General features: G+C 70.6%; 53 protein-coding genes (2 of these 53 running past the window's edge). 48 read left to right on the top strand and 5 right to left on the bottom strand.

Going from position 1 to position 57,671, the window contains the following annotated elements; all coding sequences use genetic code 11:
- The 10 genes from pdxT to OG574_RS36700 form a co-directional block, all read left to right on the top strand.
- A protein-coding gene (pdxT, locus tag OG574_RS36655; RefSeq protein ID WP_326776699.1) for a pyridoxal 5'-phosphate synthase glutaminase subunit PdxT crosses the window boundary here: on the top strand, window positions 1-508 show its 3' portion. It extends 98 nt beyond the left edge of the window; 508 of the gene's 606 nt are visible here — the last part of the coding sequence; the start codon falls outside the window, past its left edge; it ends in the stop codon at window positions 506-508.
- 75 nt (window positions 509-583) lie between these two features.
- On the top strand, window positions 584-1,336 hold the full coding sequence (locus OG574_RS36660) for a YebC/PmpR family DNA-binding transcriptional regulator (RefSeq protein ID WP_326776700.1): 753 nt from the start codon (window positions 584-586) through the stop codon (window positions 1,334-1,336).
- Between the two features lie 104 nt (window positions 1,337-1,440).
- Complete coding sequence (gene ruvC, locus OG574_RS36665; RefSeq protein ID WP_326776701.1) at window positions 1,441-1,989, top strand: crossover junction endodeoxyribonuclease RuvC; 549 nt, start codon at window positions 1,441-1,443, stop codon at window positions 1,987-1,989.
- Window positions 1,986-2,594, top strand: a complete 609-nt coding sequence (gene ruvA / locus OG574_RS36670; protein ID WP_326776702.1) for a Holliday junction branch migration protein RuvA — start codon at window positions 1,986-1,988, stop codon at window positions 2,592-2,594. Before ruvC ends, ruvA begins: the two co-directional genes overlap by 4 nt.
- A 52-nt stretch (window positions 2,595-2,646) precedes the next feature.
- On the top strand, window positions 2,647-3,720 hold the full coding sequence (ruvB, locus tag OG574_RS36675) for a Holliday junction branch migration DNA helicase RuvB (RefSeq protein ID WP_326776703.1): 1,074 nt from the start codon (window positions 2,647-2,649) through the stop codon (window positions 3,718-3,720).
- A 165-nt stretch (window positions 3,721-3,885) separates the two neighbouring features.
- A complete protein-coding gene (gene yajC / locus OG574_RS36680; protein WP_100596995.1) occupies window positions 3,886-4,386 on the top strand; it encodes a preprotein translocase subunit YajC in 501 nt (166 codons plus the stop codon).
- 139 nt (window positions 4,387-4,525) lie between these two features.
- On the top strand, window positions 4,526-6,307 hold the full coding sequence (secD, locus tag OG574_RS36685) for a protein translocase subunit SecD (RefSeq protein WP_326776704.1): 1,782 nt from the start codon (window positions 4,526-4,528) through the stop codon (window positions 6,305-6,307).
- 1 nt (window position 6,308) lies between these two features.
- Entirely contained in the window at window positions 6,309-7,430 is a 1,122-nt protein-coding gene (secF, locus tag OG574_RS36690) for a protein translocase subunit SecF (protein WP_326776705.1), read from the top strand.
- Window positions 7,427-7,966 (top strand): adenine phosphoribosyltransferase, encoded by a 540-nt coding sequence (locus OG574_RS36695; RefSeq protein ID WP_326776706.1) that lies wholly within the window; start codon window positions 7,427-7,429, stop codon window positions 7,964-7,966. Before secF ends, OG574_RS36695 begins: the two co-directional genes overlap by 4 nt.
- 169 nt (window positions 7,967-8,135) lie before the next feature.
- Window positions 8,136-10,736 (top strand): RelA/SpoT family protein, encoded by a 2,601-nt coding sequence (locus OG574_RS36700; RefSeq protein ID WP_326776707.1) that lies wholly within the window; start codon window positions 8,136-8,138, stop codon window positions 10,734-10,736.
- A 66-nt stretch (window positions 10,737-10,802) separates the two neighbouring features.
- Here OG574_RS36700 and OG574_RS36705 read toward each other — a convergent pair whose 3' ends face one another.
- Complete coding sequence (locus tag OG574_RS36705) at window positions 10,803-12,035, bottom strand: DUF349 domain-containing protein (RefSeq protein ID WP_326776708.1); 1,233 nt, start codon at window positions 12,033-12,035, stop codon at window positions 10,803-10,805.
- 134 nt (window positions 12,036-12,169) lie between these two features.
- A complete protein-coding gene (locus OG574_RS36710) occupies window positions 12,170-12,982 on the bottom strand; it encodes a peptidylprolyl isomerase (RefSeq protein WP_100596990.1) in 813 nt (270 codons plus the stop codon).
- Window positions 12,983-13,198: 216 nt separating this feature from the next.
- Here OG574_RS36710 and OG574_RS36715 point away from each other — a divergent pair, with 216 nt between their 5' ends.
- The 5 genes from OG574_RS36715 to rpsD all read left to right on the top strand — a co-directional run bounded on the left by OG574_RS36715 (window position 13,199) and on the right by rpsD (window position 18,469).
- Window positions 13,199-13,909: an MBL fold metallo-hydrolase gene (locus OG574_RS36715; protein ID WP_326776709.1), complete on the top strand. Its 711-nt coding sequence runs from the start codon at window positions 13,199-13,201 to the stop codon at window positions 13,907-13,909.
- 12 nt (window positions 13,910-13,921) lie between these two features.
- Complete coding sequence (gene hisS, locus OG574_RS36720; protein ID WP_326776710.1) at window positions 13,922-15,184, top strand: histidine--tRNA ligase; 1,263 nt, start codon at window positions 13,922-13,924, stop codon at window positions 15,182-15,184.
- 217 nt (window positions 15,185-15,401) lie between these two features.
- The gene (locus OG574_RS36725) at window positions 15,402-16,046 is read left to right on the top strand and encodes a vitamin K epoxide reductase family protein (RefSeq protein ID WP_326776711.1); all 645 of its coding nucleotides are present in this window, start codon (window positions 15,402-15,404) and stop codon (window positions 16,044-16,046) included.
- Between the two features lie 69 nt (window positions 16,047-16,115).
- A complete protein-coding gene (locus OG574_RS36730; RefSeq protein WP_326776712.1) occupies window positions 16,116-17,486 on the top strand; it encodes a replication-associated recombination protein A in 1,371 nt (456 codons plus the stop codon).
- Window positions 17,487-17,854: 368 nt separating this feature from the next.
- Entirely contained in the window at window positions 17,855-18,469 is a 615-nt protein-coding gene (rpsD, locus tag OG574_RS36735; RefSeq protein ID WP_100597404.1) for a 30S ribosomal protein S4, read from the top strand.
- Window positions 18,470-18,499: 30 nt separating this feature from the next.
- Here rpsD and OG574_RS36740 read toward each other — a convergent pair whose 3' ends face one another.
- Window positions 18,500-20,704 (bottom strand): ATP-binding protein, encoded by a 2,205-nt coding sequence (locus OG574_RS36740; RefSeq protein ID WP_326778740.1) that lies wholly within the window; start codon window positions 20,702-20,704, stop codon window positions 18,500-18,502.
- Window positions 20,705-20,851: 147 nt separating this feature from the next.
- Between OG574_RS36740 and OG574_RS36745 the strand changes: the two genes are divergently transcribed.
- The 13 genes from OG574_RS36745 to nusB all read left to right on the top strand — a co-directional run bounded on the left by OG574_RS36745 (window position 20,852) and on the right by nusB (window position 33,713).
- Window positions 20,852-21,322: a DUF948 domain-containing protein gene (locus tag OG574_RS36745; protein WP_326776713.1), complete on the top strand. Its 471-nt coding sequence runs from the start codon at window positions 20,852-20,854 to the stop codon at window positions 21,320-21,322.
- A gap of 7 nt (window positions 21,323-21,329) precedes the next feature.
- Window positions 21,330-21,674 carry a DUF6167 family protein gene (locus OG574_RS36750; protein ID WP_326776714.1) on the top strand — a complete coding sequence of 115 codons (345 nt, stop codon included), beginning with the start codon at window positions 21,330-21,332 and terminating at the stop codon, window positions 21,672-21,674.
- Window positions 21,674-24,343: an alanine--tRNA ligase gene (gene alaS / locus OG574_RS36755; protein ID WP_326776715.1), complete on the top strand. Its 2,670-nt coding sequence runs from the start codon at window positions 21,674-21,676 to the stop codon at window positions 24,341-24,343. The genes OG574_RS36750 and alaS overlap by 1 nt, the downstream gene beginning before the upstream one ends.
- On the top strand, window positions 24,343-24,807 hold the full coding sequence (gene ruvX, locus OG574_RS36760; RefSeq protein ID WP_326776716.1) for a Holliday junction resolvase RuvX: 465 nt from the start codon (window positions 24,343-24,345) through the stop codon (window positions 24,805-24,807). The genes alaS and ruvX overlap by 1 nt, the downstream gene beginning before the upstream one ends.
- A 123-nt stretch (window positions 24,808-24,930) precedes the next feature.
- Entirely contained in the window at window positions 24,931-26,619 is a 1,689-nt protein-coding gene (gene mltG, locus OG574_RS36765) for an endolytic transglycosylase MltG (protein WP_326776717.1), read from the top strand.
- A complete protein-coding gene (locus OG574_RS36770; RefSeq protein ID WP_326776718.1) occupies window positions 26,619-27,443 on the top strand; it encodes a shikimate dehydrogenase in 825 nt (274 codons plus the stop codon). The genes mltG and OG574_RS36770 overlap by 1 nt, the downstream gene beginning before the upstream one ends.
- 144 nt (window positions 27,444-27,587) lie before the next feature.
- Window positions 27,588-28,772: a chorismate synthase gene (aroC, locus tag OG574_RS36775; protein WP_326776719.1), complete on the top strand. Its 1,185-nt coding sequence runs from the start codon at window positions 27,588-27,590 to the stop codon at window positions 28,770-28,772.
- A complete protein-coding gene (locus OG574_RS36780; protein ID WP_326776720.1) occupies window positions 28,769-29,284 on the top strand; it encodes a shikimate kinase in 516 nt (171 codons plus the stop codon). Before aroC ends, OG574_RS36780 begins: the two co-directional genes overlap by 4 nt.
- Entirely contained in the window at window positions 29,281-30,375 is a 1,095-nt protein-coding gene (aroB, locus tag OG574_RS36785; protein WP_326776721.1) for a 3-dehydroquinate synthase, read from the top strand. Before OG574_RS36780 ends, aroB begins: the two co-directional genes overlap by 4 nt.
- Before the next feature lie 123 nt (window positions 30,376-30,498).
- Complete coding sequence (locus OG574_RS36790; RefSeq protein WP_326776722.1) at window positions 30,499-31,446, top strand: Pro-rich N-terminal domain-containing protein; 948 nt, start codon at window positions 30,499-30,501, stop codon at window positions 31,444-31,446.
- Between the two features lie 94 nt (window positions 31,447-31,540).
- On the top strand, window positions 31,541-32,659 hold the full coding sequence (locus tag OG574_RS36795; protein WP_326776723.1) for an aminopeptidase P family protein: 1,119 nt from the start codon (window positions 31,541-31,543) through the stop codon (window positions 32,657-32,659).
- 50 nt (window positions 32,660-32,709) lie between these two features.
- Window positions 32,710-33,276 carry an elongation factor P gene (efp, locus tag OG574_RS36800; protein WP_100597415.1) on the top strand — a complete coding sequence of 189 codons (567 nt, stop codon included), beginning with the start codon at window positions 32,710-32,712 and terminating at the stop codon, window positions 33,274-33,276.
- Between the two features lie 2 nt (window positions 33,277-33,278).
- A complete protein-coding gene (nusB, locus tag OG574_RS36805; RefSeq protein ID WP_100597416.1) occupies window positions 33,279-33,713 on the top strand; it encodes a transcription antitermination factor NusB in 435 nt (144 codons plus the stop codon).
- A 173-nt stretch (window positions 33,714-33,886) separates the two neighbouring features.
- Here the strand turns inward: nusB and bldD are convergent, their stop codons facing one another.
- Window positions 33,887-34,387, bottom strand: coding sequence for a transcriptional regulator BldD (gene bldD, locus OG574_RS36810; protein ID WP_100597417.1), 501 nt, complete (start codon window positions 34,385-34,387; stop codon window positions 33,887-33,889).
- A 243-nt stretch (window positions 34,388-34,630) separates the two neighbouring features.
- Between bldD and pyrR the strand changes: the two genes are divergently transcribed.
- From pyrR to OG574_RS36880, 14 genes are all read left to right on the top strand, one after another.
- Window positions 34,631-35,206, top strand: coding sequence for a bifunctional pyr operon transcriptional regulator/uracil phosphoribosyltransferase PyrR (pyrR, locus tag OG574_RS36815; RefSeq protein WP_100597418.1), 576 nt, complete (start codon window positions 34,631-34,633; stop codon window positions 35,204-35,206).
- Between the two features lie 81 nt (window positions 35,207-35,287).
- Window positions 35,288-36,265 carry an aspartate carbamoyltransferase catalytic subunit gene (locus tag OG574_RS36820; RefSeq protein WP_100597419.1) on the top strand — a complete coding sequence of 326 codons (978 nt, stop codon included), beginning with the start codon at window positions 35,288-35,290 and terminating at the stop codon, window positions 36,263-36,265.
- 5 nt (window positions 36,266-36,270) lie between these two features.
- Window positions 36,271-37,557: a dihydroorotase gene (locus OG574_RS36825; RefSeq protein WP_326776724.1), complete on the top strand. Its 1,287-nt coding sequence runs from the start codon at window positions 36,271-36,273 to the stop codon at window positions 37,555-37,557.
- On the top strand, window positions 37,554-38,183 hold the full coding sequence (locus OG574_RS36830; protein WP_326776725.1) for a PH-like domain-containing protein: 630 nt from the start codon (window positions 37,554-37,556) through the stop codon (window positions 38,181-38,183). Before OG574_RS36825 ends, OG574_RS36830 begins: the two co-directional genes overlap by 4 nt.
- Window positions 38,180-39,322, top strand: a complete 1,143-nt coding sequence (gene carA / locus OG574_RS36835) for a glutamine-hydrolyzing carbamoyl-phosphate synthase small subunit (protein WP_100597422.1) — start codon at window positions 38,180-38,182, stop codon at window positions 39,320-39,322. The genes OG574_RS36830 and carA overlap by 4 nt, the downstream gene beginning before the upstream one ends.
- Window positions 39,315-42,623 (top strand): carbamoyl-phosphate synthase large subunit, encoded by a 3,309-nt coding sequence (gene carB, locus OG574_RS36840; protein WP_326776726.1) that lies wholly within the window; start codon window positions 39,315-39,317, stop codon window positions 42,621-42,623. The genes carA and carB overlap by 8 nt, the downstream gene beginning before the upstream one ends.
- Window positions 42,624-42,680: 57 nt before the next feature.
- On the top strand, window positions 42,681-43,790 hold the full coding sequence (locus OG574_RS36845) for a quinone-dependent dihydroorotate dehydrogenase (protein ID WP_326776727.1): 1,110 nt from the start codon (window positions 42,681-42,683) through the stop codon (window positions 43,788-43,790).
- Window positions 43,787-44,632: an orotidine-5'-phosphate decarboxylase gene (pyrF, locus tag OG574_RS36850; protein ID WP_100597425.1), complete on the top strand. Its 846-nt coding sequence runs from the start codon at window positions 43,787-43,789 to the stop codon at window positions 44,630-44,632. The genes OG574_RS36845 and pyrF overlap by 4 nt, the downstream gene beginning before the upstream one ends.
- Window positions 44,633-45,028: 396 nt before the next feature.
- Window positions 45,029-45,352, top strand: a complete 324-nt coding sequence (locus OG574_RS36855; RefSeq protein WP_026246651.1) for an integration host factor — start codon at window positions 45,029-45,031, stop codon at window positions 45,350-45,352.
- A 58-nt stretch (window positions 45,353-45,410) separates the two neighbouring features.
- The gene (gmk, locus tag OG574_RS36860) at window positions 45,411-45,968 is read left to right on the top strand and encodes a guanylate kinase (RefSeq protein ID WP_100597426.1); all 558 of its coding nucleotides are present in this window, start codon (window positions 45,411-45,413) and stop codon (window positions 45,966-45,968) included.
- 91 nt (window positions 45,969-46,059) lie between these two features.
- Window positions 46,060-46,332, top strand: a complete 273-nt coding sequence (rpoZ, locus tag OG574_RS36865) for a DNA-directed RNA polymerase subunit omega (protein WP_005319902.1) — start codon at window positions 46,060-46,062, stop codon at window positions 46,330-46,332.
- Window positions 46,333-46,463: 131 nt separating this feature from the next.
- Window positions 46,464-47,714, top strand: coding sequence for a bifunctional phosphopantothenoylcysteine decarboxylase/phosphopantothenate--cysteine ligase CoaBC (gene coaBC, locus OG574_RS36870; protein ID WP_326776728.1), 1,251 nt, complete (start codon window positions 46,464-46,466; stop codon window positions 47,712-47,714).
- A 249-nt stretch (window positions 47,715-47,963) separates the two neighbouring features.
- Entirely contained in the window at window positions 47,964-49,172 is a 1,209-nt protein-coding gene (metK, locus tag OG574_RS36875; protein ID WP_326776729.1) for a methionine adenosyltransferase, read from the top strand.
- 125 nt (window positions 49,173-49,297) lie between these two features.
- Window positions 49,298-51,448, top strand: coding sequence for a primosomal protein N' (locus tag OG574_RS36880; protein ID WP_326776730.1), 2,151 nt, complete (start codon window positions 49,298-49,300; stop codon window positions 51,446-51,448).
- Between the two features lie 147 nt (window positions 51,449-51,595).
- Here the strand turns inward: OG574_RS36880 and OG574_RS36885 are convergent, their stop codons facing one another.
- A complete protein-coding gene (locus OG574_RS36885) occupies window positions 51,596-52,135 on the bottom strand; it encodes a hypothetical protein (protein ID WP_100597430.1) in 540 nt (179 codons plus the stop codon).
- 258 nt (window positions 52,136-52,393) lie between these two features.
- Here OG574_RS36885 and fmt point away from each other — a divergent pair, with 258 nt between their 5' ends.
- The 6 genes from fmt to OG574_RS36915 form a co-directional block, all read left to right on the top strand.
- Window positions 52,394-53,338, top strand: a complete 945-nt coding sequence (gene fmt / locus OG574_RS36890; protein ID WP_100597431.1) for a methionyl-tRNA formyltransferase — start codon at window positions 52,394-52,396, stop codon at window positions 53,336-53,338.
- Window positions 53,339-53,372: 34 nt separating this feature from the next.
- Entirely contained in the window at window positions 53,373-54,839 is a 1,467-nt protein-coding gene (locus OG574_RS36895) for an RsmB/NOP family class I SAM-dependent RNA methyltransferase (RefSeq protein ID WP_326776731.1), read from the top strand.
- Window positions 54,840-55,037: 198 nt separating this feature from the next.
- Window positions 55,038-55,724, top strand: coding sequence for a ribulose-phosphate 3-epimerase (gene rpe, locus OG574_RS36900; protein WP_326776732.1), 687 nt, complete (start codon window positions 55,038-55,040; stop codon window positions 55,722-55,724).
- A 78-nt stretch (window positions 55,725-55,802) separates the two neighbouring features.
- The gene (locus OG574_RS36905; RefSeq protein ID WP_326776733.1) at window positions 55,803-56,846 is read left to right on the top strand and encodes a sugar-binding transcriptional regulator; all 1,044 of its coding nucleotides are present in this window, start codon (window positions 55,803-55,805) and stop codon (window positions 56,844-56,846) included.
- A gap of 166 nt (window positions 56,847-57,012) precedes the next feature.
- Window positions 57,013-57,441: a ribonuclease domain-containing protein gene (locus OG574_RS36910; RefSeq protein WP_326776734.1), complete on the top strand. Its 429-nt coding sequence runs from the start codon at window positions 57,013-57,015 to the stop codon at window positions 57,439-57,441.
- On the top strand, window positions 57,438-57,671 hold the 5' portion of the coding sequence (locus tag OG574_RS36915; RefSeq protein WP_100597436.1) for a barstar family protein. The gene runs 126 nt beyond the window's last position; only the first 234 of its 360 coding nucleotides appear in the window; it begins with the start codon at window positions 57,438-57,440; the stop codon falls past the right edge of the window. The genes OG574_RS36910 and OG574_RS36915 overlap by 4 nt, the downstream gene beginning before the upstream one ends.

Genomic DNA, 57,671 nt, shown 5'->3' on the forward strand with positions numbered 1-57,671 from the left:
GCGGCCCGAGGAACTGGCCGAGGTGGACGGCATCGTCCTGCCCGGCGGTGAGTCGACCACCATCTCCAAGCTGGCCGTCCTGTTCGGGCTCATGGAGCCCCTTCGCGCGCGCGTGCGTGAAGGCATGCCGGTGTACGGCACCTGCGCGGGCATGATCCTGCTCGCCGACAAGATCCTCGACCCGCGTTCGGGCCAGGAGACGGTCGGCGGGATCGACATGATCGTGCGCCGCAACGCCTTCGGACGTCAGAACGAGTCCTTCGAGGCGGCGGTCGACGTACGCGGCGTGGAGGGCGACCCCGTGGAGGGCGTCTTCATCCGCGCCCCCTGGGTGGAGTCGGTGGGCGCCCGTGCCGAAGTACTCGCGGAGTACGACGGGCACATAGTCGCTGTACGGCAGGAAAACGCCCTTGCCACGTCCTTCCACCCCGAGCTGACCGGCGACCACAGGATGCACGCACTGTTCGTCGACATGGTGCGGGCGAAGCAGGTGGCCGGGTCCTTGTAGGATCTCGGGGGGTCCCCCGGCCCTTGAGGCCAGGGGGAGTTCGTACTGGGTTGGTTACGCGAAGGAGACAGGCAGATGTCCGGCCACTCTAAATGGGCTACGACGAAGCACAAGAAGGCCGTGATCGACGCCAAGCGCGGCAAGCTCTTCGCGAAGATGATCAAGAACATCGAGGTCGCTGCCCGCACGGGTGGCTCCGACGTGTCCGGCAACCCGACGCTCTTCGACGCCATCCAGAAGGCCAAGAAGAGCTCGGTCCCTAACAAGAACATCGACTCCGCGGTCAAGCGCGGCGCCGGCCTCGAGGCCGGTGGCGCCGACTACGAGACGATCATGTACGAGGGCTACGGTCCCAACGGTGTCGCGGTGCTCATCGAGTGCCTCACCGACAACCGCAACCGTGCCGCGTCCGACGTGCGCGTCGCCATGACCCGCAACGGCGGCAACATGGCCGACCCCGGCTCCGTCTCGTACCTGTTCAACCGCAAGGGTGTCGTGATCGTCCCCAAGGGTGAGCTGTCCGAGGACGACGTCCTCGGTGCCGTGCTCGACGCGGGTGCCGAAGAGGTCAACGACCTCGGTGAGTCCTTCGAGGTGCTCAGCGAGGCCACCGACCTGGTCGCGGTGCGCACCGCGCTCCAGCAGGCCGGCATCGACTACGACTCGGCCGACGCCAACTTCGTCCCGACCATGCAGGTCGAGCTGGACGAGGAGGGCGCCCGCAAGATCTTCAAGCTCATCGACGCGCTCGAGGACAGCGACGACGTGCAGAACGTCTTCGCCAACTTCGACGTGAGCGACGAGGTCATGGAGAAGGTCGACGCCTGACACGCAGGCAGCGCACGGGCCGACGGGACACAGACCCGTCGGCCCGTCGCATTGTCAGCGGTACCCGATAGCCTGCACAAACTGGCTATCGAAGGAGGGGCGGGGTGCGCGTACTCGGCGTGGACCCGGGGCTGACCCGGTGCGGTGTCGGCGTGGTCGAGGGGGTCGCGGGGCGGCCTCTGACGATGCGCGGTGTCGGCGTCGTACGGACCCCGGCCGACGCGGAGTTGGGCCACCGCCTCGTCGCCATCGAGCAGGGCATCGAGCAGTGGCTGGACGAGTACCGGCCCGAATTCGTCGCCGTGGAGCGGGTGTTCAGCCAGCACAACGTGCGGACGGTCATGGGCACGGCCCAGGCGAGCGCGGTCGCGATGCTCTGCGCCAGCCGCCGCGGCATCCCTGTGGCCCTCCACACGCCCAGCGAGGTCAAGGCCGCCGTGACGGGCAGCGGACGGGCCGACAAGGCTCAGGTGGGCGCCATGGTGACGCGCCTGCTGAGACTGGACGCTCCTCCCAAGCCCGCCGACGCGGCCGACGCTCTGGCTCTCGCCATCTGCCACATCTGGCGCGCCCCCGCGCAGAACAGACTCCAGCAGGCTGTCGCCCTGCACGCATCGAAATCAACCACAGCACCGAAAGGCCGTATCGCATGATCGCCTTCGTCAGCGGCCCGGTGGCCGCGCTCGCCCCTGACACCGCGGTGGTCGAGGTCGGCGGCATCGGCATGGCCGTCCAGTGCACTCCGAACACGCTCTCCGGCCTCCGCATCGGCCAGCAGACCAAGCTCGCCACCTCCCTCGTCGTACGCGAGGACTCGCTCACGCTGTACGGCTTCGCCGACGACGACGAGCGGCAGACCTTCGAGCTGCTGCAGACCGCCAGCGGCGTCGGCCCGCGCCTCGCGCAGGCGATGCTCGCCGTGCACAGCCCCGACGCGCTGCGCGGCGCTGTCGCCTCCGGTGACGAGAAGTCGCTCACCGCCGTGCCCGGCATCGGCAAGAAGGGCGCCCAGAAGCTGCTCATCGAACTCAAGGACCGGCTCGGTGCGCCCCTCGGCACCGGTACGGGCGTGGGCGCCCCCGTGACGTCAGGCTGGCGCGACCAGCTGCACGCCGCCCTCATCGGGCTCGGCTACGCCACGCGCGAGGCCGACGAGGCCATCGAGGCCGTCGCCCCGCAGGCCGAGGAGGAGGGCGGCACGCCGCAGGTCGGCAAGCTCCTCAAGGCCGCGCTCCAGACGCTGAACCGCACCCGCTGACCGGGCCGCGCCCGCTCCCCGCCCGAACCACCACCACCGCGAGGCACACCTCATGAACTGGGACGACACGACCGACGCGACGCCCGACACCGAGCGGCTCGTGGGCTCTGTCGCCGACGGCGAGGACCAGGCGGTCGAGGCCGCCCTGCGCCCCAAGGACCTGGGCGAGTTCATCGGCCAGGAGAAGGTCCGCGAGCAGCTCGACCTGGTCCTCAGGGCGGCACGCGCGCGTGGCGCCACCGCCGACCACGTCCTGCTCTCCGGCGCGCCCGGCCTCGGCAAGACCACGCTCTCCATGATCATCGCGGCCGAGATGGGCGCCCCCATCCGGATCACCAGCGGCCCGGCCATCCAGCACGCCGGCGACCTGGCCGCGATCCTCTCCTCCCTCCAGGAGGGCGAGGTCCTCTTCCTCGACGAGATCCACCGCATGTCCCGCCCCGCCGAAGAGATGCTCTACATGGCGATGGAGGACTACCGGGTCGACGTCATCGTCGGCAAGGGCCCCGGCGCCACGGCCATCCCGCTGGAGCTGCCCCCGTTCACCCTCGTCGGCGCCACCACGCGCGCGGGCCTCCTGCCCCCGCCGCTGCGCGACCGCTTCGGCTTCACGGCGCACATGGAGTTCTACGAGCCGGCCGAGCTGGAGCGCGTCATCCACCGCTCCGCGAACCTCCTCGACGTGGAGATCGACCCTCAGGGCGCCGCCGAGATCGCCGGCCGCTCCCGCGGCACCCCCCGTATCGCCAACCGCCTGCTGCGCCGGGTCCGCGACTACGCGCAGGTCAAGGCCGACGGCCACATCACCCGTGACATCGCCGGGGTGGCCCTCGGCGTCTACGAGGTGGACGGCCGCGGCCTCGACCGGCTCGACCGCGCCGTCCTCGAAGCGCTGATCAAGCTCTTCGGCGGCGGCCCCGTCGGACTCTCCACCCTCGCGGTCGCCGTGGGGGAGGAGCGCGAGACGGTCGAGGAGGTCGCGGAACCCTTCCTCGTACGAGAAGGTCTGCTCGCCCGTACGCCGCGAGGCCGGGTCGCCACGCCCGCGGCCTGGGCCCACCTCGGCCTCACGCCGCCCCAGCAGACAAGGGGAACAAGCGGACAAGGGGACCTGTTCGGGGCGTGATCGCGCAGGGTAGTCGCCAGGTCAGGAACCCCGGTGCCATGCTGAGCGTTGTTCCTTGAGTGCGGACTCGCTTAGACTCCGCCGATGCCGCCCATGTGGACGGCGTGCCCACCCCCATCCAACTGGCCGCCTACGTGCGCGGTCGTGCGAAGGAATTTCCGTCCCGTGAATATCGTGACCCTCCTCCCGTTCATCGTGCTCATCGGGGCCATGTTCCTGATGACCCGCTCCGCCAAGAAGAAGCAGCAGGCGGCAGGCCAGATGCGGGACCAGATGCAGCCCGGTTCCGGCGTCCGCACGATCGGGGGCATGTACGCCACCGTCAAGGAGGTCCACGACGAGATGGTCCTTCTGGAGGTGGCCCCCGGCGTCCACGCCGTCTACGCGAAGAACTCGATCGGCGCCGTCCTGGCCGACGACGAGTACAACCGCATCGTCCACGGCACCGAGAGTGACGACAACGATGACCACGACGCCCTCGGCGCCGATGGTGCGGTCGTGCCGGACGACGCTTCCTCCCTCACCGAGACCGACGAGCCCGCCGACGCCTCGGACGACTCGCGCATCGACCTCGACAAGAAGGACGAGGCTGCTGCCACTGACGTAGCCTCCGAGGCCGACGGCGCTGAGCCGAAGAAGACCGACGGCGAGTCCGACGCGAAGTAGTCACGCCCCCAGGACCGCGCGCGCCCGCTCGCGCTCCGCGGTCCCGGACGTGTGATTTCCGCACGGATTCTCGACACCATTTCATGGCCGTCCGGGCACGTACCCCGCTGCGGGACGGATGGAGAGGGAGAACGAGAAGGTGGCAGCACCCAAGAAGGGCCGAAGTCACGGCGCCCAGAGCAGGCCGGGCCGCACACTGGCCTTCATCCTGATCGCGATGGTGGCGTTGACCGGCGGGATGTTCCTGTCCGGCCACACCACGCCGCGCCTGGGCATCGACCTCGCCGGTGGTACGAGCATCACGCTCAAGGCGAAGAGCGAGCCGGGTCAGAAGAACGCGGTCAACCAGACCAACATGAACACGGCCGTGAGCATCATCGAGCGCCGCGTCAACGGTCTGGGTGTCACGGAGTCCGAGGTCCAGACCCAGGGCTCCGACAACATCATCGTCAACATCCCCAAGGGGACGAACGAGGCGCAGGCGCGCGAGCAGGTCGGCACTACCGCCCAGCTCTACTTCCGCCCCGTGCTCACCGTGGCCGCCGGTGCGCCCACTCCCGAGCCCTCCGCCAGCCCTTCCGGCTCGGGCAAGGGCAAGGCCACCGACAAGGCGACCGACAAGGCCACGGACGGCGGCAAGGGCAAGGCGTCCAGCACGCCGACCGCCTCGCCGACCTCGTCCGCGACCTCGCAGGGCCGCGCCGTCACCGACGGTCTGAAGGCCGACTCCTCGCCGTCGCCGAGCGCCAGCGCCTCCGCGAGCGGCAAGCCCACCCCCTCGGCCAGCTCCACCCCGGACCCGGCCACCGCCGCACTGCAGAAGAAGTTCACGGACCTCAACTGCACCGACAAGGCCGCCCGCAGCCAGGTCGCGTCGGGCGTCAAGCCCGAGGACCCCGCCGTGGCGTGCGGTAAGAACTCGTCCGGCCAGTGGGAGAAGTACGTCCTCGGCCCCGCCGAGGTGAACGGCAAGGACGTCGACAAGGCGCAGGCCACGATCAACCAGCAGACCGGCGCCTGGGTCGTCAACATGGACTTCACGGGCGGCGGCTCGAAGAAGTTCGCGAAGATCACCAGCAAGCTCTCGCAGCAGCAGCCGCCGATGAACCAGTTCGCCATCGTGCTCGACGGCGACGTGGTCTCGGCTCCCAGCGTCAGCTCGACCCTGAGCGGCAGCGCGGAGATCTCCGGCAGCTTCGACCAGCAGTCCGCCCAGGACCTCGCCAACGTGCTGTCCTACGGTGCCCTCCCGCTCTCCTTCCAGGAGCAGAGCGTCACGACGGTCACCGCGGCCCTCGGCGGCGAGCAGCTGCACGCCGGCCTGATCGCCGGCGCCATCGGCCTCCTGCTGGTCGTGATCTACCTGGTGGTCTACTACCGCGGCCTGTCGCTGATCGCGCTCGCCTCGCTCATGGTGTCCGCGATCCTCACCTACGTGATCATGACGCTCCTCGGCCCGGCCATCGGCTTCGCGCTGAACCTGCCGGCGGTCTGCGGCGCGATCGTGGCGATCGGCATCACGGCCGACTCGTTCATCGTGTTCTTCGAACGCATCAGGGACGAGATCCGTGAGGGTCGCTCGCTGCGGCCCTCCGTCGAGCGCGCCTGGCCGCGAGCCCGGCGCACGATCCTGGTCTCCGACTTCGTGTCGTTCCTCGCCGCCGCGGTGCTGTTCGTCGTCACCGTCGGCAAGGTCCAGGGCTTCGCGTTCACGCTCGGCCTGACCACCGTGCTCGACGTGGTCGTCGTGTTCCTGTTCACCAAGCCGCTGATGACGATCCTGGCCCGCAAGAAGTTCTTCGCGAGCGGACACCCGTGGTCCGGGCTCGACCCGAAGCGCCTCGGCGCCAAGCCGCCACTGCGCCGCACGCGCCGTGCTCCCGGCTCTCCCGTAGGCCCTGTCGACACGAAGGAGGCGTGAGATGTCGAAGCTCGGCCATCTCGGCGCCCGGCTCATCCGCGGTGAAGTCGGCTACGACTTCATCGGCAAGCGCAAGATCTGGTACGGCATCTCGATCCTGATCACCATCACGGCCATTGTCGGCCTGGCGGTGCGTGGTCTGAACATGGGCATCGAGTTCGAGGGAGGCGCGGTCTTCACCACCCCGAAGACCAGCGTCTCCGCGGGCACGGCGGAGCGGTCCGCCGAAGCGGCTTCCAGCCACGACGCGATCGTCCAGGAGCTCGGCACCGGCGGTCTGCGCATCCAGATCTCCGGCGTGGACACCGCGAAGTCCGACCAGATCAAGACCGCACTCTCGAAGGACCTCAACGTCCCCGAGGCGAAGATCAACGCCGACCTCGTCGGACCCAGCTGGGGCGAGACGATCGCCAACAAGGCATGGACCGGCCTGATCGTGTTCATGATCCTCGTGGTGATCTATCTGGCCATCGCCTTCGAGTGGCGCATGGCGATCGCGGCCCTGGTAGCACTGATCCACGACCTCACGATCACGGTCGGGATCTACGCGCTGGTCGGCTTCGAGGTCACCACGGGCACCATCATCGGTCTGCTGACCATCCTCGGTTACTCGCTCTACGACACGGTGGTCGTCTTCGACTCCTTGAAGGAGGGCACGAAGGACATCACCAAGCAGACCCGCTTCACGTACAGCGAGGTCGCCAACCGCTCCATCAACGGCACGCTGGTGCGTTCGATCAACACCACGATCGTCGCGCTGCTGCCGGTGGCGGGCCTGCTGTTCATCGGCGGCGGCTTCCTCGGCGCGGGCATGCTCAACGACATCTCGCTGTCGCTGTTCGTCGGCCTCGCGGCCGGTGCGTACTCGTCGATCTTCATCGCCACTCCGCTCGTCGCCGACCTCAAGGAACGCGAACCGCAGATCAAGGCCCTGAAGAAGCGCGTGCTCGCCAAGCGCGCGTCGGCGGCCGCCAAGGGCGAGTCCGCCGAGGCCCCGGAGCCGCAGGACGACGACTACGACGACCCGTCGGACGACGAGGCCGCGACCGCGGTCGTCGGCCCGCGGCACCAGCCCGCGTCGCGCAACCGGGGCCGCGGGCGGCCCTCGGGGAAGCGTCGATGACCGACATCAAGGAGCTGCTGCTCAGCCGAATCCGCGATGTGCCGGACTACCCGGAGCCGGGTGTGATGTTCAAGGACATCACCCCGCTCCTGGCGGACCCGTCGGCCTTCACGGCACTCACCGACGCCCTCGCGGAGCTCTGCGTCGCGAACGGCGCCACCAAGGTCGTCGGCCTGGAGGCGCGCGGGTTCATCCTGGGCGCCCCCGTCGCCGTCCGCGCCGGGCTCGGCTTCATCCCCGTACGCAAGGCCGGCAAGCTCCCCGGGGCGACGCTCAGCCAGTCGTACGACCTGGAGTACGGGTCGGCCGAGATCGAGGTGCACGCCGAGGACCTGGTCGCGGGTGACCGGGTCATGGTGATCGACGACGTCCTCGCCACCGGTGGTACGGCCGAGGCATCGCTGCGGCTCATCCGGCGCGCGGGCGCCGAGGTCGCCGGCATCGCCGTCCTGATGGAGCTGGGTTTCCTGAGCGGCCGCGAGCGGCTGCTCCCGGCCCTCGACGGCGCCCCGCTGAACTCACTGCTCATGGTCTGAACACCTGGTCACAGGCGTAAAGGCGGGCCCGGAGGAATCCGGTGCCCGCCTTTTGCGTTTCCGCAGTTGAAAGCCGTCCCACCGGCCGAAGGCGAGGGAGCGGCCCAGTGTCGATACCATGGGCTCTCCGGGACCTGAACGGGGGACCCGTCGCGCACGAGGAGCGCCGTTGCCAGACGAGGCCAAGCCACTCTCCCCCAGCGCCGAGCGCGTGGGGGTACCCACAGCCGCCAAGCCCGACCAGAAGGCCGACCAGGCCGCGGCTGCCGCAGTCGTGCCCGCGAAGCCCGGGAAGACCGGGCAGAGCGCCGCCGGCACGCCGGGCGGCAAGGCGGCCGAGCAGCAGCCGCGCCCCAAGCCTCCCGCCGACAAGCGCCCGGCCCCCGGCCCCGAGGCCGCCGCCCCGGCCCCTGTCGCCCCTGCCGCGCCGCCCACCCCGCCCGTGGTGCGCCCCGCAGCGGGCCAGCCCGCCCGCTCCGGCTCCTCGAACCGCGTCCGCGCCCGCCTCGCCCGTCTCGGCGTCCAGCGCTCGAACCCGTACAACCCCGTTCTCGAGCCCCTGCTGCGGATAGTGCGCAGCAACGACCCGAAGATCGAGACGTCCACGCTGCGCCAGGTCGAGCGCGCCTACCAGGTCGCCGAGCGCTGGCACCGCGGTCAGAAGCGCAAGAGCGGCGACCCGTACATCACGCACCCGCTCGCGGTGACGACGATCCTCGCCGAGCTCGGCATGGACCCCGCGACGCTGATGGCGGGCCTGCTGCACGACACGGTCGAGGACACCGAGTACGGCCTGGACACCCTGCGCCGCGACTTCGGCGACCAGGTCGCCCTGCTCGTCGACGGCGTCACCAAGCTGGACAAGGTCAAGTTCGGCGAGGCCGCGCAGGCCGAGACCGTCCGCAAGATGGTCGTCGCGATGGCCAAGGACCCGCGCGTCCTGGTCATCAAGCTCGCCGACCGCCTGCACAACATGCGCACCATGCGGTACCTCAAGCGCGAGAAGCAGGAGAAGAAGGCCCGCGAGACGCTGGAGATCTACGCCCCGCTGGCGCACCGCCTGGGCATGAACACCATCAAGTGGGAGCTGGAGGACCTCGCCTTCGCGATCCTCTACCCCAAGATGTACGACGAGATCGTGCGTCTGGTGGCCGAGCGCGCGCCCAAGCGCGACGAGTACCTCGCCATAGTGACCGACGAGGTGCAGAGCGACCTGCGCGCCGCCCGCATCAAGGCGACCGTCACCGGCCGCCCGAAGCACTACTACAGCGTCTACCAGAAGATGATCGTCCGCGGCCGTGACTTCGCGGAGATCTACGACCTGGTGGGCATTCGTGTCCTTGTCGACACGGTGAGGGACTGTTACGCCGCCCTCGGCACGGTGCACGCGCGATGGAACCCGGTCCCCGGCCGGTTCAAGGACTACATCGCGATGCCCAAGTTCAACATGTACCAGTCGCTGCACACGACGGTGATCGGCCCCAACGGCAAGCCCGTTGAGCTGCAGATCCGTACGTTCGACATGCACCGCCGCGCCGAGTACGGCATCGCGGCCCACTGGAAGTACAAGCAGGAGGCCGTCGCCGGTGCCTCCAAGGTGCGCTCCGACGCCCCGAAGAGCACGGGCAAGGACGACCACCTCAACGACATGGCGTGGCTGCGCCAGTTGCTCGACTGGCAGAAGGAGACGGAGGACCCGGGCGAGTTCCTGGAGTCCCTGCGCTTCGACCTGTCTCGCAACGAGGTCTTCGTCTTCACGCCGAAGGGCGACGTCATAGCGCTGCCGGCCGGTGCGACCCCGGTGGACTTCTCGTACGCGGTCCACACCGAGGTCGGCCACCGGACCATAGGAGCACGGGTCAACGGGCGGCTCGTTCCGCTCGAATCGACCCTGGACAACGGCGATTTGGTGGAGGTCTTCACCTCCAAGGCCGAAGGCGCGGGCCCGTCCCGCGACTGGCTCGGCTTCGTCAAGTCGCCCCGGGCGCGCAACAAGATCCGTGCCTGGTTCTCCAAGGAGCGCCGCGACGAGGCGATCGAGCAGGGCAAGGACGCCATCGTCCGCGCCATGCGCAAGCAGAACCTGCCGATCCAGCGGATCCTGACGGGCGACTCGCTGGTCACGCTCGCGCACGAGATGCGCTACCCCGACATCTCGTCCCTGTACGCGGCGATCGGCGAAGGCCACGTCACCGCGCAGAGCGTCGTCCAGAAGCTCGTCCAGGCCCTCGGCGGCGAGGAGGCCGCCAACGAGGACATCGCCGAGAGCGCGCCCCCGTCGCGCGGCCGCTCCAAGCGCCGGGCGAACGCCGACCCCGGCGTGGTCGTCAAGGGCGTCGAGGACGTGTGGGTCAAGCTGGCCCGCTGCTGCACGCCCGTCCCCGGCGACCCCATCATCGGCTTCGTCACGCGCGGCAGCGGCGTATCGGTGCACCGCAGCGACTGTGTGAACGTCGAGTCGCTGTCCCGTGAGCCCGAGCGGATCCTCGAGGTCGAGTGGGCGCCCACGCAGTCCTCGGTCTTCCTCGTCGCCATACAGGTGGAGGCCCTCGACCGCTCTCGGCTGCTCTCGGACGTCACCAGGGTCCTGTCCGACCAGCACGTCAACATCCTGTCCGCGGCCGTGCAGACGTCCCGCGACCGGGTGGCCACCTCCCGCTTCACCTTCGAGATGGGCGACCCCAAGCACCTGGGCCACGTCCTGAAGGCGGTCAGGGGAGTGGAGGGCGTCTACGACGTCTACCGCGTGACGTCGGCGCGCAGACCGTAACCGACAGACATGGGAAGGGCCCCCGGCGCTCAGCGCCGGGGGCCCTTCCCATCATGCGATGACTGCTCAGCCGCCGAACTCGTGCAGGCCCTTGAGCGCCTGGTCGAGCAGCGCCTGACGGCCGTCGAGCTCACGCTCCAGCTTGTCGGCCTTCGCGTTGTTGCCCTGCGCGCGGGCCGTGTCGATCTGGCCCCGCAGCTTGTCGACCGCGGCCTGGAGCTGACCGGTGAGCCCCTCGGCACGCGCGCGTGCCTCCGGGTTCGTCCGGCGCCACTCGGTCTCCTCGGACTCCTGAAGTGCCCGCTCCACGGCGTGCATCCGGCCCTCGACCTTCGGACGCGCGTCGCGCGGCACGTGGCCGATGGCCTCCCAGCGCTCGTTGATCGAGCGGAAGGCGGCGCGGGCCGTCTTCAGGTCCCCGATCGGCAGGAGCTTCTCGGCCTCGTCGGCGAGCTCCTCCTTGAGCTTGAGGTTCTCGCCCTGCTCGGCGTCCCGCTCGGCGAAGACCGAGCTGCGCGCCGCGAAGAACACGTCCTGGGCGCCGCGGAAGCGGTTCCACAGGTCGTCCTCGTGCTCGCGCTGGGCGCGGCCCGCGGCCTTCCAGTCCGTCATCAGCTCGCGGTACCGGGCGGCCGTGGTCCCCCAGTCCGTCGAGCCCGACAGCGACTCGGCCTCGGCGACCAGCTTCTCCTTGGCCTGACGGGCATCCTCGCGCTGCGCGTCCAGCGAGGCGAAGTGCGCCTTGCGGCGCTTCGAGAACGCCGAGCGCGCGTGCGAGAAGCGGTGCCACAGCTCGTCGTCCGACTTGCGGTCCAGACGCGGCAGACCCTTCCAGGTGTCCACCAGCGCCCGCAGCCGCTCGCCGGCCGCGCGCCACTGCTCGCTCTGGGCCAGCTCCTCGGCCTCGGTGACCAGGGCCTCCTTGGCGTGCCGCGCCTCGTCGGACTGCTTCGCCTTCTGGACCTTGCGCTCCTCGCGGCGCGCGTCGACGGTCTCGACGAGCTTGTCCAGGCGCTTGCCCAGAGCCTCCAGATCGCCGACGGCGTGCGCATCGGTCACCTGCTCGCGCAGGTGCTCGATGGCGGTCGTGGCGTCCTTCGCCGACAGGTCGGTCGTCTGCACCCGGCGCTCGAGGAGCCCGATCTCGACGACCAGGCCGTCGTACTTGCGCTTGAAGTAGGCGAGGGCCTCGTCGGGAGAACCTGCCTGCCACGAACCGACTTCACGCTCGCTGCCGTCGGCCGAACGCACGTACACGGTCCCCGTCTCATCGACGCGGCCCCACGGGTCGCTGCTCACAGCGCCTCCTCCACATGATGCCTGCGGGGCGCCTTGGGCCCCCGGGCATCGTCCACAGTTTCGTCACGGCCAACATAGGCGACCGGCGGGGCGGCTGTCCGCATCCCGCGCGACCGAAATTTCACCGCCGGCGGTCAGGATTTCTTCACGGTCGCCTTGTCGATCACGACGGTGGCGTTCGGGGCGCCGTCACCCTGCCCGGTGCTCTCACCTGCGGCGGCGATCTTCTTGAGCACCTTCATGCCGGAATCGGAAATGGTCCCGAACGGTGTGTAGCTCGGCGGCAACTGACTGTCCTGGTACACGAGGAAGAACTGGCTGCCGCCGGTGTGCTTCTGGCCCGTGTTCGCCATCGCGATCGTGCCCGCCGGATACACGTTCCCCTTCAGGCTTTTGTCCTTCAGGTTCTCGTCCGGGATCGTGTAGCCCGGGCCGCCCGCGCCGGTGCCCTTCGGGTCGCCGCACTGCAGGACGTAGATCCCGTTGGTGGTGAGCCGGTGGCACTTCGTGTGGTCGAAGAAGCCCTTGCCGGCGAGGAAGTCGAAGGAGTTGACCGTGTGCGGAGCCTCCTTCGCCTTGAGGCCGATGCCGATGTCGCCGCACGTCGTCGCGAGGTTCATCGTGTAGCCGGCCGACTTGTCGATGGTGAGCGCCGGCTCCTTCTTCCAGCTGAGCGGCTTCACCTTGCCCGCGGCGGGCTTCTCGCACGGGTCGGCGGCCTTGGAGGGGCTCGCGCTCGGCTTGGAGGCCGCGGAGTCCTTCTTGTCCTTGCCGTCGAAGGCCCCGGCGGCGAACGCGCCGGCGCCCGCCACCACGACCACGGCCAACGCCGACGCGATCACCGTGTTGCGTGTGCGCGCCCTGCGCCGCGCCGACTCCCGCCGCTGCTGCTGCCGCAAGAACTTCTCCCGGGCGAGCTGCCGCCGCCGCTGATCGTTGCTGACCACCGGGTCTACTCCTCGTACGTCGCGAGACCTGATTCCGAACCGATCCGAAGTGATTCGAACGGGACGAACCGGGTCTGAACTGGACCTGTTACGACCGCCTGCTGTGTGCCCCGTACCGTATATGGGTTAGCTGTGGAATCGGCAGCGCCGGTAGGCTCTGATCTGCCGCATTCTTCTGCGGACACACTTCCGCCGGACGACATACGAAGGACGATCGTGCTGATTGCCGGGTTCCCCGCCGGGGCCTGGGGCACCAACTGTTACCTGGTTGCCCCCGCCGCGGGTGAGGAGTGCGTGATCATCGACCCCGGCCACCAGGCCACCCAGGGAGTCGAGGACGCGCTCAAGAAGCATCGGCTCAAGCCGGTCGCCGTCATCCTCACGCATGGCCACATCGACCACGTCGCCTCCGTCGTCCCCGTGTGCGGGGCCCATGACGTCCCGGCGTGGATCCACCCCTCCGACCGCTACATGATGAGCGATCCGGAGAAGGCGCTCGGCCGCTCCATCGGCATGCCGCTGATGGGTGAGCTGACCGTGGGGGAGCCCGACGACGTGCGGGAGCTGAGCGACGGCGCCGAACTGAAGCTGGCGGGTCTCGACCTGACCGTGGCGCACGCGCCGGGTCATACCAAGGGGTCGGTGGCCTTCACGATGCCCGAGAGCGCGGACATCCCGTCCGTGTTCTTCTCCGGGGATCTGCTCTTCGCCGGCTCCATCGGACGCACCGATCTGCCCGGTGGCTCCATGGACGACATGCTCGAATCGCTGGCACGCGTGTGCCTGCCGCTCGACGACCGGACCGTGGTGCTCTCCGGGCACGGCTCCCAGACGACCATCGGCCAGGAACGCGCCACCAACCCGTATCTGCGGCAGGTGGCCGCCGGCCAGGGAACCTCCTTCGAGGCTCCCCGACGAGGAATGTGACGAGAGACTTCCGTGAGCACCTTTCAGGCCCCCAAGGGCACGTACGACCTGCTTCCCCCCGACTCCGCGACGTACCTCGCGGTGCGCGACGCCATTTCCACCCCGCTGAGGAACTCCGGCTACGGCTACGTCGAGACGCCCGGCTTCGAAAACGTCGAGCTGTTCGCGCGTGGTGTCGGTGAGTCCACCGACATCGTCACCAAGGAGATGTACGCCTTCGAGACCAAGGGCGGTGACAAGCTCGCCCTGCGCCCCGAAGGCACCGCGTCCGTGCTGCGCGCCGCCCTGGAGGCCAACCTCCACAAGGCCGGCAACCTCCCGGTCAAGCTCTGGTACTCGGGCTCGTACTACCGCTATGAGCGCCCCCAGAAGGGCCGTTACAGGCACTTCTCGCAGGTCGGCGCCGAGGCGATCGGCGCGGAGGACCCGGCGCTCGACGCCGAGCTGATCATCCTGGCCGACCAGGCGTACCGCTCGCTCGGGCTGCGCGACTTCCGCATCCTGCTGAACTCGCTCGGCGACAACGAGTGCCGGCCCGTCTACCGCGCGGCGCTCCAGGACTTCCTGCGCGGCCTCGACCTCGACGAGGACACCCTGCGCCGCGCCGAGATCAACCCGCTGCGCGTCCTCGACGACAAGCGCCCCGACGTCCAGAAGCAGCTCGTCGGCGCGCCCTCGCTGCGCGACTACCTGTGCGACGGCTGCAAGGCGTACCACGAGCAGGTCCGTGAACTCCTGACCGCCGAGGGCGTCGCCTACGAGGACGACGAGAAGCTGGTCCGCGGGCTCGACTACTACACGCGCACCACGTTCGAGTTCGTCCACGACGGTCTCGGCTCGCAGTCCGCGGTGGGCGGCGGCGGCCGCTACGACGGCCTGTCCGAGATGATCGGCGGCCCGTCGCTGCCGTCCGTCGGCTGGGCGCTCGGCGTCGACCGCACGGTCCTGGCGCTGGAGGCGGAGGGCGTGGAGCTCGAACTCCCCTCCACCACCAGCGTGTTCGCGGTGCCGCTCGGCGACGAGGCGCGCCGCGTCCTCTTCTCGAAGGTCACGGAGCTGCGCCGGGCCGGCGTCTCCGCCGACTTCTCGTACGGCGGCAAGGGCCTCAAGGGCGCGATGAAGAACGCGAACCGCAGCGGCGCCCGCTTCACCATCGTCGCCGGCGAACGCGACCTCGCCGACGGCGTCGTCCAGCTCAAGGACATGGAGTCGGGCGAGCAGGACGCGGTGGCGGTCGAGGAGATCGTGGCTGTCCTGAAGGGCAAGCTGGCGTAGCCGGGCCTCAGGAGCAGGCGAAGGAGCGGGGCACGCGCGTGCCCCGCTCCTTGTCTGTTCGTGCCGTGTGTCGTCATGTCAGGGAGCGCCCCGTCGGAGCGAACGCTTCGGGACCGTCGGCCGTACTTGCTTATGTCCATCGAACGGTGGACACACAGGAGCGTGCGGCAGAATGAGGCTGCCAGCAGGCCACCACCTCAAGCGACGGAACGGCGTGATGAGCAAGACGACCACGGCAAGCGACAGCGCCTCTTCCACCGGCGGCGACGGAGCGGGCGCTCCCCGCAGTGCCGGGGGTTCCCTGGGTTTCGCGCTGCTTCTGGTGATCACCGGTGCGGCGGGGCTGCTCGCGGCGTGGGTCATCACGATCGACAAGTTCAAGCTGCTCGAGGACCCGAACTTCACGCCGGGCTGCAGTCTGAACCCGGTCGTGTCGTGCGGGAACATCATGAAGAGCGAGCAGGCGTCGGTGTTCGGGTTCCCGAACCCGATGCTGGGGCTCGCGGCCTACGCGGTCGTGATCTGTGTGGGGATGAGCCTGCTGGGGCGGGCGAGCTTCCCGCGCTGGTACTGGCTGACGTTCAACGCGGGCACGCTGTTCGGGGTCGGGTTCTGCACATGGCTGCAGTTCCAGTCGCTGTACCGGATCAACTCGCTGTGCCTGTGGTGCTCTTTGGCGTGGGTCGCCACGATCGTCATGTTCTGGTACGTGACGTCGTTCAACGTGCGCAACGGGTTCCTGCCCGCGCCGTCGTGGCTGCGGTCGTTCTTCGGCGAGTTCACGTGGGTTCTTCCCGTGCTGCACGTCGGGATCATCGGGATGCTGATCCTGACCCGCTGGTGGGACTTCTGGACCAGCTGAGCCGCGGCCGGGGTCCCTGCTTCACGGGGCCGGGCGGGATTGTCAGTGGGGTGACATAGGGTTTTCGACGTGGAGCCCGACCTGTTCACCGCCGCAGCCGAAGACCGCCAGGAAAAGGACCCGTCCAGCAGCCCCCTGGCCGTCCGGATGCGCCCGCGCACCCTCGACGAAGTCGTCGGCCAGCAGCATCTGCTGAAGCCGGGCTCACCCCTGCGCCGCCTCGTGGGGGAGAGCGGCGGCGGCCCCGCCGGGCCTTCGTCGGTGATCCTCTGGGGCCCGCCCGGCATCGGCAAGACGACCCTCGCGTACGTCGTCTCCAAGGCGACGAACAAGCGCTTCGTGGAGCTCTCCGCGATCACCGCGGGCGTCAAGGAAGTGCGGGCCGTCATCGACGGCGCCCGCAGGGCGCTCGGCGGCCACGGCAAGGAGACCGTCCTCTTCCTCGACGAGATCCACCGCTTCAGCAAGGCCCAGCAGGACTCCCTCCTGCCGGCCGTCGAGAACCGCTGGGTCACGCTCATCGCGGCGACGACCGAGAACCCGTACTTCTCGATCATCTCGCCGCTCCTGTCCCGCTCCCTGCTCCTCACCCTCGAATCCCTCACGGACGACGACCTGCGCGCACTGCTCCGGCGGGCACTCACCGAGGAGCGCGGTCTCGGCGGCGCGGTCACGCTCCCCGATGAGGCCGAGGGTCACCTGCTGCGCATCGCGGGCGGCGACGCGCGCCGGGCTCTCACCGCACTTGAGGCGGGCGCGGGTTCGGCCCTCGCCAAGCAGGAGAAGGAGATCACCCTCCAGACCCTGGAGGAGTCCGTCGACCGCGCCGCGGTCAAGTACGACCGGGACGGCGACCAGCACTACGACGTCGCGAGCGCCCTGATCAAGTCCATCCGCGGCTCTGACGTGGACGCCGCCCTGCACTATCTGGCCCGCATGATCGAGGCGGGTGAGGACCCCCGTTTCATCGCCCGCCGCCTGATGATCTCCGCGAGCGAGGACATCGGCCTCGCCGACCCGACGGCGCTGCCCACGGCCGTCGCGGCAGCCCAGGCCGTCGCGATGATCGGCTTCCCCGAGGCGGCGCTCACCCTCAGCCACGCGACGATCGCTCTGGCCCTGGCGCCGAAGTCGAACTCCGCGACGACGGCGATCGGCGCCGCCATGGAAGACGTCCGCAAGGGCCTCGCGGGCCCCGTCCCGCCCCATCTGCGCGACGGCCACTACAAGGGCGCGGCCAAGCTCGGCCACGCCCAGGGATACGTGTATCCGCACGACGTCCCCGGAGGCATCGCCGCCCAGCAGTACGCGCCGGACGCGGTCAAGGGAAAGCGCTACTACCAACCCACCCGGTACGGGGCGGAGGCCCGGTACGCGGACGTGGCCGAGCGCGTCCGTGAGCGCCTCACCGGCGAGCAGCCGGGCGCGGCGGGCAGCTGACACCCCCGCGTGACCCCGGTCCGCTGCACTCCTCGCCACCCTGTAAACTCTCGGAAGCGCTGCGTCTCGCGTCCGGCCCCGGCCGGCACCACCAGAGCGGGACATGCAGCCGGAACCCCGACGCCGCAAGGCATTGGGGATCCAGGAGCGTCGCGCACCGTCGAATAGGTGTCGCGGGCAGCCCACCACCATCCCGGGCTTCCGGGAAGCGGTCGGTGGGCCACTCGCGTGCTGCACGTATGTGCCCAGACCAGGGAGCGGCTGCCTGCCCCGTCCGCAAGGACAAGGCGGGTTTCCCCGGCTGCGGATGCGACCTCCCTTAACCCTGGTGAAGCCGTATCCACACAGAACAATGAGGTGTTTGGTTCATGACGAACCAGTCCCGCCCCAAGGTCAAGAAGTCGCGTGCCCTCGGTATCGCGCTGACCCCGAAGGCCGTCAAGTACTTCGAGGCCCGCCCCTACCCGCCGGGCGAGCACGGCCGCGGCCGCAAGCAGAACTCGGACTACAAGGTCCGTCTGCTGGAGAAGCAGCGTCTGCGTGCGCAGTACGACGTGTCCGAGCGCCAGCTCGTCCGCGCCTACGAGCGTGCCGCCAAGACGCAGCTCAAGACCGGTGAGGCCCTGGTCATCGAGCTGGAGCGTCGTCTCGACGCCCTGGTTCTGCGTTCGGGCATCGCCCGCACGATCTACCAGGCCCGCCAGATGGTCGTTCACGGCCACATCGAGGTCAACGGTGGCAAGGTCGACAAGCCGTCGTACCGTGTCCGTCCCGACGACGTCGTGATGGTCCGCGAGCGCAGCCGCGAGAAGCCGCTGTTCCAGGTCGCGCGTGAGGGTGGCTTCGCCCCCGACGGCGAGATCCCGCGTTACCTCCAGGTCAACCTGAAGGCCCTGGCCTTCCGTCTGGACCGTGACCCGAACCGCAAGGAAATCCCCGTGATCTGCGACGAGCAGCTCGTCGTCGAGTACTACGCCCGCTGATCATCCGGCGGACGTAGCACTTCCTGCGTTTCAGCCCGTCGTCTCCCCGCCCTGCACGGTCGGGGAGGCGGCGGGTTCGCGCGTTTCCGGGGCCGGATGCGCGGTACGGGGCCCCGGCACCACCGCCGGCCGCGATGCGGCGTCCCGTCCGAGCGCCCGCTGAACGGCCTCCCCGGGCTCCAGGCGCGCCCCGGCCGCCACGAACGACTCGAACCGCGCGTCGCCGAGGATGGCCCGGGCGTCCGACGCACACCGCTCGTGCGGCGCGTTGTAGTGCGCCGAACCGAACAGCGGCAGCCCCACGGACGGCCAGATCCTGCCCGCGGCGCCCTGGAGCAGCGCCGCCTCACCCGCGTCCCCCTCCGTCACGGTGACGAGCGCCAGCAGCTCGATCGTCAGGACCGTGCCCAGCAGGTCGTCGAACGTGTCACCGATGACGAGGCACTCGCGCAGCAGCTGCCGCGCCCGCACCAGATCGCCCTTGGTCCACTCCGCGTACGCCAGGACATACAGCGCGTATGCCAGCGTCCACCGCTCGCCGTGGTCCTCGCAGATCAGCCGCACGTCCTCGCACAGCTCGACCGCCGCGGCGAGATCTCCCCGGAACGCCACGGCCATCGCCAGCTCGACCTGGCCCATCAGCACGCTGCTGTTCAGCTCACCGATCTCCCGATAGCCGGCGAGGGCCGTCCGCAGCAGTTCCTCGGCGCGCGGCAGATCGTCCGTGACCAGCGCCAGGCAGCCCCTGCGGTGCTCCGCGTACGCGACCGCCGTGGCGTCGCCCATACGTTCCGCCTCGTCGCGGCACTCCTGGAGTGCGGCCAGCGCGGGCACCGTGTCGCCCTGGAGGATCGCCACATAGCCGAGCACCCACAGCGCCTTCAGCCGGGACCGGGAGTAGTCGCCGTCCTCACTCTCGGCGTCGAGCCCCACGCTGCGCTCCAGCCAGTGCCGCCCCTCCGACAGGCGGCCGCAGCCCGCCCAGAAGAACCACAGCGTGCCCGCGAGGTACTGCCCCAGGTGCGTCTCGCCCGGCTCCGTCAGACAGAACTCCAGCGCGGCGCGCAGATTCGGCAGCTCCGCCCCGATCTGCGCCGCCACCTGCGCCTGCCGCGGCGAGAACCAGTCCAGCTCGCACCACGTGGCGAGGCCCATGTACCAGTCGCGGTGCCTGCGCCGCATGCGCGCGGTGTCGCCCGACACCTCCAGCCAGTCCGCGCCGTACGCCCTGACCGTGTCGAGCAGTCGGTAGCGCACCACGGAGCCCGCCTCCTCGCGGATCACCACGGACTGCGCGATCAGCTCGGAGAGCACATCGAGGACCGCTTCGGCGTGCAGCCCGTCCCCGCTGCAGATGTACTCCGCCGCGTCCAGGTCGAACTGCCCGGAGAACACCGAGAGCCGCGCCCACAGCAGCCGCTCCTGCGCCGTGCACAGCTCATGGCTCCAGCCGATCGCCGTCCGCAGCGTCTGATGCCGCGGCAGCGCCCCGCGCGTGCCGCCCGTGAGCAGCCTGAACCGGTCGTCGAGCCGGCCGAGCAGGTCCGCGGGCGACAGTGCCCGCAGTCGCCCCGCCGCCAGTTCCACCGCGAGCGGCAGACAGTCGAGTCGCCGGCACACCTCGACGACCTCCGTCCGGTTCCCGTCGTCCAGGGCGAAGCCCGGCAGCAGCGCGGCGGCCCGGTCGGCGAAGAGCTCCGCCGCGTCCGCCGTGCCGAGCGGCGCCAGTGGGAAGATCCGTTCCCCTTCTACGGACAGGGGCCTGCGCCCCACCGCGAGGATCCGTAGATCCGGTGCCGCACCGAGCAGTTCGGTCACGAGCGAGGCGCACGCGCCGACGAGATGCTCGAACCCGTCGATGACAAGCAGGAGTTGACGCTGTCCGAGGTGGTCGAGAAGGACCTCGCGCTGCGGACGGCTCGTGTGGTCGGTCAGTTCGAGGGCCGCGGCAAGCGCGTACTCGACCAGATTCGGCTCGCGCACCGTGGCGAGGTCCACCCGCCGGACCGCGTCGCAGCCCAGGCGCCCAGCGGCCACGGCCGCCGCTCTCGCCGCGAAGCGGGACTTGCCGACGCCGCCGGCGCCGGTCACGGTGACCAGGTGAGCCGCCTCAAAAGTTCGCGTGAGCTCCGCGAGTTCATCGGCCCGACCGACGAAGCGGTTGAGCTCGAGGGGGAGGTTGCCGGGCGGGGTCGAACCCTCCGGCCTGTCGGCAGGGCGCAGTTCGCGTCGCATCAAGCACGGAGCGTACTCGTGCGTATGCAGTCCGTACAATCGGTACGCGCAACTCCGCCCGCGGCGAGGGGTAATCCGGTACGGAGCGCGGACCCCGGCGCGATAGGCTCAGGAGACGACTTTTCGATGTTCAGGAAGCGGTGCTAAGTGTCCGGTGGAGAGGTGGCCGGGATCCTGGTGGCCGTCTTCTGGGCGATCCTGGTCTCCTTCCTCGCGGTGGCTCTGGCGAGGCTGGCCCAGACGCTCAGGGCGACCACCAAGCTCGTGGCGGATGTGACCGAGCAGGCGGTCCCGCTGCTTGCCGACGCCTCCGCGGCCGTGCGTTCCGCACAGACGCAGATCGACCGGGTCGACGCCATCGCGTCGGACGTCCAGGAGGTCACGTCGAACGCGTCGGCGCTTTCCTCCACCGTCGCCTCCACCTTCGGTGGCCCGCTCGTCAAGGTGGCCGCCTTCGGCTACGGCGTGCGCCGGGCGATCGGCCGCAAGTCCACGGGTGCCTCCGCAGCCGAAGCGCCCGCCAAGCCGTCCCGCCGCACCGTGATCGTGGGCCGCACCGTCCCGTCGGCGCGGCGCAGCAAGCGAGCCACGCGGGACAACCCGAACAAGAGGGACTGACGCAGCGATGTTCCGCCGTACGTTCTGGTTCACCGCGGGCGCAGCCGCCGGCGTATGGGCCACCACCAAGGTCAACCGCAAGCTGAAGAAGCTGACGCCGGAGAGCCTCGCCGCACAGGCCGCGAACAAGGCGATCGAGGCGGGCCACCGCCTCAAGGACTTCGCCCTCGACGTCCGCGACGGCATGGCCGAGCGTGAGGCCGAACTCGACGACGCACTGGGTCTCAACGCCCCCGTGGACGCCGAACTCCCCGCGCAGCGCCGCTTCGCCGGCATCGAGAACCACGTGAAGAACAACCCCAAGTACCTCGAGAACACGACGTACTCGTACAACCGGAATGAGGACCACTGATGGAGTCGGCTGAAATCCGCCGCCGCTGGCTGAGCTTCTTCGAGGAGCGTGGCCACAAGGTCGTGCCCTCGGCGTCGCTCATCGCGGACGACCCGACTCTGCTGCTCGTCCCCGCCGGCATGGTCCCGTTCAAGCCGTACTTCCTCGGCGAGGTCAAGCCGCCCGCCCCGCGCGCCACATCGGTGCAGAAGTGCGTGCGCACACCGGACATCGAAGAGGTCGGCAAGACGACCCGCCACGGCACGTTCTTCCAGATGTGCGGCAACTTCTCCTTCGGCGACTACTTCAAGGAAGGCGCCATCAAGTACGCGTGGGAGCTGCTCACCAGCTCCGTGGCGGACGGTGGTTACGGCCTCGACCCGGAGAAGCTCTGGATCACGGTCTACCTCGATGACGACGAGGCCGAGCGCATCTGGCACGACGTCGTCGGCGTTCCCAAGGAGCGCATCCAGCGCCTGGGCAAGAAGGACAACTTCTGGTCCATGGGCGTCCCCGGCCCCTGCGGCCCGTGTTCCGAGATCAACTACGACCGCGGCCCCGAGTTCGGTGTCGAGGGCGGCCCGGCCGTCAACGACGAGCGGTACGTGGAGATCTGGAACCTGGTCTTCATGCAGTACGAGCGCGGCGCCGGCATCGGCAAGGAGGACTTCGAGATCCTCGGCGACCTGCCGTCGCAGAACATCGACACCGGTCTCGGCCTCGAGCGCCTCGCCATGATCCTGCAGGACGTACAGAACATGTACGAGACGGACACCCTGCGCGTCGTCATGGACAAGGCCACCGAACTCACCGGCGTCCGGTACGGCGAGAAGCACGACACCGACGTGTCGATGCGTGTGGTCGCCGACCACATGCGCACCTCCGTGATGCTCATCGGGGACGGCGTCACCCCCGGCAACGAGGGCCGTGGCTACGTCCTGCGCCGCATCATGCGCCGCGCCATCCGCAACATGCGCCTCATGGGTGCCACCGGTCCGGTCGTCAAGGATCTCGCCGACGTCGTGATCGACACGATGGGCCAGCAGTACCCGGAGCTCATCACCGACCGCAAGCGCATCGAGACCGTCGCCCTCGCCGAAGAGGCCGCCTTCCTCAAGGCCCTCAAGGGCGGCACGAACATCCTCGACACCGCCGTCACCGACACCAAGGCCGCGGGCGGCACGGTCCTCGCCGGCGACAAGGCGTTCCTGCTCCACGACACCTGGGGCTTCCCGATCGACCTCACCCTGGAGATGGCCGCCGAGCAGGGCCTGTCCGTGGACGAGGACGGCTTCCGGCGCCTGATGAAGGAGCAGCGGGAGCGCGCCAAGGCCGACGCCCAGGCCAAGAAGACCGGCCACGCCAACGTCGGCGTCTACCGCGAGATCGCGGACGCAGCCGGCGCCACCGACTTCATCGGCTACACGTCGACCGAGGGCGAGTCCACGATCGTCGGCCTGCTGGTCAACGGCGTCTCCTCCCCGGCCGCCTCCGAGGGCGACGAGGTCGAGGTCGTCCTCGACCGCACCCCGTTCTACGCCGAGGGCGGCGGCCAGATCGGCGACACCGGCCGCATCAAGCTGGACAACGGCGCGGTGATCGAGATCCGCGACTGCCAGAAGCCCGTCCCGGGTGTCTACGTCCACAAGGGTGTCGTCCAGGTCGGCCAGGTCACCGTCGGCGCCCCGGCCCAGGCCGTCATCGACATCACGCGCCGCCGCTCCATCGCCCGCGCCCACTCCGCCACGCACCTCACGCACCAGGCGCTGCGCGATGCCCTCGGCCCGACGGCCGCCCAGGCCGGTTCCGAGAACCAGCCGGGCCGCTTCCGCTTCGACTTCGGCTCCCCGTCCGCCGTGCCCACGGCCGTGATGACGGACGTCGAGCAGAAGATCAACGAAGTGCTCTCCCGCGAGCTGGACGTCATGGCCGAGGTCATGAGCATCGACGACGCCAAGAAGCAGGGCGCCATCGCCGAGTTCGGCGAGAAGTACGGCGAGCGTGTCCGCGTCGTCACCATCGGCGACTTCTCCAAGGAGCTGTGCGGCGGCACGCACGTGCACAACACCGCCCAGCTCGGCCTGGTGAAGCTGCTCGGCGAGTCGTCCATCGGCTCGGGCGTCCGCCGCATCGAGGCCCTCGTGGGTGTCGACGCGTACAACTTCCTCGCCCGCGAGCACACGGTCGTCAACCAGCTGACCGAGCTGCTCAAGGGCCGCTCGGAGGAGCTGCCGGAGAAGGTCTCCACGATGCTCGGCAAGCTGAAGGACGCCGAGAAGGAGATCGAGAAGTTCCGCGCGGAGAAGGTCCTCCAGGCCGCTGCCGGTCTCGCCGCCGGCGCCACCGACGTACACGGGATCGCGCTCGTCACAGGCCAGGTCCCGGACGGCACCGGCGCCGACGACCTGCGCAAGCTGGTCCTCGACGTGCGCGGCCGTATCCAGGGCGGACGCCCGGTCGTGGTGGCCCTGTTCACGACGGTCAACGGCAAGCCGCTGACGGTCATCGCCACGAACGAGGCCGCCCGTGAGCGCGGTCTGAAGGCCGGCGACCTGGTCCGCACGGCCGCCAAGACCCTCGGCGGCGGCGGTGGCGGCAAGCCGGACGTCGCCCAGGGCGGCGGCCAGAACCCGGCCGCCATCGGTGACGCCGTGGCCGCGGTCGAGCGACTCGTCGCGGAAACCGCCTGATGCGACGCGGCCGCCGGCTCGCGATCGACGTCGGGGACGCCCGGATCGGGGTCGCCTCGTGCGACCCCGACGGGATCCTCGCCACGCCGGTGGAGACCGTGCCGGGACGCGATGTCCCGGCCGCCCACCGGCGGCTCCGGCAACTCGTGGAGGAGTACGAGCCGATCGAGGTCGTCGTCGGACTCCCTCGCTCCCTCAAGGGGGGCGAGGGTCCGGCCGCGGCCAAGGTCCGCGCGTTCACCCAGGAGCTGGCCGCCGGGATCGCCCCCGTCGGCGTGCGGCTCGTGGACGAGAGGATGACCACAGTGACGGCCAGTCAGGGGCTGCGCGCCTCGGGCGTGAAGTCCAAAAAGGGCCGGTCTGTCATCGACCAGGCGGCCGCCGTCGTCATCCTCCAACAGGCACTGGAGTCCGAACGGGCGTCAGGTAAAGCTCCGGGCGAGGGCGTCGAAGTGGTCATCTGATCGCGATACGGTAACGTTCCGCGCGACCGGCGGCGTTCGAACAGCTGCCGCACAGCATCAAGAGGCGGAACGGTTGCCCTGCCACCCAGACGCGGCCGCCGCCTCGCGGCTTGTAGGGGATCGATGACTGAGTATGGCCGGGGCCCGGGCTCCGAACCGTGGCACCCCGAGGACCCGTTGTACGGGGACCAGGGGTGGGGGCAGCAGGCCGCCGACGGCCAGCCTGCCTACGGCGGCCAGGGGCAGTACCACCCTCAGCAGCCGCAACAGCATCCTCAGGCCCAGCAGCAGCCGCAGCAGTACGGCGGCGAGTGGGGCACCGGTCAGCACGACCAGTACGGCCAGCAGCAGTACGGGGGCGGCCAGCAGTACGGCGGTCAGCCTCAGGGTGGCGGTCAGCAGTACGGCGGCCAGCAGCAGGGTGGCGGCTGGGACACCGGTCAGCACGGCCATGTCCCGTACAACGCCGACCCGGTGGACCCGTACGGCGGTCAGCAGCAGCCTGTCGCGTACGGCGGTGAGCAGCCGGATCTCTACGGCACCCCCGACGCGTACCCGCCGCCGGAGCCGCCCGGCCGGCGCGGGGCCGCCGCGGAGCCGGAGACGAACTGGGACCCGGGCCCCGACCAGGGTGAGCACGCGTTCTTCGCCGGTGGCGGCGATGACGACGGCGACGACTACGACGACCCGAGTGACCGGGGCAGCCGCCGCGGCCGCGGCGGCAAGAAGCCGAAGAAGCGGCGCAGCGGATGCGCCTGCCTGGTCCTCACTGTGATCTTCGCGGGCGGCGTCGGCGGTGTCGGCTATTTCGGCTATCAGTTCTATCAGGACCGTTTCGGATCGGCGCCGGATTACGCGGGGTCCGGAAACGGCGAACCCGTTTCCGTGGACATTCCCAAGGGTGCGGGCGGCTATGTCATCGGCCAGCGCCTGAAGGACGCGGGCGTCATCAAGAGTGTGGACGCCTTCGTTGCGGCGCAGGAGCAGAATCCGCGGGGCAAGTCCATTCAGGACGGCGGATATACGCTCGAGAAGGAAATGTCGGCCCAAAGCGCGGTCGAGATGATGCTCAGCCCGAGCAGCCGGAACAACCTGATCATCGCCGAGGGCCGCCGTAACGTGTGGGTCTACGAGCAGATCGACAAGCGGCTCGGTATCGCCAAGGGGACCACGCAAAAGGTCGCGAAGAAGGACTACAAGAAGCTCGGTCTGCCCTCCTGGGCCATGAACGAGCCGAATGTGAAGGACCCGCTGGAAGGGTTCCTCTACCCGTCCAGCTACGGCGTCGCCAAGGGCGGAAAGCCCGAGACGGTCCTCAAGCAGATGGTGTCGCGGGCGACCGAGACGTACGAGTCCTACGGCGTCGAGAAGAAGGCCAAGAGCCTTGGCCTCGACAGCCCGTGGCAGCTGATCACGGTGGCGAGCCTCGCCCAGGCCGAGGGCACGAGCCACGACGACTTCCGCAAGATGGCCGAGGTCGTCTACAACCGCCTCAAGCCCGGCAACGCGCAGACGAACGGAATGCTGGAGTTCGACTCCACGTACAACTACGTCAAGAACCAGAGCAAGATCGACCTGAGTCTCACCGCGCTGCGTAAGTACGACAACCGCTACAACACGTACTACTACAAGGGCCTGCCGCCGGGGCCGATCGGAAACCCGGGTGAGGAAGCTCTGAAGGGCGCCACCGACCCGACCAGCGACGGCTGGTACTACTTCATCTCGATGGACGGCAAGACCAGCGAGTTCACCAAGACGAACGAGGAACACCAGAAGCTGGTCGACAAGTGGAACGCGTCGAGGAAGAACTGATGTCAGCAATCAGAAGGGCGGCCGTACTCGGGTCGCCCATCGCGCACTCCCTGTCCCCGGTGCTGCACCGTGCCGCCTACGAGGAATTGGGCCTGACGGACTGGTCCTACGACCGCTTCGAGGTCGACGAGGTGGCCCTGCCCGACTTCCTGGCCGGGCTCGGGCCCGAGTGGGCGGGCCTCTCGCTGACCATGCCGCTGAAGCGCGCCGTGATCCCGCTGCTCGACACGATCAGTGACACGGCCGCCTCCGTCGAGGCCGTCAACACCGTCGTCCTCACCGATGACGGGCACAAGGTCGGCGACAACACCGACATCCCCGGCATGGTCGCCGCCCTCGCCGAGCGCGGCATCGACAAGGTCGAGTCCGCCGCGATCCTGGGTGCGGGCGCCACCGCCTCCTCCGCGCTCGCCGCCCTGTCGCGGATCTGCGCCGGCGAGATCGTCGCGTACGTACGCAGCGACGCCCGCGCCGCCGAGATGCGGGAGTGGGGCGAGCGGCTCGACGTGGACGTGAAGATCGGGAAGTGGTCGGACGCGGCGCGTGCCTTCACCGCGCCGCTGGTCGTCGCCACGACGCCCGCCGGAACCACGGACGCCCTCGCCGCCGACATCCCCGAGCGGCCCGGTACCCTCTTCGACGTCGTGTACGACCCCTGGCCGACACAGCTCGCGGCCCGCTGGTCCGGGTACGGCGGAGCGGTCGTCAGCGGGCTCGACCTGCTGGTGCACCAGGCCGTCCTCCAGGTCGAGCAGATGACGGGGCGCGCCCCGGCGCCGCTCGGTGCGATGCGCCGGGCGGGGGAGCGGGCGCTCGCCGGCTGACCCGGACCGTGTCCGTCCCGGCGTCCGTCTGATGGACCGGGGGCCGGGTCGGGTGTGCGGACGTGGGAGGATCGGGGGTGGCGGGCCAGGGCCGCGCACCCGGCCGCGCCATCGCAGTTCGAGGCGCGAGCAAGAGGAGCACCGTTGAGCAGGTTGCGCTGGCTGACCGCTGGGGAGTCCCACGGACCCGCACTTGTCGCGACGCTGGAGGGACTTCCCGCCGGCGTGCCGATCACCACGGAGATGGTGGCGGACCACCTGGCCCGGCGGCGGCTCGGCTATGGACGCGGCGCGCGGATGAAGTTCGAGCGCGACGAGGTGACCTTCCTCGGCGGCGTGCGCCACGGCCTGACCATGGGTTCGCCGGTCGCGGTCATGGTGGGCAACACCGAGTGGCCCAAGTGGGAGCAGGTCATGTCGGCCGACCCGGTCGACCCCGAGATCCTCGCCGATCTGGCGCGCAACGCGCCGCTGACCCGGCCCCGCCCGGGTCACGCCGACCTCGCCGGCATGCAGAAGTACGGCTTCGACGAGGCCCGGCCGATCCTGGAGCGGGCCTCCGCCCGTGAGACGGCGGCCCGCGTCGCGCTCGGCGCCATCGCCCGCTCCTACCTCAAGGAGACGGCCGGCATCGAGATCGTCAGCCACGTCACCGAGCTGGCGAGCGCCAAGGCCCCCTACGGCGTCTACCCGACCCCGGCCGATGTCGACAAGCTCGACGCCGACCCGGTGCGCTGCCTGGACGCGGACGCGTCGAAGGCGATGGTCGCGGAGATCGACCAGGCCCACAAGGACGGCGACACCCTCGGCGGTGTCGTCGAGGTCCTCGCCTACGGCGTGCCGGTGGGCCTCGGCTCGCACGTGCACTGGGACCGGCGTCTGGACGCCCGCCTCGCGGCGGCCCTCATGGGTATCCAGGCCATCAAGGGCGTCGAGGTCGGCGACGGCTTCGAGCTCGCCCGCGTGCCCGGCTCGAAGGCGCACGACGAGATCGTGACGACGCCCGACGGCATCAAGCGCACGTCGGGCCGCTCCGGCGGCACCGAGGGCGGCCTCACCACCGGTGAACTGCTGCGTGTGCGCGCCGCGATGAAGCCGATCGCGACGGTCCCGCGCGCGCTCGCCACCATCGACGTGGCGACCGGCGAGGCCGCGAAGGCCCACCACCAGCGCTCCGACGTGTGCGCGGTCCCGGCCGCCGGCATCGTCGCCGAGGCCATGGTCGCGCTCGTGCTCGCCGACGCCGTCGCGGAGAAGTTCGGCGGCGACAGCGTCCCCGAGACCCGGCGCAACGTGCAGTCGTACCTCGACCACCTCCAGATCCGGTGACCGGCCCGCTGGTCGTACTCGTCGGCCCGATGGGCGTCGGCAAGTCCACGGTGGGGGAGCTGCTCGCCGAGTGGCTCGGCTGCCCCTACCGGGACACCGACGCGGACATCGTGGCCGCCCAGGGCCGCCCCATCGCGGACATCTTCGTGGACGAGGGCGAGCCCCACTTCCGCGCACTCGAACGGCAGGCCGTGCGCGAGGCCGTCGCCGGGCACACCGGTGTGCTCGCGCTCGGCGGCGGAGCGATCCTCGACGAGTCGACACGCGCGCTGCTGGCCCCGCTCCCCGTCGTCTATCTGTCGATGGACGTCGAGGAGGCGGTCAAGCGGACCGGCCTCAACACCGCCCGTCCGCTGCTCGCCGTCAACCCGCGCCGCCAGTGGCGCGAGCTGATGGAGGCCCGCCGCCACCTGTACACCGAAGTCGCCCGCGTCGTCGTACCCACCGACGACCGCACCCCCGAAGAGGTCGCCCGCGCGGTCCTCGACGCCCTGGAGTTGAAGAAGGCATGACCGAGCAGCAGGTGACCCGGATCCAGGTCGGCGGCACGGCCGGTACCGACCCGTACGAGGTCCTCGTCGGACGTCAGCTCCTCGGCGAACTCGGCGGCCTGATCGGCGACTCCGCCCAGCGCGTCGCGATCATCCACCCGGAGGCGCTCGCCGAGACCGGTGAAGCGCTGCGCGGCGACCTCGCCGACCAGGGCTTCGAGGTCGTCGCCATCCAGGTGCCCAACGCCGAGGAGGCCAAGACCGCAGAGGTCGCCGCCTACTGCTGGAAGGCCCTCGGCCAGTCCGGCTTCACCCGCACCGACGTCATCGTCGGCGTGGGCGGCGGCGCCACCACGGACCTCGCCGGGTTCGTGGCCGCGACGTGGCTGCGCGGGGTGCGCTGGATCGCCGTGCCGACCACGGTGCTCGGCATGGTGGACGCGGCCGTCGGCGGCAAGACCGGGATCAACACCGCCGAGGGCAAGAACCTCGTGGGGTCCTTCCACCCGCCGGCCGGCGTGCTCTGCGACCTCGCGGCCCTCGACTCGCTGCCGGTCAACGACTTCGTGTCCGGGCTCGCGGAGATCATCAAGGCCGGCTTCATCGCCGACCCGGCGATCCTCGACCTGATCGAGTCCGACCCCGAGGCGGCGCGCTCCCCGCAGGGCCCGCGCACCGCCGAGCTCATCGAGCGCTCCATCAAGGTCAAGGCCGAGGTCGTCTCCGGCGACCTCAAGGAGTCGGGCCTGCGCGAGATCCTCAACTACGGGCACACCCTCGCGCACGCCATCGAGAAGAACGAGCGGTACAAGTGGCGGCACGGCGCCGCCGTTTCCGTCGGCATGCACTTCGCCGCCGAACTCGGCCGTCTCGCCGGACGCCTGGACGACGCGACCGCCGACCGGCACCGCACCGTCCTCGAGTCCGTCGGGCTGCCCCTGAGCTACCGCTACGACCAGTGGCCCAAGCTCCTGGAGAACATGAAGGTCGACAAGAAGTCCCGCGGCAACCTGCTGCGGTTCATCGTCCTCGACGGCCTCGCCAAGCCGACGGTCCTCGAAGGACCCGACCCGGCCGTGCTCCTCGCGGCGTACGGCGAAGTGGCCGAATAGCTCCCGTCTTCGGGCACTTCGCGACCTCCCCGGCCGTTCACACAACGGCGGCCGGGGAAGGTACCGTTCGGTAGCGCCTTGTTCGCTGGCGCCAGTTGCCTGTACGAGACGGAGTCGCACCGGATGCAGCACGGAGTGGGTTCGCCGCTGCCGCCGCCCCCTCAGCCGGGGCACGGACCGGCCGCCGGCTGGTCCCAGGCCGGGCATCACCCGGGCCCCGGACCGGCGGGTCCGCCACCGCCTGCACCCGGCTTCGCCGGCCCACCCGGCCCCTCGGGCCCGGCACCGAACGCCCCGGCGCCCGCCCCGCACCAACCCGCGCCGCACCCCCAGGCCCCGCACACCCAGCCGCCGCAGGGCCAGCCCCCGCACCCGGGCGTCGTCCCTCAGCACGCGCCCCAGCAGTCCCCGCAGCCCCCCTCACGGGACACCACGGGCCATGTGCAGCTCCCGCCCGGCGGCCCCGTCGCCATGCCGAGCCCACCGCCCGCCGCGGGCACCGCCGACGCCACCGCCACGACGCTCGCCGTCCTGCTCATCGGCCCCGCCGGCGCGGGCAAGACGAGCGTCGCCAAGTACTGGGCGGACCAGCGCCGCGTCCCCACGGCTCACATCAGCCTCGACGACGTACGCGAGTGGGTGCGCTCCGGATTCGCCGACCCGCAGTCGGGGTGGAACGACCACTCCGAGGCCCAGTACCGCCTCGCCCGCCGCACCTGTGGCTTCGCCGCGCGCAACTTCCTGGCCAACGGCATCTCCTGCATCCTCGACGACGCCGTCTTCCCGGACCGTCCGGTCGTGGGCCTCGGCGGCTGGAAGCGGCACGTGGGCCCCGGCCTGCTGCCCGTGGTGCTGCTCCCCGGCCTGGAGATCGTCCTCGAGCGCAACGCGGAGCGCAGCGGGAACCGCCGCCTCACGGACGAGGAAGTCGCCCGCATCCACGGCCGCATGGCCGGCTGGTACGGCTCGGGTCTGCCCATCATCGACAACTCCCAGATGGACGTGCCCACCACGGCCCGCGTCCTCGACGACGTCCTCGCCCGCTCGATCGCGAGCCCGCCCCAGTGGTAGCGGGCCGCGCAGAGCGCCCTGGAGGGGGCCACCTCGCCGCCCGTCCGGACGCGCTGGCCGGGCCGCGCGCCTCTGTCACTCGTACGCTCGATTCATGTCAGAGGTGTACGCGGCCCGTAGGGACCGGCTGAGGGAGCGCGCTGCGGCGGGCGGCAGTGCCGCCGCCCTTGTCTCGCGCCCCGCCAACGTTCGCTATCTCGCGGGTGCGGCACCCCACGGTGCCGTACTTCTGCTGGGCAAGGGCCCCGGCGCCGAAGGTGACGTCCTGATGTGCCGGGTGCCCCCCAGCGACCAGCCCGCCGACGGGCGGCCCGACGAGTTGCTGCGGATCCAAGTGCTCGATGCGCCCGGCGGGGACCCCGCCGTCGCCGCCGCCGACGTCGCGCTGACCCTCGGGGCGGATTCGCTCGCCGTCGAGGAGCACCATCTGACCGTGGCCAGGCACCGGGCGCTCGGCTCCGTGGCGCCCCGGCTGCGCCTCGGCGACCTGGGCAGCGCCGTGGAGCAGCTGCGGCTCGTCAAGGACGAGGACGAGATCTCCTGTCTGCGCATCGCCGCCGAGATCGCCGACCAGGCCCTCGGTGAACTGCTCGAATCGATCCTCGTCGGCCGCACCGAACGCCACCTCGCCCTGGAGCTGGAGCGCCGTCTCGTCGACCACGGCGCCGACGGCCCCGCCTTCCCGACCTCGGTCGGCACCGGGCCGAACTCGGGCCGCGGCGCCCACCGCCCCACCGATCGCCGCGTGGAGGAGGGCGACTTCCTCTCGGTCTGCCTCGGCGCCGCCTACCGCGGCTACCGCTGCGAGATCGGCCGTACGTTCGTCATCGGCACCTCGCCCGCGGACTGGCAGATCGACCTGTACGACCTGGTCTTCGCAGCCCAGAGAGCCGGCCGGGAGAGCCTCGCACCCGGCGCCGAGTGCCGCGAGGTGGACCGCGCGGCACGCCACGTACTGGACTCCGCGGGGTACGCGGACGGCCTCTCACAGCTCACCGGACACGGTGTCGGACTCGAAATCGACGAGGAGCCGCAGTTGGCCCCCGCGGCCATGGGTAAACTGGACCTTTGTGTGCCGGTCACCGTCGAACCGGGGGTCCACCTCCCGGGCCGGGGCGGTGTCCGGATCGATGACACGCTCGTCGTGCGCCCCGAGGCGGACGGCGGACCCGAGCTACTCACCATTACGACCAAGGAGCTGCTCGCGCTGTAAGGCGCGCGCGCCCGGGGTCGTCCATCGTCAGTCCAGGAGATTCCGCAACCGTGGCTTCCACGAACGACCTCAAGAACGGCCTGGTGCTCAAGCTCGACGGGGGCCAGCTCTGGTCCGTCGTCGAGTTCCAGCACGTCAAGCCCGGCAAGGGCCCTGCCTTTGTGCGCACCAAGCTCAAGAACGTGCTCTCCGGGAAGGTCGTCGACAAGACCTTCAACGCCGGCGTCAAGGTCGAGACGGCCACGATCGACAAGCGCGACATGCAGTTCTCGTACATGGACGGCGAGTACTTCGTCTTCATGGACATGCAGACGTACGACCAGCTCATGGTCGACCGCAAGTCTGTCGGTGACGCCGCCAACTTCCTGATCGAGGGCTTCAACGCCTCCGTCGCGCAGCACGAGGGCGAGGTGCTCTTCGTCGAGCTGCCGGCCGCCGTCGAGCTCGTCGTCCAGGAGACCGAGCCGGGCGTCCAGGGCGACCGCTCCACCGGTGGCACCAAGCCCGCCACGCTGGAGACCGGCCACCAGATCCAGGTGCCGCTCTTCATCACGACCGGCGAGAAGATCAAGGTCGACACCCGCACGAGCGACTACCTCGGCCGGGTGAACAGCTAACCGTGGCTGCTCGCAACACGGCCCGCAAGCGCGCCTTCCAGATCCTTTTCGAGGCAGACCAGCGCGGAGTCGACGTCCAGACGGTCCTCGCGGACTGGATCCGGCACTCCCGGTCCGACACCCGGCAGCCGCCGGTCAGCGAGTACACGATGGAGCTGGTCGAGGGATACGCGCGCAAGACCGCGCGTATCGACGAGCTCATCTCGCAGTACGCCGTTGGGTGGACCCTGGACAGGATGCCGGTCGTCGACCGCAACATCCTGCGCCTGGGCGCCTACGAGCTCGTCTGGGTCGACGACACTCCGGACGCCGTGGTGCTCGACGAGGCCGTGCAGCTCGCCAAGGAGTTCTCCACGGACGACTCCCCGGCCTTCGTCAACGGGCTTCTGGGACGCTTCAAGGACCTGAAGCCGACGCTGCGCCGCGACGAGGCGTAGCAGACAGACAGGCAGCGACAGCCATCAGGCCCGGAGCGGAACACTGAATCAGTGTTCCGCTCCGGGCCTGATGCGTTCCTGGGACGACGCCACGGCACGGAAACGCCGGAGGGGCAGGCCGGGAAAACGCGGGCCCGCCCCTCCGGCGTGACGTTTCTGCCGGCTTCTGTCCGTCAGAGGTCGTCGTGTGCGACGGCGCGACGCGCGTCGGCGTCCAGGACGCCCCAGCTGATGAGCTGCTCGGTGAGGACCGAGGGCGACTGGTCGTAGATGACGGCGAGGGTGCGCAGGTCGTCCTGGCGGATCGACAGCACCTTGCCGTTGTAGTCGCCACGCTGGGACTGGATCGTCGCCGCGTAGCGCTGCAGGGGGCCCGCCTTCTCCGGCGGGACGTGGGCCAGGCGCTCCAGGTCGAGGACGAGCTTGGGCGGGGGCTCGGCCGCACCGCCCGGCGTCGTGCCCGGCAGGAGCTCCTGCACCGGCACCCCGTAGAAGTCCGCCAGCTCGGCGAGGCGCTGCACGGTCACGGCACGGTCGCCGCGCTCGTACGAACCGACCACGACCGCCTTCCAGCGTCCCTGGGACTTCTCCTCGACACCGTGGAGGGAAAGGCCCTGCTGGGTGCGGATGGCGCGGAGCTTGGCCCCGAGCTGTTTGGCGTATTCGCTGGACATATAGCTCCCGGACGCTGTATCAACGTGCGGCTCCGCCGCGTGGCTGGTAACTCACTGTGAGGTTACGCAGCGTTACTTGGCTGCGTCAAGCCGAGTGGTCCGATACCGACTTTCCCCCGGAACGGCGTCTCTCGCACCTCCAGGGGGGTGATCAGCGGCGTTCCGGGCCTGGTACCGTGGATGGCGCAAATCCGACGTCCTTTAAGGTCCGTCCCGTGAGGCGGAGAAGGGGGTCCGTTTTTTATGGACATCAGCAGCTCCGATGAGGCACGCCCCGTACTTGAGGGCCCCGACATCGCGCGGGTACTGACCCGCATCGCTCACGAGATCGTCGAGCGCGCCAAGGGCGCCGAAGACGTCGTGCTCCTGGGCATTCCCACCCGCGGCGTCTTCCTGGGCCGCCGGCTCGCGGACAAGCTCGAAGAGATCACCGGACGCAAGATCCCGGTCGGCTCCCTCGACATCACCATGTACCGCGACGACCTGCGCATGCACCCGCCGCGGGCGCTGGCCCGCACGGAGATCCCCGCCGACGGCATCGACGGCCGCCTCGTCGTCCTCGTCGACGACGTGCTCTTCTCCGGCCGCACCATCCGCGCCGCACTCGACGCCCTGAACGACATCGGGCGCCCCCGCGCCGTGCAGCTCGCGGTCCTCGTCGACCGCGGCCACCGCGAACTCCCCATTCGCGCCGACTACGTCGGCAAGAACCTCCCCACGTCGCTGCGGGAGACGGTCAAGGTCCAGCTCGCCGAGGAGGACGGACGCGACTCCGTGCTGCTCGGCGCCAAGCGGACCGCTCCGGCCGGCGAGCAGTAGCCACCCTCAGCCCGACCCTGAGGGTGCTGCCGCGCGCCCGTATGCCCGAATACTCCTGAACTTTCCTACGGAGCCTCCCCGATGATGCGACACCTCATCTCGGCCGCCGACCTCACCCGCGACGACGCCGTCCTCATCCTCGACACCGCCGAGGAGATGGCCCGGGTCGCCGACCGGCCGATCAAGAAGCTGCCCGCCCTGCGCGGCCGCACGATCTGCAACCTCTTCTTCGAGGACTCGACCCGCACCCGGATCTCCTTCGAGGCCGCCGAGAAGCGCCTCTCCGCGGACGTCATCAACTTCGCCGCCAAGGGATCCAGCGTCTCCAAGGGCGAGTCCCTCAAGGACACCGCGCAGACCCTGGAGGCGATGGGCGTCGACGCCGTCGTCATCCGGCACGGCGCATCCGGCGCGCCCTACCGCCTCGCCACCTCGGGCTGGATCGACGCCCCGGTCATCAACGCGGGCGACGGCACCCACCAGCACCCCACGCAGGCGCTCCTCGACGCGTTCACGATGCGCCGCCGCCTGGTCGGGCGCGACGCCGGACTCGGCAAGGACCTCGAGGGCAAGCGCATCACGCTCGTCGGGGACGTCCTGCACAGCCGCGTCGCCCGCTCGAACGTCGACCTGCTGCACACCCTCGGCGCCGAGGTCACCCTCGTCGCCCCGCCGACCCTCGTCCCGGTCGGCGTCGAGACCTGGCCCTGCGAGGTCTCGTACGACCTCGACAGCACCCTGCCGAAGTCCGACGCCGTCATGATGCTGCGCGTCCAGCGTGAGCGGATGAACGCCGCCTTCTTCCCGACCGAGCGCGAGTACTCGCGTCGCTACGGCCTGGACGGCGACCGCATGGCGAAGATGCCCGAGCACGCCATCGTGATGCACCCGGGCCCGATGGTCCGCGGCATGGAGATCACCGCCGAGGTCGCCGACTCCGACCGCTGCACGGTCATCGAGCAGGTCGCCAACGGCGTCTCCATCCGCATGGCCGTCCTGTACCTGCTTCTGGGCGGCAACGAGCCCGCCGTCACCCACACCCGTACCGAGGAGAAGTAAGAACCATGAGCAAGATCCTTATCCGAGGTGCGAAGGTGCTCGGCGGCGAGCAGCAGGACGTCCTGATCGACGGCTCCGTCATCGAGGCGGTCGGCACCGGTCTGTCCGCCGAGGGCGCCCAGGTCGTCGAGGCCGGCGGCAAGGTGCTCCTGCCGGGTCTCGTCGACCTGCACACCCACCTGCGCGAGCCCGGCCGCGAGGACTCCGAGACCGTCCTCACCGGTACCCAGGCGGCCGCCTCCGGTGGCTACACCGCCGTGTTCGCCATGGCCAACACCTTCCCGGTCGCCGACACCGCCGGCGTCGTCGAGCAGGTCTACCGGCTCGGCCAGGAGCACGGCTACTGCGACGTGCAGCCCATCGGCGCCGTCACCGTCGGCCTGGAGGGCAAGAAGCTCGCCGAGCTCGGCGCCATGCACGAGTCCGCCGCCGGCGTCACCGTCTTCTCCGACGACGGCAAGTGCGTCGACGACGCGGTGATCATGCGCCGCGCCCTGGAGTACGTGAAGGCCTTCGGCGGCGTCGTCGCCCAGCACGCCCAGGAGCCCCGCCTCACCGAGGGCGCCCAGATGAACGAGGGCATCGTCTCGGCGGAGCTCGGGCTCGGCGGCTGGCCCGCCGTCGCCGAGGAGTCGATCATCGCCCGCGACGTACTGCTCGCCGAGCACGTCGGCTCCCGCGTGCACATCTGCCACCTGTCCACGGCCGGTTCGGTCGAGATCGTGCGCTGGGCCAAGTCCCGCGGCATCGACGTCACCGCCGAGGTCACCCCGCACCACCTGCTCCTCACCGACGAGCTGGTCCGCTCGTACAACCCCGTCTACAAGGTCAACCCGCCGCTGCGCACCGAGCGCGACGTGATGGCCCTGCGCGAGGCGCTCGCCGACGGCACGATCGACATCGTCGCCACCGACCACGCCCCGCACCCGCACGAGGACAAGGACTGCGAGTGGGCCGCGGCCGCCATGGGCATGGTCGGGCTCGAGACCGCCCTGTCCGTCGTGCAGCAGACGATGGTCGAGACCGGGCTGCTCGACTGGGCCGACGTCGCCGACCGCATGTCCGTCAAGCCCGCGCAGATCGGCGGCGCCAAGGGCCACGGACGGCCCGTCTCGGCAGGTGAGCCCGCGAACCTGGTCCTGGTCGACGCCGATTACCGTGGAGCCGTGGACCCCGCCGGCTTCGCCTCGCGCAGCCGCAACACGCCCTACGAGGGGCGTGAGCTGCCCGGGCGCGTCACGCACACGTGGCTGCGGGGCAAGGCCACGCTCGTCGACGGGAAGCTCGCGTGACACGACTGACGCAACCACTGGCAGTGCTCGCCGCCGAACAGAAGTCGGCGGACGTGACGGACTGGCCCGACCGGATCGGCTGGATCGTCGGGCTGCTCCTCTTCATCGCGCTCGTCTACTGGCTGATGCGCCAGGGCTGGACGTGGCGCGGCACCCTCCAGGGCGACCTGCCGCCGCTCCCCACCGCGCCGTCCGCGCCCGGTCCGGCCAGACTTGAACTGAGCGGCCGGTACCACGGCTCCACGACCGCGGGGCAGTGGCTCGACCGCATCGTGGCGCACGGCCTCGGCACCCGCAGCCGCGTCGAGCTCACGCTCACGGACGCGGGTCTGGACGTCGTACGCCCCGGGGCCACGGACTTCTTCATCCCCGTCGCACAGCTGCGCGAGGCCCGGCTCGACAAGGGCATCGCCGGCAAGGTCCTCACGGAGGGCGGTCTCCTGATCGTCACCTGGGGGCACGGGGACAAGCTGATCGACTCCGGCTTCCGCTCCGACCACGCCGCGGAGCAGGCCGAGTGGGTCGAGACCCTCAACAACATGATCGACACGAGCAGCTCAAGCAGTACGAGCAGCTCAAGCAGCACGAACAGCACGACCATCACGACGGAAGGCACCGCACGATGACGACCTCCACCCGGGGAGCCGCCAACGCTCCCGCCGTACTCGTCCTGGAGGACGGCCGCATCTTCCGCGGCCGCGCCTACGGGGCCGTGGGGGAGACCTTCGGTGAGGCGGTGTTCAACACCGGCATGACCGGTTACCAGGAGACGCTGACCGACCCGTCGTACCACCGGCAGGTCGTCGTGATGACCGCCCCGCACGTCGGCAACACCGGCGTGAACGACGAGGACCCCGAGTCGAAGCAGATCTGGGTCGCGGGCTACGTCGTGCGGGACCCCGCGCGCGTGCCCTCCAACTGGCGCTCCCAGCGCTCGCTCGACGAGGAGCTGCGCAAGCAGGGCGTCGTCGGCATCAGCGGCATCGACACCCGCGCCCTCACCCGCCACCTGCGCGAGCGCGGCGCCATGCGCGTCGGCATCTTCTCCGGCAACGCGCTGCCCGACGACGGCACGATGCTCGCCGAGGTGCGCCAGGCGCCCGAGATGAAGGGCGCGAACCTCGCCGCCGAGGTCGCCACCAAGGAGGCGTACGTCGTCCCCGCGATCGGTGCGAAGAAGTTCACCGTCGCCGCCGTCGACCTCGGCATCAAGGGCATGACACCGCACCGCATGGCCGAGCGCGGCATCGAGGTGCACGTGCTGCCCGCGACGGCCACGGCCGAGGACATCTACGCGGTCCGGCCCGACGGCGTGTTCTTCTCCAACGGCCCGGGCGACCCGGCCACCGCCGACGGCCCCGTCGCGGTCATGCGGGAGGTCCTCTCCCGTAAGACCCCGCTGTTCGGCATCTGCTTCGGAAACCAGATCCTCGGCCGCGCCCTCGGCTTCGGCACCTACAAGCTGAAGTACGGCCACCGCGGCATCAACCAGCCGGTGCAGGACCGCACGACCGGCAAGGTCGAGGTCACCGCGCACAATCACGGATTCGCCGTCGACGCCCCGCTCGACAAGGTCTCCGACACCCCCTTCGGCCGCGCCGAGGTCTCCCACGTCTGCCTGAACGACCAGGTCGTCGAGGGGCTCCACCTCCTCGACCAGCCGGCGTTCAGCGTCCAGTACCACCCCGAGGCAGCGGCGGGCCCGCACGACGCGGCCTACCTGTTCGACCGCTTCGTAGAGCTCATGGAGGGCCAGCGTGCCTAAGCGCACCGATATCCAGTCCGTCCTGGTCATCGGTTCCGGACCGATCGTCATCGGCCAGGCCGCCGAGTTCGACTACTCGGGCACCCAGGCCTGCCGCATCCTGCGCGCCGAGGGCCTGCGGGTCATCCTCGTGAACTCCAACCCGGCGACGATCATGACCGACCCGGAGATCGCCGACGCCACGTACGTCGAGCCGATCACCCCCGAGTTCGTCGAGAAGATCATCGCGAAGGAGCGCCCCGACGCGCTCCTGCCCACCCTCGGCGGCCAGACCGCGCTCAACACCGCGATCTCCATGCACGAGAACGGCGTCCTCGAGAAGTACGGCGTCGAGCTCATCGGCGCCAACGTCGAGGCCATCAACAAGGGCGAGGACCGCGACCTCTTCAAGGGCGTCGTCGAGGCCGTCAACGCCAAGATCGGCCACGGCGAGTCCGCCCGCTCGGTCATCTGCCACACCATGGACGACGTCATCAAGGGCGTCGACACGCTCGGCGGCTACCCCGTCGTCGTCCGCCCCTCCTTCACGATGGGCGGCGCGGGCTCCGGCTTCGCGCACGACGAGGAGGAGCTGCGCCGCATCGCCGGCCAGGGCCTGACCCTGTCTCCCACCACCGAGGTGCTCCTGGAGGAGTCCATCCTCGGCTGGAAGGAGTACGAGCTCGAGCTGATGCGCGACAAGAACGACAACGTCGTGGTCGTCTGCTCCATCGAGAACTTCGACCCGATGGGCGTCCACACGGGTGACTCGATCACCGTCGCCCCGGCGATGACGCTCACCGACCGCGAGTACCAGCGTCTGCGTGACATCGGCATCGCGATCATCCGCGAGGTCGGCGTCGACACCGGCGGCTGCAACATCCAGTTCGCGATCGACCCGGCCGACGGCCGGATCATCGTCATCGAGATGAACCCGCGCGTCTCCCGCTCCTCGGCGCTCGCGTCGAAGGCCACCGGCTTCCCGATCGCGAAGATCGCCGCCAAGCTGGCCGTCGGCTACACGCTCGACGAGATCCCGAACGACATCACCGAGAAGACGCCGGCCTCCTTCGAGCCGACGCTCGACTACGTGGTCGTGAAGGCCCCGCGGTTCGCCTTCGAGAAGTTCCCGTCCGCCGACTCCACCCTCACCACCACCATGAAGTCGGTGGGCGAGGCCATGGCGATCGGCCGCAACTTCACCGAGGCGCTCCAGAAGGCACTGCGCTCCCTGGAGAAGAAGGGCAGCCAGTTCACCTTCGTCGGCGAGCCCGGTGACAAGACCGCGCTCCTCGAAGAGGCCGTCCGCCCGACCGACGGCCGCATCAACACCGTCATGCGGGCCATCCGCGCCGGCGCCACCCAGGAAGAGGTCTTCGAGTACACGAAGATCGACCCCTGGTTCGTCGACCAGCTCTTCCTCATCAAGGAGCTCGCGGACGAGCTGGCCGCCGCCGAGCGCCTCGACGTCGATCTGATCGCCGAGGCCAAGCGGCACGGCTTCTCCGACGCCCAGATCGCCGAGATCCGCGGCCTGCGCGAGGACGTCGTCCGCGAGGTGCGCCACGCGCTCGGTGTCCGCCCGGTCTACAAGACGGTCGACACCTGCGCCGCCGAGTTCGCCGCGAAGACCCCGTACTTCTACTCGTCGTACGACGAGGAGAGCGAGGTCGCGCCGCGCACCAAGCCCGCCGTGATCATCCTGGGCTCGGGCCCCAACCGCATCGGCCAGGGCATCGAGTTCGACTACTCCTGCGTCCACGCCTCCTTCGCTCTGAGCGACGCCGGCTACGAGACCGTGATGGTCAACTGCAACCCGGAGACCGTGTCGACGGACTACGACACCTCCGACCGCCTGTACTTCGAGCCGCTGACGCTCGAGGACGTCCTGGAGATCGTCCACGCGGAGTCCCTCGCGGGCCCGATCGCCGGCGTCGTCGTCCAGCTCGGCGGCCAGACCCCGCTGGGTCTGGCGCAGGCACTCAAGGACAACGGCGTACCGGTCGTGGGCACCCCGCCCGAGGCCATCCACGCCGCCGAGGACCGCGGCGCCTTCGGCCGCGTCCTCGCCGAGGCCGGACTGCCCGCGCCCAAGCACGGCACGGCGACCACCTTCTCCGGGGCCAAGGCCATCGCCGACGAGATCGGCTACCCGGTCCTCGTCCGCCCGTCGTACGTCCTCGGCGGCCGCGGCATGGAGATCGTGTACGACGAGGCCCGCCTCGCCTCGTACATCGAGGAGTCCACGGAGATCTCCCCGTCCCGCCCCGTGCTCGTCGACCGCTTCCTCGACGACGCGATCGAGATCGACGTGGACGCGCTCTACGACGGTCACGAGCTCTACCTCGGCGGCGTCATGGAGCACATCGAGGAGGCCGGCATCCACTCCGGCGACTCGGCGTGCGCCCTGCCCCCGATCACGCTGGGCGGCTTCGACATCAAGCGCCTGCGCGCCTCGACCGAGGCCATTGCCAAGGGCGTCGGCGTCCGCGGACTGATCAACATCCAGTTCGCCATGGCCGGCGACATCCTCTACGTCCTCGAGGCCAACCCGCGCGCCTCGCGCACCGTCCCCTTCACCTCGAAGGCGACCGCGGTGCCGCTCGCCAAGGCCGCCGCGCGCATCTCGCTCGGCGCGACCGTGGCCGAGCTGCGCGCGGAGGGCCTGCTCCCGAAGACCGGCGACGGCGGCACCCTGCCGCTGGACGCGCCGATCTCCGTCAAGGAGGCCGTGATGCCGTGGAGCCGCTTCCGCGACATCCAGGGCCGCGGCGTCGACACCGTCCTCGGCCCGGAGATGCGCTCCACCGGCGAGGTCATGGGCATCGACTCGGTCTTCGGCACGGCGTACGCCAAGTCGCAGGCCGGCGCGTACGGCCCGTTGCCGACGAAGGGCCGCGCGTTCATCTCGGTCGCCAACCGGGACAAGCGCACGATGATCTTCCCGGCGCGCGAGCTCGTCGCGCACGGCTTCGAGCTGCTCGCCACGTCCGGCACTGCCGAGGTGCTGCGCCGCAACGGCATCAACGCCACGGTCGTGCGCAAGCTCAGCGAGGGCGAGGGCCCGAACGGCGAGAAGACGATCGTCCAGCTCATCCACGACGGCCAGGTCGACCTCATCGTCAACACCCCGTACGGCACGGGCGGCCGCCTCGACGGCTACGAGATCCGTACGGCGGCGGTGGCGCGCAGCGTCCCGTGCCTGACCACGGTGCAGGCCCTCGCGGCCGCCGTGCAGGGCATCGACGCCCTCAACCACGGTGACGTGGGCGTCCGTTCACTCCAGGAACACGCGGAACACCTGACCGCGGCCCGCGACTAGCAGCCCACTGAGGGGGACATCGGAAACGGTGTCCCCCTCCGTGTGAGGACACCCACGATGTACAAACTCTTCTTCAACCTCGTCTTCAAGCGCATGGACCCGGAGCAGGCCCACTACCTGGCCTTCCGCTGGATCCGCCTCGCGGCCCGCGTCCCCGTGCTCCGCACGTTCGTCGCCGCCGTCCTCGCGCCCCGCCACGAAGAGCTGCGCACGGAGGCCCTCGGCCTGCGGATGCACGGCCCCTTCGGGCTCGCCGCGGGCTTCGACAAGAACGCCGTCGCGATCGACGGCATGACGATGCTCGGCTTCGACCACATCGAGATCGGCACCGTCACGGGCGAGCCGCAGCCCGGCAACCCCAAGAAGCGCCTGTTCCGCCTCGTGCCGGACCGCGCGCTGATCAACCGCATGGGGTTCAACAACGAGGGTTCCGCGGCCGTGGCGGAACGCCTGGCGGCCCGCAGGCCCGCCTTCAGGGCCACGGTCGGCGTGAACATCGGCAAGACCAAGGTCGTGTCCGAGGAGGAGGCGGCCGGCGACTACGTGAAGTCGACCGAGCGGCTCGCCGCCCACGCCGACTACCTCGTCGTGAACGTCTCCTCGCCGAACACGCCCGGCCTGCGCAACCTCCAGGCCACCGAGGCGCTGCGCCCGCTCCTGACCGCCGTGCGCGAGGCCGCCGACCGCACCGTCACCTCGCGCCGCGTCCCCCTCCTGGTGAAGATCGCCCCCGACCTCGCCGACGAGGACGTGGACGCCGTCGCCGACCTGGCGGTGGAGCTCGGTCTCGACGGGATCATCGCCACGAACACCACCATCGCGCGCGACAGTCTCGGCCTGGCCTCCGACCCGTCCCTCGTGAAGGAGACCGGCGGCCTGTCCGGCGCACCCCTCAAGGCGCGCTCCCTGGAGGTCCTCAGGCGCCTCTACGCGCGCGTGGGGGACCGGATCACCCTGGTGGGCGTCGGCGGCATCGAGAACGCCGAGGACGCCTGGCAGCGCATCCTCGCCGGCGCCACCCTCGTCCAGGGCTACAGCGCCTTCATCTACGAGGGCCCGTTTTACGCTCGGGACCTCCACAAGGGCCTCGCCGCCCGCCTGAACGCCTCGCCGTACGCCACCCTCGCCGACGCCGTCGGCGCCGACGTGAAGAAGGCCCACGCATGACGGTTCTCGAACCCTTCGGCGCCCGCCTGCGCCGCGCCATGGACGAGCGCGGCCCCCTGTGCGTGGGCATCGACCCGCACGCGGCGCTCCTGTCGGCCTGGGGCCTGAACGACGACATCGACGGCCTGGAGCGCTTCACGCGGACCTCGGTCGAGGCGCTCGCCGACACCGTCGCCGTCGTCAAGCCGCAGTCGGCGTTCTTCGAGCGCTTCGGCTCGCGCGGCGTCGCCGTCCTGGAGCGCGCCGTCGCGGACCTGCGCGCCGCCGGCACGCTGGTCGTCATGGACGCCAAGCGCGGCGACATCGGCTCCACCATGGCCGCGTACGCGGAGACCTTCCTGCACAAGGACTCCCCGCTCTTCTCGGACGCCCTCACCGTCTCGCCGTACCTCGGCTACGGGTCCCTGAAGCCGGCCGTCGACCTGGCCCGTGAGTCGGGCGCCGGGCTCTTCGTCCTCGCCCTGACCTCCAACCCGGAGGGCGGCGAGGTCCAGCACGCCGTACGCGCCGACGGGCGCAATGTGGGCGCGACGATGCTCGCCCACCTCTCCGAGGAGAACGCGGGCGAGACGCCCATGGGCTCCTTCGGCGCGGTCGTCGGCGCGACGCTCGGGGACCTGTCCTCGTACGACCTGGACATCAACGGTCCGCTCCTCGCCCCGGGCATCGGCGCCCAGGGCGCGACCCCGGCGGATCTGCCGGCCGTCTTCGGCGCGGCCGCGCGCAACGTCGTCCCGAACGTCAGCCGCGCCGTCCTGAAGGCGGGCCCCTCGGTCGCCGCCCTGCGTGATGCGTCGGTCCGCTTCGCCGACGAGGTCCGCGCGGCGGTCGCCGCCGGCTGACCCGATCGGGTAACGGAATCGCGGCTGTTCGAGGCGCTGAGAGGCGCCGCCGAGGTGCGAAAAGAGTCCTCGCGGGGGTCCGCGGGAGCCTCCTTGACCATTCCGTGATGTTTCAACGGGGCCTCGGGGAGGGGCTCGCACACGGATCCGGGCAGAAATCCGGGGCTATATGTCTGTAATGTCGGGCTCGACGGAGGCTGACCAGGACTTTTCGTCTGTTCTCGCTGACTCAGGCGGTCCTGGCCGCTAGTCTCCGTCGAGTGGGGGCACCTCCCACGCTCTCAAGGCAGTGGGGGAGAAACGGGCGAGCGTATTGCTCGTTGCTCCCCAGGTGAGGGGCGACTAGGTTCCTCACCGGTCCGTATCCGACAGTTCGACATCCGAGGTGACGTAGGCGTGGCTCTTCCGCCCCTTACCCCTGAACAGCGCGCAGCCGCGCTCGAAAAGGCCGCCGCGGCTCGCCGGGAGCGGGCCGAGGTCAAGAATCGACTCAAGCACTCCGGCGCCTCCTTGCACGAGGTCATCAAGCAGGGTCAGGAGAACGACGTCATCGGCAAGATGAAGGTCTCCGCCCTTCTCGAGTCTCTCCCCGGCGTGGGCAAGGTCCGTGCCAAGCAGATCATGGAGCGGCTCGGAATTTCCGAGAGCCGCCGCGTGCGTGGACTCGGTTCCAACCAGATCGCGTCCCTGGAGCGCGAGTTCGGCAGCACCGGCGCCTAGTCCTCCGTGCCCGGACCGACTGGTCCGGGCATGCGGGGATAGCTGGAATAATCGCTGCATGAGTGAACGTCCGCGGCTGACCGTGCTCTCCGGCCCCTCCGGGGTCGGCAAGAGCACGGTCGTCGCTCATATGCGCAAGGAACACCCCGAGGTCTGGCTGTCGGTTTCGGCCACCACCCGCAAGCCGCGCCCCGGCGAGAAGCACGGTGTCCACTACTTCTTCGTCACCGACGAGGAAATGGACAAGCTGATCGCCAACGGCGAGCTGCTGGAGTGGGCCGAGTTCGCGGGCAACCGGTACGGCACCCCGCGCCGGGCCGTCCTGGACCGTCTCGAGTCGGGCGAACCCGTCCTCCTCGAGATCGATCTCCAGGGCGCCAGACTCGTCCGCGAGTCGATGCCCGAGGCGCAGCTGGTCTTCCTCGCCCCGCCGAGCTGGGAGGAGCTGGTCCGCCGGCTCACCGGCCGGGGGACCGAGGCCCCCGAGGTGATCGAGCGCAGACTCGCGGCAGCCAAGGTCGAACTCGCAGCCGAAGCGGAGTTCGATACGACCCTGGTCAACACCTCCGTCGAAGACGTGGCCCGTGAGCTGCTAGCCTTGATGAGAGTTGTTTGATCTTCGATCTATTTGTGATCTCGAATTCCGCCGGAGCAATCCCGCGTTTCCTTGATCACATGTGATCTTCAATCCCATCGGAAGGCAGAGAGTGTCCTCTTCCATTACCGCGCCCGAGGGCATCATCAACCCGCCGATTGATGAGCTGCTCGAGGCGACCGACTCGAAGTACAGCCTCGTGATCTACGCCGCCAAGCGCGCGCGTCAGATCAACGCGTACTACTCGCAGCTCGGTGAGGGCCTGCTCGAGTACGTCGGCCCGCTGGTGGACACCCACGTCCACGAGAAGCCGCTCTCGATCGCGCTCCGCGAGATCAACGCGGGGCTGCTGACGTCCGAGGCCATCGAGGGTCCGGCTCAGTAAGCAATCAGTTTTTCTTGGCCACAGGCCCGGCAGCGCGACTGTCGGGCCTGTGGTGTGTCATGGAGTCGTACGGGTCCGAGGGAGTCGTACGTTCCCGAGTACGGGAATCCGAGTGCGGGGAGGCACGGACGGTGGACAAGCCCAAGGTCGTTCTGGGGGTCAGCGGCGGAATCGCCGCCTACAAGGCGTGCGAGCTCCTGCGCCGGCTGACCGAGTCCGGGCACGACGTACGCGTCGTGCCGACGGAGTCCGCCCTGCACTTCGTGGGGGAGGCGACCTGGTCGGCGCTGTCCGGCAACCCCGTCTCGACCGAGGTCTGGGAGTCCGTCCACGAGGTCCCGCACGTGCGCATCGGCCAGCACGCCGACCTGGTGATCGTCGCGCCCGCGACCGCCGACATGCTCGCCAAGGCCGCGCACGGCCTCGCCGACGACCTCCTCACGAACACACTCCTGACCGCCCGCTGTCCGGTCGTCTTCGCCCCCGCCATGCATACGGAGATGTGGGAGCATCCGGCGACGCGGGAGAACGTGGCCACGCTCCGCCGCCGCGGCGCCCTCGTCATCGAGCCCGCTGTCGGCCGCCTCACCGGCGTCGACACCGGCAAGGGCCGCTTCCCCGACCCGGTGGAGATCTTCGAATTCGCCCGTCGGGTCCTCGCGCGCGGCGATCTGGCGACCACCCAGGACCTCGCCGGACGGCACGTCGTCATCAGTGCAGGCGGCACCCGCGAGCCCCTCGACCCGGTCCGCTTCCTCGGCAACCGCTCCTCGGGCAAGCAGGGCTACGCCCTCGCCCGCACGGCGGTCGCCCGCGGCGCCCGCGTCACCCTCCTCGCGGCGAACGCGACGCTGCCCGACCCGGCCGGCGTCGACGTCGTCCACATAGGGACGGCAGTAGAGCTGCGCGAGGCCGTCCTCGAGGCGGCGCCGGAGGCGGACGTGGTGGTCATGGCGGCAGCCGTGGCCGACTTCCGCCCCGAGACGTACGCCACAGGGAAGATCAAGAAGAAGGACGGGCAGGAGCCGGAGCCCATCGTCCTGGTCCGTAACCCGGACATCCTCGCCGAGCTCTCGGCGGACCGGCCGCGCCCCGGGCAGATCGTCGTCGGCTTCGCCGCGGAGACGGACGACGTCCTCGCCAACGGCCGCAAGAAACTGGCCCGCAAGGGCTGTGACCTGCTCGTGGTCAACGAGGTGGGGGAGCGCAAGACCTTCGGCTCCGAGGAGAACGAGGCCGTTCTGCTCGGCGCGGACGGCAGCGAGACCCCGGTCCCGCACGGTCCGAAGGAAGTGCTCTCCGACACGATCTGGGACGCGGTCGCCCGGCTGCTGCCCATCGGCGACGAGCGGGCCGTGGAGCGGATCTACGACGGCGAGTGAATGCCGCTTTCGCTCCAGCGGAGGTCCCGAACCGCACGAAGCGCTTACAATTCGGACACGTTCGCCTCTTCCTAAGAGCGATCGTCGTACCGCAGAATGCAGTGCCGCTGGTCACAGCGCTCCCAAGTGGCGAGACGCGTGGTCCGACGGCCGAGAGTGACCGATAAACTGGTCACGGACGACGCCGGGCGCAGCCCCCGGCCGTCCGCAAATGATCAGCCAGCAGCCGCTGCAACCACAGGGAGCGTTGTGTCCCGTCGCCTGTTCACCTCGGAGTCCGTGACCGAGGGTCACCCCGACAAGATCGCTGACCAGATCAGCGACACCATTCTTGACGCGCTTCTGCGGGAGGACCCGACCTCCCGGGTCGCCGTGGAGACGCTCATCACCACGGGCCTCGTGCACGTCGCCGGTGAGGTCACGACCAAGGCGTACGCGCCGATCGCGCAGCTCGTGCGCGACAAGATCCTCGAGATCGGCTACGACTCCTCGAAGAAGGGCTTCGACGGCGCCTCCTGCGGCGTGTCGGTGTCCATCGGCTCGCAGTCCCCCGACATCGCCCAGGGCGTCGACACGGCGTACGAGTCGCGTGTCGAGGGTGACGAGGACGAGCTCGACAAGCAGGGCGCGGGCGACCAGGGCCTGATGTTCGGCTACGCGTGCGACGAGACGCCCGAGCTGATGCCGCTCCCGATCCACCTCGCGCACCGCCTCTCGCGGCGCCTGTCCGAGGTTCGCAAGAACGGGACGATCCCGTACCTGCGCCCCGACGGCAAGACCCAGGTCACCATCGAGTACGACGGCGACAAGGCGGTCCGCCTCGACACGGTCGTGGTCTCCTCCCAGCACGCGTCGGACATCGACCTCGAGTCGCTGCTCGCCCCCGACATCCGCGAGTTCGTCGTGGAGCACGTCCTGAGCCAGCTCATCGAGGACGGCATCAAGCTGGACACCGAGGGCTACCGCCTTCTGGTGAACCCGACCGGCCGCTTCGAGATCGGCGGCCCGATGGGCGACGCCGGCCTCACCGGCCGCAAGATCATCATTGACACGTACGGCGGAATGGCCCGCCACGGCGGCGGCGCCTTCTCCGGCAAGGACCCGTCGAAGGTCGACCGCTCCGCCGCGTACGCGATGCGCTGGGTCGCCAAGAACGTCGTCGCGGCCGGACTCGCCTCGCGCTGCGAGGTCCAGGTCGCGTACGCGATCGGCAAGGCCGAGCCCGTCGGCCTGTTCGTCGAGACCTTCGGCACGGCGACGGTGGACACGGACAGGATCGAGCAGGCGATCACCGAGGTCTTCGACCTCCGCCCCGCCGCGATCATCCGCGACCTCGACCTGCTGCGCCCGATCTACGCGCAGACCGCCGCGTACGGCCACTTCGGCCGCGAGCTTCCCGACTTCACGTGGGAGCGCACGGACCGCGTGGACGCGCTGCGCAAGGCCGCGGGCCTCTAAGCGGGACCCCGCGGCGGACGACGCCTGTACGTGAACGGCCCCGGACCGGTTCGGTCCGGGGCCGTCGCGCGTCCTCGCCCCCGTCGCGGCGGCCGGTGTCAGTGCGGTCTGGTAGGAATTTGGCTGTGAGCAGCGAGAACGGGCAGGGCGACGGCGGTGGTGAGGGTGCGCCGCCCGAGCAGCTTGCGCTGATTCGGGAGAGTGTGCGGCAGGCCAAGGTGCCGCGGGCCAAGCCGCGTACGTGGCGGGGGGCCGCGCTCGCCAAGGAGCTGCCCGTGGCCCGGGTGCTCGTCGACAAGGGCGTGCTGCATCTCGACCGGTACTTCGACTACGCGGTGCCCGAGGAGCTCGACGCCGACGCGCAGCCGGGCGTGCGGGTGCGGGTGCGGTTCGGCGCCGGGAAGCACTCCGTGCGGGACGGGCGCCGCGAGGGGGGCGGGCTGATCGACGGGTTCGTCGTCGCGCGGGTCGCCGAGTCCGAGTACCAGGGGCCGCTGGCCGCACTCGCGCAGGTCGTGTCGCCCGAGCCCGTGCTCGGGGAGGAGCTGCTCGGCCTCGCCCGCGCCGTCGCCGACCGGTACGCGGGAAGCCTCGCCGACGTGCTCCAGCTGGCCGTCCCGCCGCGGAACGCGCGCGCCGAGAAGAAGCCGTCGCCCGAGCCGCTCCCGCCCCCGTCGGCGCCGGACGCGGGGAGCTGGCGGCGGTACGAGCGCGGGCCGGGCTTCCTGGACGCTCTCGCGTCCGGTGGCGCGCCCCGGGCCGTGTGGAACGCGCTGCCAGGACCCGAGTGGGCCGACGAAGTGGCGCGCGCCGTCGCCGCGACCCTCTCCTCCGGGCGCGGGGCCCTGGTCGTGGTGCCCGACGGGCGGGCCGTCGCGCGGGTCGACGCCGCGCTGAGCACCGTACTTGGCGAGGGACGGCATGCCGTGCTGACCGCCGACGCGGGTCCCGAGAAGCGGTATCGCGAGTGGCTCGGGGTGCGGCGCGGGGCGGTGCAGGCGGTCGTGGGGACGCGGGCCGCGATGTTCGCCCCCGTGCGGGACCTGGGGCTCGTGGTCATTTGGGACGACGGGGACTCCAGCCATGCGGAGCCGCATGCCCCGCAGCCGCACGCGCGCGATGTGCTGCTCTTGCGAGCGGCGCACGACAAGTGTGCCTTCCTGCTCGGGAGTTGGAGCTGCACGGTCGAGGCCGCGCAGCTCGTCGAGAGCGGTTGGGCCGCGCCCCTCATCGCTGGTCGTGAGCAAGTACGGGGCGCCGCACCCCTCGTACGGACCGTGGGGGACGGGGACCTCGCGCGCGACGAGGCGGCGCGGGCCGCGCGACTGCCGACGCTCGCGTGGCAGGTGGTGCGGGAAGGGCTGAAGAGCGGGCCGGTGCTGGTGCAGGTGCCGCGGCGCGGATACGTGCCGCGGCTCGCGTGCGAGCGGTGCCGCGAGCCCGCGCGCTGCCGCCACTGCGCCGGGCCCCTGGAGGCGAGCGAGGGGACCGCCGCCCTCAAGTGCGGCTGGTGCGGGCAGGAGGAGAGCGCCTGGCAGTGTCAGGAGTGCGGGGGGTTCCGGCTGCGGGCGCAGGTCGTGGGGGCGCGCAGGACGGCGGAGGAGCTGGGGCGGGCGTTTCCGGCGGTGCCGGTGCGCACGTCCGGGCGGGAGCAGGTTCTCGATACGGTGCCGGGGGCGCCGGCCCTCGTGGTGAGTACGCCGGGCGCGGAGCCGGTGGCCGAAGGCGGGTACGCGGCCGCGCTGTTGCTCGACGGCTGGGCGATGCTGGGCCGCCCCGACCTGCGGGCGGGGGAGGACGCGCTGCGGCGCTGGATCGCGGCGGCCTCGCTGGTCAGACCGCAGGGGACGGGCGGCACGGTGGTGATCGTGGCCGAGCCGACGCTGCGTCCCGTGCAGGCGCTGGTGCGGTGGGACCCGGTGGGGCACGCCGTGCGGGAGCTCTCCGAGCGGGCCGAGCTCGGCTTTCCTCCGGTGTCGCGGATGGCGGCGGTGTCGGGTGCGCCCGAGGCGCTCGCCGGGTTCCTGGCGGCGGTGGAACTGCCGGGTGACGCCGAGGTGTTGGGCCCTGTCCCGGTGCCGGACGCGGCGCCGGGACCGTCACGCCGTCCCGGTGCGCCGCCGCCGGGGGAGCATTGGGAGCGCGTCCTGGTCAGGGTCCCGCCCGGCAGCGGCGCGGCACTCGCCTCGGCGCTGAAGCATGCTCAGGCGGCCCGGATGGCCAGGGGCGGCACGGAGCCGGTACGGGTGCGGGTGGATCCGCCGGACATCGGCTGAGGTGGTGGACGTGGCGCGGGTGGCGCACCCGGGGCCGCCGGTGGCAATCGGCCTCTCCGGGTGCTGCCCCGAACAATTCAGTACGCCCCAACGCACCTCTGCCTCCCCGTACTTGACGATGTGAAGGGAGGCAGACAGCAGGTGAGGTCAGCCGTTGCGCGGGCCGGGGAAGGCCGTTGGGCGGGGGTCCTCGCGGAGCACCGGGCTGCCCGCGGTCGGCTGCGTGGGCATGGAGCGGGCGGCGGGCACGGACGGGATCGTCGCCGTGCCGATGGGGACGGGGGGCCGTGTCCCCGCCGTCTCCGTGGCGCGCTCGGCCTCGGCCGCCGCCTGCGCCGCGGCCCTGCGGGCCCCGTACCGGCGGTGCACCGCCTGCTTCGTCACCCCGAGCGCGGAGCCCACGGCGTCCCACGAGAAGCCCAGCGAGCGGTCGAAGTCGACGGCGGCGGTCACCAGGGTCTCGACGCTGTCGCGCAGTTCCTGGGCCAGGCGGACGGTCGGGGCGGGAGCGCGCCCGTAGACGACGAAGCCCGCGGAGGGGCCGGAGCGGCGCGGACGGTAGACGTTGCCGAGCTGGGCGCTGAGGGTGCGCAGCGCGTCCACCTGCCGGCGGACCCGCTCGATGTCCCGTACCAGGAGGTGCAGGCTGGCCCGTGCCTGGGCGTCGTGGGTTGCGTGGTCGGCCATGAACAAGCCTCTCGAACCGGCGTTGAAACGGATCGGGCCGCATCTGTGGCCCTTGGTTGGTCAACTCTTCCTTGACCAACGCGCCAGTTGGTGAGGGGTCACGCTGGAGGGGCGTATGCGCATATGCGCAGGGCGCGCGTCCCTGCGTACGCCCCCAGGGGGAGGCGGCCCCGAATACCGGAGGAACGGGCCCGTGGAACGGCCATAGACTGGTGTGCTGCCCGTCAAGTCCCTGCCCCGAGAGGCCGAAAGACACCTATGAAGCTCGTCTTCGCAGGCACCCCCGAGGTCGCCGTTCCCGCTCTGGACGCCCTGATCGCCTCCGACCGGCACGAGGTCGCCGCGGTCGTCACCCGGCCGGACGCTCCCGCGGGCCGCGGCCGCAGGCTCGTCGCCAGTCCGGTCGCCGAGCGTGCGGAGGAGGCGGGGATCGAGGTCCTGAAGCCGGCGAAGCCGCGCGACGAGGCATTCCTGGCCCGGCTGCGCGAGATCGCGCCCGACTGCTGCCCGGTCGTCGCCTACGGCGCGCTGCTGCCGAAGGTCGCCCTCGACGTTCCCGCCCGCGGCTGGGTCAACCTGCACTTCTCGCTGCTGCCCGCCTGGCGCGGCGCCGCCCCCGTACAGCACGCGATCATGGCCGGTGACGAGATCACCGGAGCGTCCACGTTCCTGATCGAGGAGGGGCTCGACTCCGGGCCCGTCTACGGGACGGTGACGGAGATGGTGCGGCCCACCGACACGAGCGGCGACCTGCTCACCCGGCTGGCCTTCGCCGGCGCCGGACTGCTCTCCGCGACCATGGACGGCATCGAGGACGGTTCCCTGAAGGCTGTGGCGCAGCCAGTCGACGGCATCACGGTCGCCCCGAAGATCACCGTCGAGAACGCGCACGTGGACTGGGCGGCGCCCGCCCTGCGGGTCGACCGCGTCGTCCGCGGCTGCACGCCCGCGCCCGGCGCCTGGACCGTGTTCCGCGACGAGCGCCTCAAGCTCATCCAGGCCGTCCCCGTCCCGGCCCGCACCGATCTCGCGCCCGGCGAGCTCGCCGTCGGCAAGAAGAACCTGTACGTGGGGACCGGGTCTTACGCGGTGGAGCTGCTGTGGGTGCAGGCCCAGGGCAAGAAGCCGATGGCCGCGGCCGACTGGGCGCGCGGGGTGCGGATCGCCCCGGGCGAGCGGCTGGGCGGGACCGACGTAGGCTGAATGGGTTCGAGCCGATACCAGCAGCGGAGCACCTTTGAACGACCAGCCCGGCCGGCGACCCCAGAAGTCGGGTAAGCCCGGCACCTCCGGGAAGCAGGGAAAGCCGTACCGCCGCCCTCAGAAGGACCCGGTCCGCTACCTCGCCTTCGAGGCGCTGCGGGCCGTGGACGAGCGCGATGCGTATGCGAACCTCGTGCTCCCGCCGCTGCTGCGCAAGGCCCGAGAGAAGGAGGGGCCCGAAAAGTTCGACGCCCGTGACGCCGCGCTCGCCACGGAGCTGGTCTACGGGACGCTGCGCCGGCAGGGCACGTACGACGCGATCGTCGCCGCCTGTATCGACCGGCCGCTGCGGGAGGTGGACCCGCCCGTTCTCGACGTGCTGAACATGGGCGTCCACCAGCTGCTCGGCACCCGGATCCCCACACACGCCGCCGTGTCGGCCTCCGTGGAGCTGGCGCGGGTCGTGCTCGGTGACGGGCGCGCCAAGTTCGTGAACGCCGTGCTCCGCAAGGTCGCGCAGGACGACCTCGACGGCTGGGTGGAGAAGGTCGCGCCCCCGTACGACGAGGACGCCGAGGACCACCTCGCCGTGGTGCATTCGCATCCGCGATGGATCGTGTCGGCGCTGTGGGACTCCCTCGGCGGGGGCCGCGCGGGCATCGAGGACCTGCTGGAGGCCGACAACGAGCGGCCCGAGGTCACGCTCGTGGCGCGGCCGGGCCGGACGACCGCGGACGTCGTCCTGGACGAGGTCGGCGAGGAGTCGGCGCTGCCGGGGCGCTGGTCGCCGTACGCCGTGCGGCTCACCGAAGGCGGTGAGCCCGGCTCGCTCGACCCCGTGCGGACCGGCCGAGCCGGTGTCCAGGACGAGGGCAGCCAGCTCGTGGCGATCGCCCTCGCGAACGCGCCCCTGGAGGGCCGCGACGAGAAGTGGCTCGACGGCTGCGCAGGACCCGGCGGCAAGGCGGCCATGCTCGCTGGCCTCGCCTCCGAGCGCGGCGCCGCCCTGCTCGCCGCCGAGAAGCAGCCCCACCGCGCCCGCCTCGTGGCGAACGCGCTCGCGGGCAACCCCGGCCCGTACCAGGTCATCGCGGCCGACGGGACCCGTCCGCCGTGGGGGCCCGGTACCTTCGACCGCGTCCTCATGGATGTGCCGTGCACCGGTCTCGGCGCGCTGCGCCGCCGGCCCGAGGCGCGCTGGCGGCGGCGGCCCGAGGACCTGGAGGGTTTCGCGCCGCTCCAGCGCTCGCTCCTGACCACCGCCCTCGACTCCGTACGGGTGGGCGGCGTCGTCGGCTACGCGACCTGCTCGCCGCACCTCGCCGAGACCCGCGCGGTCGTGGACGACGTCATGAAGCACCACCCCGGCGCCGAACTCATCGACGCGCGCCCGCTGCTGCCCGGCGTACCGGCGCTCGGGGACGGCCCCGACATCCAGCTCTGGCCGCATCTGCACGGCACGGACGCGATGTATCTGGCCCTGATCCGGCGCACCGCCTGATCCGGACCCCGCCGCCTGACACGGACACACGGCTGACCGCCGGTCCCGCGCGCCTCCAGGTGCCGGGGCCGGCGGCCTTTTCGGTCTCGCCGATCCGGGTCGCTCACCGTGGCACGGGGGCCCTGGCACGGCATCCGGGAAGCGAGACAGGTCTGGACCGGGGGGAGCAACCGGCGCCGGGCATGGCAGTCTTGGGTCATGGCCGTGCAGATCAACCCCAGCATCCTGTCCGCGGACTTCGCCCGCCTTGCCGAGGAGGCAAAGGCCGTCGAGGGCGCCGACTGGCTCCATGTCGACGTCATGGACAACCACTTCGTCCCGAACCTGACCCTCGGGGTGCCGGTCGTGGAGTCCCTGGCGCGGGCCACGGACATCCCGCTGGACTGCCATCTGATGATCGGGGACGCCGACCGCTGGGCCCCGCAGTACGTCGAGGCCGGCGCCGGCTCCGTCACCTTCCACGCGGAGGCCGCGGCCGCCCCCATCCGGCTGGCCCGCGAGATCCGCGCCAAGGGCGCGCGCGCCTCCATGGCGCTCAAGCCGGCGACCCCCATCGAGCCGTACGAGGACCTGCTCCCCGAGCTGGACATGCTGCTGATCATGACCGTCGAGCCGGGCTTCGGGGGGCAGGCCTTCCTGGACCTCATGCTGCCGAAGATCCGCCGCACCCGGGAGCTGATCAGCAAGCACGGCCTCGAACTCTGGCTTCAGGTCGACGGCGGCGTCTCGGCCTCCACCATCGAGCGCTGTGCGGAGGCGGGAGCCGACGTCTTCGTCGCCGGCTCCGCCGTCTACGGCGCCGCCGACCCCGCCCAGGCGGTACGTGCATTGCGCACGCAGGCCGAGACGGTGTCGGCCGCCGCGGCCTGGGCATGCGGCCACTGAGCCACGGGAACGTGAACGCCGCCCATCAGGGCAGATCAAGCCCGCCACATCTGCAAGGATGAACGGCGAGTCCAGGTTGTGAACAGCAGTGAGGAGATCGCCGTGTCGGCACTGTCGCCGGGTCGCTCAGCGATGCGGATGGGACCCGCGGAGCTGGTGCAGGCGGCGGCCATGGCCCGCCGCTTCTATCTCGAGGGCAAATCCAAGATCCAGATCGCCGAGGAGTTCGGCGTGAGCCGCTTCAAGGTGGCCAGGGTCCTGGAGACCGCGCTCGAACGTGATCTCGTACGCATCGAGATCCGCGTACCGGCCGAGCTCGACGCGGAGCGCTCCGACGCGCTGCGCGCCCGCTACGGCCTGCGGCACGCCGTGGTGGTCGAGTCCCCGGCCGAGGCCGAGGAGTCGCCCGACCCCGAGAACCTCGGCGAGGTGGCGGCCGACCTCCTGGGCGAGCTGGTCTCCGAGGGCGACGTGCTCGGCCTTGCGTGGGGCCGGTCGACCATCCACATGGCGGCCGCGCTCGACCGGCTGCCGCCCTGCACGGTCGTGCAGCTCACGGGCGTGTACGACGCCGGGACCGCCGAGCGTGGCTCCGTCGAGGCCGTGCGGCGCGCCGCCCAGGTCTCCGGCGGCGAGGCCCACCCGATCTACGCCCCGATGCTGCTGCCCGACCCGGCCACCGCGGCCGCGCTGCGCAGCCAGACGGGCATCGCCCGCGCCTTCGAGTACTTCGACAAGGTCACGGTCGCCTGCGTCTCCATCGGCTCCTGGGAGCCGGGCATCTCCACCGTCCACGACATGCTCAGCGACGAGGAGCGGGCCCACTACGCCTCGCTCGGCGTCGCCGCCGAGATGTCCGCGCACCTCTTCGACGCCGAGGGCCGCCGCGTCGGCCGTGACCTGGGCGAGCGGTGCATCACGGTCGAGGCGGACCGTCTGCGGCGCATACCGGAGGTCGTCGCCATCGCGGGCGGCCAGCGCAAGGCTGCCGCGATCGACGCGGTGCTGAGGTCGGGGCTCGTCACCAGCCTGGTCACGGACACGGCCGCCGCGGACTTCCTCCTCACGGCGGGTCCCACGCCCAAGCCGGCGCTGAACCGGGCCGACCCGGACGGCGTCTAGGGCCTCCCGTTTGGATGATGCTGGGCTCGCGGGGTCTGGCACGCACGCCCTCAAGCTCTCAGATTCAGCCTGATCCGAACGAAAGACCGCAGGGCCCCAGTCCCGTCGCGCGCTGCTCACGTCGTGTACCGCGCTCACCGGAGGCGGCTGTGGCAGCATCGGCGGCATGCTGCCGCGGCTTCTCACCCGCCTCCCTGACCGCCTCCCCGCTCTCCTCCTGGGGGCGCTGCTCGCCGCCCTCGCCCTGCCGGCCACCGGGTGCTCCGCACAGGACACCCGGGCCGCCCCCGGCCGCTCCACGCCCGCCTGGGCCCACGGCATGGCCACGGTCCCCGAATCCCGGCTCCCCGCAGAGGCCCGTACGACCCTCGGCCTCATCGACAAGGGCGGGCCGTTCCCGTACACCAAGGATGGCGCCGTCTTCGGGAACTTCGAGCGGGAGCTGCCCCGGCAGAGCCGCGGCTACTACCACGAGTACACCGTCCCCACACCCGGCGAGCGGGACCGCGGCGCCCGGCGCTTCGTCACGGGGCAGAGCCACGAGACGTACTACACCGATGACCACTACGAGTCGTTCAAGGCGGTGCTGAGATGACCGGAGGTCCTCCCGACAGGATCCGTGTCCTCGACCTCGAGGGCGTCAAGGACAAGGCCGGGTTCATGGACAGGTGCGTGCGCGACCTGGAGCTGCCGGACTGGTTCGGCCGCAACTGGGACGCGCTGTTCGACGTCCTGACCGATGTCTCCTTCTGGCCCGACGGCAGCGACCAGGCGCTGCTCCTGTCCGTCGTGGGCTGGCGGGCCTACGCCAGTGCCAGGCCCGAG

It is taken from the genome of Streptomyces sp. NBC_01445, from assembly GCF_035918235.1.
Lineage (GTDB): Bacteria > Actinomycetota > Actinomycetes > Streptomycetales > Streptomycetaceae > Streptomyces.

Coding starts and splice junctions, on each gene's coding strand:
- OG574_RS36750 (WP_326776714.1), top strand. CDS start 21,330: ATGTTCCGCCGTACGTTCTGGTTCACCGCGGGCGCAGCCGCCGGCGTA.
- carA (WP_100597422.1), top strand. CDS start 38,180: ATGACGACCTCCACCCGGGGAGCCGCCAACGCTCCCGCCGTACTCGTC.
- bldD (WP_100597417.1), bottom strand. CDS start 34,387: ATGTCCAGCGAATACGCCAAACAGCTCGGGGCCAAGCTCCGCGCCATC.
- pyrF (WP_100597425.1), top strand. CDS start 43,787: ATGACGGTTCTCGAACCCTTCGGCGCCCGCCTGCGCCGCGCCATGGAC.
- OG574_RS36795 (WP_326776723.1), top strand. CDS start 31,541: ATGTCAGAGGTGTACGCGGCCCGTAGGGACCGGCTGAGGGAGCGCGCT.
- aroB (WP_326776721.1), top strand. CDS start 29,281: ATGACCGAGCAGCAGGTGACCCGGATCCAGGTCGGCGGCACGGCCGGT.
- OG574_RS36910 (WP_326776734.1), top strand. CDS start 57,013: ATGCTGCCGCGGCTTCTCACCCGCCTCCCTGACCGCCTCCCCGCTCTC.
- OG574_RS36820 (WP_100597419.1), top strand. CDS start 35,288: ATGATGCGACACCTCATCTCGGCCGCCGACCTCACCCGCGACGACGCC.
- OG574_RS36770 (WP_326776718.1), top strand. CDS start 26,619: ATGTCAGCAATCAGAAGGGCGGCCGTACTCGGGTCGCCCATCGCGCAC.
- OG574_RS36695 (WP_326776706.1), top strand. CDS start 7,427: ATGACCGACATCAAGGAGCTGCTGCTCAGCCGAATCCGCGATGTGCCG.
- OG574_RS36845 (WP_326776727.1), top strand. CDS start 42,681: ATGTACAAACTCTTCTTCAACCTCGTCTTCAAGCGCATGGACCCGGAG.
- ruvB (WP_326776703.1), top strand. CDS start 2,647: ATGAACTGGGACGACACGACCGACGCGACGCCCGACACCGAGCGGCTC.
- ruvA (WP_326776702.1), top strand. CDS start 1,986: ATGATCGCCTTCGTCAGCGGCCCGGTGGCCGCGCTCGCCCCTGACACC.
- OG574_RS36740 (WP_326778740.1), bottom strand. CDS start 20,704: ATGCGACGCGAACTGCGCCCTGCCGACAGGCCGGAGGGTTCGACCCCG.
- rpsD (WP_100597404.1), top strand. CDS start 17,855: ATGACGAACCAGTCCCGCCCCAAGGTCAAGAAGTCGCGTGCCCTCGGT.
- OG574_RS36885 (WP_100597430.1), bottom strand. CDS start 52,135: ATGGCCGACCACGCAACCCACGACGCCCAGGCACGGGCCAGCCTGCAC.
- pyrR (WP_100597418.1), top strand. CDS start 34,631: ATGGACATCAGCAGCTCCGATGAGGCACGCCCCGTACTTGAGGGCCCC.
- secF (WP_326776705.1), top strand. CDS start 6,309: ATGTCGAAGCTCGGCCATCTCGGCGCCCGGCTCATCCGCGGTGAAGTC.
- ruvX (WP_326776716.1), top strand. CDS start 24,343: ATGCGACGCGGCCGCCGGCTCGCGATCGACGTCGGGGACGCCCGGATC.
- rpe (WP_326776732.1), top strand. CDS start 55,038: ATGGCCGTGCAGATCAACCCCAGCATCCTGTCCGCGGACTTCGCCCGC.
- OG574_RS36790 (WP_326776722.1), top strand. CDS start 30,499: ATGCAGCACGGAGTGGGTTCGCCGCTGCCGCCGCCCCCTCAGCCGGGG.
- alaS (WP_326776715.1), top strand. CDS start 21,674: ATGGAGTCGGCTGAAATCCGCCGCCGCTGGCTGAGCTTCTTCGAGGAG.
- mltG (WP_326776717.1), top strand. CDS start 24,931: ATGACTGAGTATGGCCGGGGCCCGGGCTCCGAACCGTGGCACCCCGAG.
- OG574_RS36725 (WP_326776711.1), top strand. CDS start 15,402: ATGAGCAAGACGACCACGGCAAGCGACAGCGCCTCTTCCACCGGCGGC.
- fmt (WP_100597431.1), top strand. CDS start 52,394: ATGAAGCTCGTCTTCGCAGGCACCCCCGAGGTCGCCGTTCCCGCTCTG.
- gmk (WP_100597426.1), top strand. CDS start 45,411: ATGAGTGAACGTCCGCGGCTGACCGTGCTCTCCGGCCCCTCCGGGGTC.
- OG574_RS36660 (WP_326776700.1), top strand. CDS start 584: ATGTCCGGCCACTCTAAATGGGCTACGACGAAGCACAAGAAGGCCGTG.
- OG574_RS36825 (WP_326776724.1), top strand. CDS start 36,271: ATGAGCAAGATCCTTATCCGAGGTGCGAAGGTGCTCGGCGGCGAGCAG.